Annotated in this window: 50 protein-coding genes and 1 pseudogene (1 of these 51 cut by a window edge); 27 read left to right on the top strand and 24 right to left on the bottom strand. The window is 71.3% G+C overall.

The features are described 5' to 3' along the window. Positions 1-124: 124 nt before the first annotated feature. Entirely contained in the window at positions 125-1,297 is a 1,173-nt protein-coding gene (locus OG700_RS36765; RefSeq protein WP_405621297.1) for an ROK family protein, read from the top strand. 145 nt (positions 1,298-1,442) lie between these two features. Further along, a complete protein-coding gene (locus OG700_RS36760) occupies positions 1,443-1,799 on the top strand; it encodes a PRC-barrel domain-containing protein (protein WP_405621295.1) in 357 nt (118 codons plus the stop codon). A gap of 39 nt (positions 1,800-1,838) precedes the next feature. On the opposite strand, the gene OG700_RS36755 is transcribed toward OG700_RS36760, so the two are convergent. The 4 genes from OG700_RS36755 to OG700_RS36740 all read right to left on the bottom strand — a co-directional run bounded on the left by OG700_RS36755 (position 1,839) and on the right by OG700_RS36740 (position 5,462). Beyond that, complete coding sequence (locus OG700_RS36755) at positions 1,839-2,270, bottom strand: nuclear transport factor 2 family protein (RefSeq protein ID WP_405621293.1); 432 nt, start codon at positions 2,268-2,270, stop codon at positions 1,839-1,841. A gap of 118 nt (positions 2,271-2,388) precedes the next feature. Further along, positions 2,389-3,246: a serine hydrolase gene (locus tag OG700_RS36750; protein ID WP_405622246.1), complete on the bottom strand. Its 858-nt coding sequence runs from the start codon at positions 3,244-3,246 to the stop codon at positions 2,389-2,391. 142 nt (positions 3,247-3,388) lie between these two features. Further along, on the bottom strand, positions 3,389-4,147 hold the full coding sequence (locus OG700_RS36745; protein WP_405622244.1) for a chitinase: 759 nt from the start codon (positions 4,145-4,147) through the stop codon (positions 3,389-3,391). Between the two features lie 169 nt (positions 4,148-4,316). Next, positions 4,317-5,462, bottom strand: a complete 1,146-nt coding sequence (locus OG700_RS36740) for a winged helix DNA-binding domain-containing protein (protein WP_405621291.1) — start codon at positions 5,460-5,462, stop codon at positions 4,317-4,319. Positions 5,463-5,668: 206 nt separating this feature from the next. Between OG700_RS36740 and OG700_RS36735 the strand changes: the two genes are divergently transcribed. Further along, positions 5,669-6,289 carry an L-threonylcarbamoyladenylate synthase gene (locus tag OG700_RS36735; protein WP_405621289.1) on the top strand — a complete coding sequence of 207 codons (621 nt, stop codon included), beginning with the start codon at positions 5,669-5,671 and terminating at the stop codon, positions 6,287-6,289. 54 nt (positions 6,290-6,343) lie between these two features. Here the strand turns inward: OG700_RS36735 and OG700_RS36730 are convergent, their stop codons facing one another. Beyond that, positions 6,344-6,508 carry a hypothetical protein gene (locus OG700_RS36730; RefSeq protein WP_405622288.1) on the bottom strand — a complete coding sequence of 55 codons (165 nt, stop codon included), beginning with the start codon at positions 6,506-6,508 and terminating at the stop codon, positions 6,344-6,346. 128 nt (positions 6,509-6,636) lie between these two features. Here OG700_RS36730 and OG700_RS36725 point away from each other — a divergent pair, with 128 nt between their 5' ends. The 3 genes from OG700_RS36725 to OG700_RS36715 all read left to right on the top strand — a co-directional run bounded on the left by OG700_RS36725 (position 6,637) and on the right by OG700_RS36715 (position 10,587). Continuing rightward, positions 6,637-6,795, top strand: a complete 159-nt coding sequence (locus tag OG700_RS36725) for a hypothetical protein (protein WP_405621287.1) — start codon at positions 6,637-6,639, stop codon at positions 6,793-6,795. Continuing rightward, the gene (locus tag OG700_RS36720) at positions 6,777-7,088 is read left to right on the top strand and encodes a hypothetical protein (protein ID WP_405621285.1); all 312 of its coding nucleotides are present in this window, start codon (positions 6,777-6,779) and stop codon (positions 7,086-7,088) included. The genes OG700_RS36725 and OG700_RS36720 overlap by 19 nt, the downstream gene beginning before the upstream one ends. Before the next feature lie 478 nt (positions 7,089-7,566). Continuing rightward, complete coding sequence (locus OG700_RS36715; RefSeq protein ID WP_405621283.1) at positions 7,567-10,587, top strand: family 16 glycoside hydrolase; 3,021 nt, start codon at positions 7,567-7,569, stop codon at positions 10,585-10,587. Between the two features lie 1,091 nt (positions 10,588-11,678). Here OG700_RS36715 and OG700_RS36710 read toward each other — a convergent pair. Beyond that, the gene (locus tag OG700_RS36710; protein ID WP_405621281.1) at positions 11,679-13,373 is read right to left on the bottom strand and encodes a discoidin domain-containing protein; all 1,695 of its coding nucleotides are present in this window, start codon (positions 13,371-13,373) and stop codon (positions 11,679-11,681) included. 327 nt (positions 13,374-13,700) lie between these two features. Between OG700_RS36710 and OG700_RS36705 the strand changes: the two genes are divergently transcribed. After that, the gene (locus OG700_RS36705) at positions 13,701-14,099 is read left to right on the top strand and encodes a hypothetical protein (RefSeq protein ID WP_405621279.1); all 399 of its coding nucleotides are present in this window, start codon (positions 13,701-13,703) and stop codon (positions 14,097-14,099) included. A gap of 4 nt (positions 14,100-14,103) precedes the next feature. Here OG700_RS36705 and OG700_RS36700 read toward each other — a convergent pair whose 3' ends face one another. Together OG700_RS36700 and OG700_RS36695 are read right to left on the bottom strand one after the other, a co-directional pair. Beyond that, positions 14,104-14,388: a hypothetical protein gene (locus OG700_RS36700; RefSeq protein ID WP_405621277.1), complete on the bottom strand. Its 285-nt coding sequence runs from the start codon at positions 14,386-14,388 to the stop codon at positions 14,104-14,106. A gap of 493 nt (positions 14,389-14,881) precedes the next feature. Then, on the bottom strand, positions 14,882-15,745 hold the full coding sequence (locus tag OG700_RS36695) for an SDR family oxidoreductase (RefSeq protein WP_405621275.1): 864 nt from the start codon (positions 15,743-15,745) through the stop codon (positions 14,882-14,884). Positions 15,746-15,859: 114 nt separating this feature from the next. On the opposite strand from OG700_RS36695, the gene OG700_RS36690 reads away from it, so the two are divergent. The 6 genes from OG700_RS36690 to OG700_RS36665 all read left to right on the top strand — a co-directional run bounded on the left by OG700_RS36690 (position 15,860) and on the right by OG700_RS36665 (position 22,519). After that, complete coding sequence (locus OG700_RS36690; protein WP_405621273.1) at positions 15,860-16,882, top strand: phosphotransferase; 1,023 nt, start codon at positions 15,860-15,862, stop codon at positions 16,880-16,882. Positions 16,883-17,402: 520 nt separating this feature from the next. Continuing rightward, on the top strand, positions 17,403-19,538 hold the full coding sequence (fusA, locus tag OG700_RS36685; RefSeq protein WP_405621271.1) for an elongation factor G: 2,136 nt from the start codon (positions 17,403-17,405) through the stop codon (positions 19,536-19,538). A 400-nt stretch (positions 19,539-19,938) separates the two neighbouring features. Continuing rightward, the gene (locus tag OG700_RS36680) at positions 19,939-20,406 is read left to right on the top strand and encodes a DUF5709 domain-containing protein (protein WP_405621269.1); all 468 of its coding nucleotides are present in this window, start codon (positions 19,939-19,941) and stop codon (positions 20,404-20,406) included. A gap of 33 nt (positions 20,407-20,439) precedes the next feature. Next, complete coding sequence (locus OG700_RS36675; RefSeq protein ID WP_405621267.1) at positions 20,440-21,144, top strand: DNA polymerase ligase N-terminal domain-containing protein; 705 nt, start codon at positions 20,440-20,442, stop codon at positions 21,142-21,144. After that, entirely contained in the window at positions 21,137-21,499 is a 363-nt protein-coding gene (locus OG700_RS36670; protein ID WP_405621265.1) for an MmcQ/YjbR family DNA-binding protein, read from the top strand. Before OG700_RS36675 ends, OG700_RS36670 begins: the two co-directional genes overlap by 8 nt. 96 nt (positions 21,500-21,595) lie before the next feature. Further along, entirely contained in the window at positions 21,596-22,519 is a 924-nt protein-coding gene (locus OG700_RS36665; protein ID WP_405621263.1) for an alpha/beta fold hydrolase, read from the top strand. Positions 22,520-22,572: 53 nt separating this feature from the next. Here the strand turns inward: OG700_RS36665 and OG700_RS36660 are convergent, their stop codons facing one another. Then, complete coding sequence (locus tag OG700_RS36660; RefSeq protein ID WP_405621261.1) at positions 22,573-23,061, bottom strand: beta-class carbonic anhydrase; 489 nt, start codon at positions 23,059-23,061, stop codon at positions 22,573-22,575. A gap of 283 nt (positions 23,062-23,344) precedes the next feature. Here OG700_RS36660 and OG700_RS36655 point away from each other — a divergent pair, with 283 nt between their 5' ends. Together OG700_RS36655 and OG700_RS36650 are read left to right on the top strand one after the other, a co-directional pair. After that, positions 23,345-24,706, top strand: coding sequence for a bifunctional o-acetylhomoserine/o-acetylserine sulfhydrylase (locus OG700_RS36655; RefSeq protein WP_405621259.1), 1,362 nt, complete (start codon positions 23,345-23,347; stop codon positions 24,704-24,706). Then, positions 24,703-25,887 carry a homoserine O-acetyltransferase gene (locus tag OG700_RS36650; RefSeq protein ID WP_405622242.1) on the top strand — a complete coding sequence of 395 codons (1,185 nt, stop codon included), beginning with the start codon at positions 24,703-24,705 and terminating at the stop codon, positions 25,885-25,887. Before OG700_RS36655 ends, OG700_RS36650 begins: the two co-directional genes overlap by 4 nt. Here the strand turns inward: OG700_RS36650 and OG700_RS36645 are convergent. Together OG700_RS36645 and OG700_RS36640 are read right to left on the bottom strand one after the other, a co-directional pair. After that, positions 25,857-26,462 (bottom strand): DJ-1/PfpI family protein, encoded by a 606-nt coding sequence (locus tag OG700_RS36645; RefSeq protein ID WP_405621257.1) that lies wholly within the window; start codon positions 26,460-26,462, stop codon positions 25,857-25,859. The genes OG700_RS36650 and OG700_RS36645 overlap by 31 nt on opposite strands. Beyond that, entirely contained in the window at positions 26,459-27,457 is a 999-nt protein-coding gene (locus OG700_RS36640) for a GlxA family transcriptional regulator (RefSeq protein ID WP_405621255.1), read from the bottom strand. Before OG700_RS36640 ends, OG700_RS36645 begins: the two co-directional genes overlap by 4 nt. Before the next feature lie 186 nt (positions 27,458-27,643). Here OG700_RS36640 and OG700_RS36635 point away from each other — a divergent pair, with 186 nt between their 5' ends. Together OG700_RS36635 and OG700_RS36630 are read left to right on the top strand one after the other, a co-directional pair. Beyond that, positions 27,644-28,834 carry a S8 family serine peptidase gene (locus OG700_RS36635; protein WP_405621253.1) on the top strand — a complete coding sequence of 397 codons (1,191 nt, stop codon included), beginning with the start codon at positions 27,644-27,646 and terminating at the stop codon, positions 28,832-28,834. 166 nt (positions 28,835-29,000) lie between these two features. After that, the gene (locus OG700_RS36630) at positions 29,001-29,345 is read left to right on the top strand and encodes a hypothetical protein (protein WP_405621251.1); all 345 of its coding nucleotides are present in this window, start codon (positions 29,001-29,003) and stop codon (positions 29,343-29,345) included. A gap of 141 nt (positions 29,346-29,486) precedes the next feature. Here the strand turns inward: OG700_RS36630 and OG700_RS36625 are convergent, their stop codons facing one another. Beyond that, positions 29,487-30,470, bottom strand: a complete 984-nt coding sequence (locus tag OG700_RS36625) for an FkbM family methyltransferase (RefSeq protein WP_405621249.1) — start codon at positions 30,468-30,470, stop codon at positions 29,487-29,489. Between the two features lie 208 nt (positions 30,471-30,678). Here OG700_RS36625 and OG700_RS36620 point away from each other — a divergent pair, with 208 nt between their 5' ends. Then, on the top strand, positions 30,679-31,566 hold the full coding sequence (locus OG700_RS36620) for an LLM class F420-dependent oxidoreductase (RefSeq protein ID WP_405621247.1): 888 nt from the start codon (positions 30,679-30,681) through the stop codon (positions 31,564-31,566). Positions 31,567-31,713: 147 nt separating this feature from the next. On the opposite strand, the gene OG700_RS36615 is transcribed toward OG700_RS36620, so the two are convergent. Together OG700_RS36615 and OG700_RS36610 are read right to left on the bottom strand one after the other, a co-directional pair. After that, positions 31,714-32,118 (bottom strand): nitroreductase family deazaflavin-dependent oxidoreductase, encoded by a 405-nt coding sequence (locus tag OG700_RS36615; RefSeq protein WP_405621245.1) that lies wholly within the window; start codon positions 32,116-32,118, stop codon positions 31,714-31,716. Between the two features lie 396 nt (positions 32,119-32,514). Further along, positions 32,515-32,910, bottom strand: a pseudogene (locus tag OG700_RS36610) (hypothetical protein); the annotation flags it as partial. A 349-nt stretch (positions 32,911-33,259) separates the two neighbouring features. On the opposite strand from OG700_RS36610, the gene OG700_RS36605 reads away from it, so the two are divergent. Continuing rightward, positions 33,260-35,023, top strand: coding sequence for a hypothetical protein (locus OG700_RS36605; RefSeq protein ID WP_405621243.1), 1,764 nt, complete (start codon positions 33,260-33,262; stop codon positions 35,021-35,023). Between the two features lie 210 nt (positions 35,024-35,233). Here OG700_RS36605 and OG700_RS36600 read toward each other — a convergent pair whose 3' ends face one another. The 5 genes from OG700_RS36600 to OG700_RS36580 form a co-directional block, all read right to left on the bottom strand. Next, entirely contained in the window at positions 35,234-36,799 is a 1,566-nt protein-coding gene (locus OG700_RS36600; RefSeq protein WP_405621241.1) for a PLP-dependent aminotransferase family protein, read from the bottom strand. Between the two features lie 85 nt (positions 36,800-36,884). Beyond that, complete coding sequence (locus OG700_RS36595; RefSeq protein WP_405621239.1) at positions 36,885-38,816, bottom strand: glycogen debranching N-terminal domain-containing protein; 1,932 nt, start codon at positions 38,814-38,816, stop codon at positions 36,885-36,887. Then, the gene (locus tag OG700_RS36590; RefSeq protein ID WP_405621237.1) at positions 38,813-40,249 is read right to left on the bottom strand and encodes an MGH1-like glycoside hydrolase domain-containing protein; all 1,437 of its coding nucleotides are present in this window, start codon (positions 40,247-40,249) and stop codon (positions 38,813-38,815) included. Before OG700_RS36590 ends, OG700_RS36595 begins: the two co-directional genes overlap by 4 nt. Next, on the bottom strand, positions 40,246-41,046 hold the full coding sequence (locus OG700_RS36585; RefSeq protein ID WP_405621235.1) for a sugar phosphate isomerase/epimerase family protein: 801 nt from the start codon (positions 41,044-41,046) through the stop codon (positions 40,246-40,248). The genes OG700_RS36590 and OG700_RS36585 overlap by 4 nt, the downstream gene beginning before the upstream one ends. Before the next feature lie 11 nt (positions 41,047-41,057). Next, positions 41,058-42,164: a zinc-binding alcohol dehydrogenase gene (locus OG700_RS36580; RefSeq protein WP_405621233.1), complete on the bottom strand. Its 1,107-nt coding sequence runs from the start codon at positions 42,162-42,164 to the stop codon at positions 41,058-41,060. A 236-nt stretch (positions 42,165-42,400) separates the two neighbouring features. Here OG700_RS36580 and OG700_RS36575 point away from each other — a divergent pair, with 236 nt between their 5' ends. The 7 genes from OG700_RS36575 to OG700_RS36545 all read left to right on the top strand — a co-directional run bounded on the left by OG700_RS36575 (position 42,401) and on the right by OG700_RS36545 (position 52,342). Then, the gene (locus OG700_RS36575; protein ID WP_405621231.1) at positions 42,401-43,801 is read left to right on the top strand and encodes an ABC transporter substrate-binding protein; all 1,401 of its coding nucleotides are present in this window, start codon (positions 42,401-42,403) and stop codon (positions 43,799-43,801) included. Positions 43,802-43,832: 31 nt separating this feature from the next. Further along, positions 43,833-44,846, top strand: a complete 1,014-nt coding sequence (locus OG700_RS36570; protein ID WP_405621229.1) for a carbohydrate ABC transporter permease — start codon at positions 43,833-43,835, stop codon at positions 44,844-44,846. Between the two features lie 83 nt (positions 44,847-44,929). Further along, the gene (locus OG700_RS36565) at positions 44,930-45,796 is read left to right on the top strand and encodes a carbohydrate ABC transporter permease (RefSeq protein WP_405622240.1); all 867 of its coding nucleotides are present in this window, start codon (positions 44,930-44,932) and stop codon (positions 45,794-45,796) included. A 270-nt stretch (positions 45,797-46,066) separates the two neighbouring features. Continuing rightward, complete coding sequence (locus OG700_RS36560; RefSeq protein ID WP_405621227.1) at positions 46,067-47,263, top strand: ROK family protein; 1,197 nt, start codon at positions 46,067-46,069, stop codon at positions 47,261-47,263. A gap of 121 nt (positions 47,264-47,384) precedes the next feature. Then, positions 47,385-48,284: a Gfo/Idh/MocA family protein gene (locus OG700_RS36555; protein ID WP_405621225.1), complete on the top strand. Its 900-nt coding sequence runs from the start codon at positions 47,385-47,387 to the stop codon at positions 48,282-48,284. A 182-nt stretch (positions 48,285-48,466) separates the two neighbouring features. Next, entirely contained in the window at positions 48,467-50,524 is a 2,058-nt protein-coding gene (locus OG700_RS36550; RefSeq protein ID WP_405621223.1) for a bifunctional aldolase/short-chain dehydrogenase, read from the top strand. Between the two features lie 405 nt (positions 50,525-50,929). After that, complete coding sequence (locus tag OG700_RS36545; RefSeq protein WP_405622238.1) at positions 50,930-52,342, top strand: rhamnulokinase family protein; 1,413 nt, start codon at positions 50,930-50,932, stop codon at positions 52,340-52,342. Between the two features lie 184 nt (positions 52,343-52,526). Here the strand turns inward: OG700_RS36545 and OG700_RS36540 are convergent, their stop codons facing one another. From OG700_RS36540 to OG700_RS36520, 5 genes are all read right to left on the bottom strand, one after another. After that, a complete protein-coding gene (locus OG700_RS36540; RefSeq protein ID WP_405621221.1) occupies positions 52,527-52,811 on the bottom strand; it encodes a hypothetical protein in 285 nt (94 codons plus the stop codon). A 142-nt stretch (positions 52,812-52,953) separates the two neighbouring features. Continuing rightward, positions 52,954-53,841 (bottom strand): PRC and DUF2382 domain-containing protein, encoded by an 888-nt coding sequence (locus tag OG700_RS36535; protein ID WP_405621219.1) that lies wholly within the window; start codon positions 53,839-53,841, stop codon positions 52,954-52,956. A gap of 295 nt (positions 53,842-54,136) precedes the next feature. Next, entirely contained in the window at positions 54,137-55,807 is a 1,671-nt protein-coding gene (locus OG700_RS36530) for a glycoside hydrolase family 13 protein (RefSeq protein ID WP_405621217.1), read from the bottom strand. A gap of 300 nt (positions 55,808-56,107) precedes the next feature. Beyond that, entirely contained in the window at positions 56,108-56,431 is a 324-nt protein-coding gene (locus tag OG700_RS36525) for an L-rhamnose mutarotase (RefSeq protein WP_405621215.1), read from the bottom strand. A 180-nt stretch (positions 56,432-56,611) separates the two neighbouring features. Further along, the gene (locus OG700_RS36520; RefSeq protein WP_405621213.1) at positions 56,612-57,259 is read right to left on the bottom strand and encodes a hypothetical protein; all 648 of its coding nucleotides are present in this window, start codon (positions 57,257-57,259) and stop codon (positions 56,612-56,614) included. A gap of 200 nt (positions 57,260-57,459) precedes the next feature. Between OG700_RS36520 and OG700_RS36515 the strand changes: the two genes are divergently transcribed. After that, positions 57,460-57,671, top strand: the 5' portion of a protein-coding gene (locus OG700_RS36515; protein ID WP_405621211.1) for a PRC-barrel domain containing protein. The gene runs 142 nt beyond the window's last position; 212 of the gene's 354 nt are visible here — the first part of the coding sequence; it begins with the start codon at positions 57,460-57,462; its stop codon lies beyond the right edge, outside the window.

The following is a 57,671-nucleotide window of genomic DNA, read 5'->3' as shown; positions in this document are numbered from 1 at the left end:
GTTGCCGGAAGCCGCCCGCGTACTGCGCCGTAACGCCCGCGCTCCGCACCAGCGAGACCGACACCGACACCACCCCCGACACCTCGCGAAAGCTGTCCCGAAGGCGCCCAGAGGAAGTGAGTCCGTGAACATCCAGTACCGCGTGTTGAGTCTGCTGCGTGACAACGGCCCGCTGTCCCGCGCCCAACTCGCGGACCGGCTGGAGGTGCCGCGCCCGCGGCTGCTCGGCGAACTCGACCGCATGGTCGCCGCCGGGCGGGTCAGCGAGGCGGGCCCCGCCGCGTCGCGCGGCGGGCGGCGCTCCACCCTCGTACAGCTCGACCCCGGTCTGCGGTTCGCGGCCGTCGACCTGGGCGCCAGCTCCGTCGACATCGAGATCACCGACGGCGCCCTCGCGCCCGTGGCGTCCTGCTCGGAGCCCGCCGACATCCGCTCCGGGCCGGTCGCCGTACTCGGCCGCGTCAGCGAACTCCTGCGCGCGATGGGCGACCAGGGGCACTACACACGGCTGGACGCCATCGGCATCGGCCTGCCGGGGCCGGTCAGCTTCCGGGAGGGCGTACCGGTCTCGCCGCCGATCATGGTGGGCTGGAACCGCTTCCCGGTACGCGACACCCTCGCCCGCGCGCACGGCTGCCCCGTCGTGGTCGACAACGACGTCAACGTGATGTCCCTCGGGGAGCAGCACAGCGGGGTCGCGCGGACCGTCGACCATCTGCTCTTCGTGAAGATCGGCAGCGGTATCGGCTCCGGTATGCAGCACCACGGCCGTATCTACCGGGGCGCGGAGGGGTGCGCCGGCGACATCGGCCACGTCCAGGTGGACGCGGAGGCGGCCGGTCCGGTCTGCTCCTGCGGGAACACGGGCTGCCTGGAGGCGTACTTCGGCGGGGTGGCGCTGGCCAGGGACGCCACAGCGGCCGCGCGGTCCGGCCAGTCGCCCGCCCTCGCCGAACGGCTCGCCGAGCGGGGTGTGCTGACCGCCGTGGATGTCGCGCAGTGCGCGGACGGCGGCGACAACACGAGCGTCAACCTGGTCCGCGCGGGCGGCCACCGGGTCGGGCAGGTTCTCGCCACGCTGGTCAGCTTCATGAACCCGTCGATGATCGTGATCGGCGGCGGTCTGACCGGGCTGGGCTTTCCGCTGCTCGCGGAGATCCGCAGCGTCGTGTATAAACGCTCCCTTCCGCTCGCCACCGGCAATCTGCCGATCGTCATGTCCGAACTGGGACCCCGTGCGGGGGTCGTCGGGGCGGCGCTCCTGGCGAGCGAGCTCGCGTACGGCGACGCGTCCTGACGGCCCGGCCCGCGCGGCCTGTGGGCCGCGCGGCGCTCCCGAGTGGCGCGTCGGCACGCCGTCGGTGACCATGACCGAGCCGGGCGGGGTACATACGCGCACGAGTGAGCCCGATCGCGAGGGCCACCGAAGGAGGAGAGCCGACATGATCGATTCCGCGGACATCCGTGAATGGCGGGCCCAGGACGTCGTCGACTCCGACGGGCGCAAGATCGGTTCCTTGGAGGCGGTCTACGTCGACACCCGTACCGACGAGCCGGCCGTGGCGACCGTGCTCGTCGGCATGCCGACCCGGCACCGGCTGGTCTTCGTCCCGCTCGCGGGAGCCGTCCTGGGGCCGGGATACGTCAAGGTCAACTACTCGAAGTCCGTCGTGAAGGAAGCACCGTCGATGGGCACGGACGACGTGCTGCCCGTCGAGGACGAGCAGGCGGTGTTCTCCCACTACGGCCTGCCCTACCAGCCGGGCCCCAGCGGCGAACGCCAGCTCGCCCGCCGCTGACCGACCGGCTCGGCGCCGCTCCGCCGCCCCTCGGTCCGCTCACGGCAGGCGCGCGGGCGCGCAGGCGGCGGCGACGGCCGCGGTGTCCCAGTAGAACGGGCGGACCTCGGCGATCCGGCCGTCGGTGACCGTGATCGTCTGAAGGATCGGGAAGCGCAGCTCACGGCCGGTGGCCCGGGCCCGCGCGTGGATATCGGTGTGGACCACCGAGGTCTCCCCGGTGGCGAGGAATCGCTGTTCCACCAGGTCGAAGGAGTCCCACACACCGGCCATCGCGAGGAAGAAGCGTTCCATGCCCGCGTGGCCGCGCCAGATTCCGCCGTAGGGCAGGGCGTCGGCCTGCCACAGTACGACGTCGGGCGCGAAGAAGGGTGCCAGTACGTCGAAGGTGGCCTCGCCCGGCCCACCGGCCGCCAGGTACTGTGCCTCGGCCGCGTACATGCCGGTCAGGACGGTCATCGGATTCGTCATGCTTCGAGCATGATCAGCGCGGCGGGGCGGCGCTGGCGGCAATCGGACATCGATGTGGCCGGTCGTTCCGGCCGGTGGCGGGGTCCGTGGCCGGTTCGTGGCCGGTTCGTCCGCGGCCTCAGCCCTTGGACGGCCCTGCGGCCTTCTCCGCCGTGACGAACGCCTTCACGGCCGTCGCCGCGGCCCGCTCCACGAGCGCCACGCCCTTGCGGTAGGACGGCTGCCCGTCGGACAGCACCGTGACGAGCAGCGTGTGGCCGCCGTACTCGACGCGCCCGATGCTGTTGACGTCCCACAGCCCCGTCGCGCTGCGCGGCAGCCAGCCGTTCTTCAGTGCCGGTCCGGCCCCGGCCCGCTTGCCTTCGGCGGCGGATATACCCCACCGCTGGTCCGGCACGACCGTGCTCATCAGGGACCGCAGGTAGGTGCGGGAGTCCGCGGTGAGCGGGGAGTGCGCGTCGCCGAGTACGGCCTCCAGGAGCACCATCTGGTCGGCCGCGGTGGTCCGGGTCAGGCCCCAGTGCCCGTCCTTGTCGGTGTGGGTGGCCTTGAGGCCGAGGCGCTTGTTGGCGGCGTCGAGGCCTTCGGTTCCGCCGATCGCCTTCCAGAGCGCGTCCGTCGCGTCGTTGTCGCTGCTGCGGATCATCGCGGCGGCCAGTTTCCTCTGCGGCGCGGTGAGGGACGTGCCACGGTCCTGGGCGTCGAGCAGGAGGGCCGTGAGGATGTCGACCTTGACGATGCTGGCCGTGTCGTAGGCGCCGCCCGTGCCGTACTGGGCCGCGTCGCGGCCGTTGAGGTCCTGGACGGCGACGGTGTAACGGCCGTCACTCGCGGGCAGCGCGTCCAGAGCCTCGCCCATCGCGCCGTCGACGCCGGCCGACGCGGCGACGGCGGGGGCCGGTCCGTCGGCCGTACGGGCGGCGGCGAACGCCGGGCCCGGCACCGTCACCGCGAGGGTGAGGGTGAGCGCGGCCACGGTCAATTGCGGCAGTCTGCGGAATCTAAACACAAAACGGACATTAGGCAACGTGGACCCCGTGGGGCAACGTGCGTATCGTCACAGCGACGCCCGCGCCCGGCCCGCCGCACGGCCGGGCCGGTCGCGGATCGACAGCCGCTCAGCAGGTCAGACGGCGGCCCGGAGCGGTGTGCAGCACCCGCGTGAACTGCTTGTACAGCTCGACCCGGTGTTCCATCTGGGCGGGGTTGCCGCCGTCGCACTCGGCGGATCCGTTCAGGCTCCAGATCGTCTGTCCGAAGCCCTTCTCGTTCACCATCGCGTCGTGCCCGGTCATCGTGCCCGGCCCGGACTGGGTGTTCCAGTACCACAGGGCCGTCATCCAGGCCACGGCCGGAACGGTCTCGACCAGCCACGGATTGTTGAGCAGATCGATGCCCAGCGCATCACCGGCGGCCTTGTAGTTGAAGTTCCAGCTCAGCATGATCGCGCCGCGCCCGTAGTACGCGTCCCGTCCGGCCGGGCATCCGTAGGGCTGGGTGTCGTCGCAGAAGATCGGGTACATGTCGGGGTTCTGCGACACCACGTAGTAGAGCCCGCCGGTCTCGTGGCTGACGTTGGCGAGGAAGGCCGCCGCCTCCTGCTTGCGGGTGGTCCGGCTGCCGGTGCGCGCGAAGGCGGGGTACGCCTCGGTGGCCTCGACGAGGCCGTCGTACGTGAAGAACGGATCCCGGTTGGGGAACATCCGCTCGAACTGGGACTCGCCGACCACGAAGCGGGGTGGGTGGTGCGCGCCGCGCGCCTCGTCCGCCGCCTCGTCCGCCGCCTCGTCCGCCGCCGCGGCGGCGGGCAGCGCGGCGACGAGCAGTCCGCAGACCAGCAGCAGGGCGGCCATGACGGCCGTGGTGCCTCTTCTCAGCACTGCTTCACTCCTGAACGGTGTGTGGGGACAGGCGTTCACGGGACAGCGCTCGTCCACAACCGCCTTCCAGGAGAGTGCAGTTACGTGGACACCGCCGCGCAGAGGCTACGGGCAGCGACCCCCCGAAAGAAAGGTCCATACCAATTCTTTGGACAACGGAGAGTCTTCACTTCCCCGGCAGCACCCGAACCTCCACACCGGGCGGCAGCTTGTCCCACCAGTGCCCGTAGCGGCCGTAGACCCCCGGCTCCCGGTCGGCGAGGAACGCCGTCAGCGACCGGGCCTCCTCCGCGAGTCCCGCCCAGGCCGCCGCGGGCAGCCGGTGGAAGGCCCGCGCCTCGATCCCCTCGGCCACCGGGCGCCACACCCCCGCGACGTACCCGTCGACCAGCAGGGTCGGCAGCACGTCGCCGTTGATCTGGATGACGAGCCTGCGGTACTGCGGCGGCACGATCCGGCTGCGGTCGGAGTAGGCGAGCAGCGTGCTGTCCCACATCGCCATCAGCCGGGGCGGCGCCGGCGTGTCCGCGGCCGGGCGCGGCGCGCCCGGCACGTCGTACAGCTCCACACCGTCCGGCCCGGTCAGCCGGTCGAGTGCGCCGGACAGCGCCTTCAGCGCCTCTCTGACGTGCCCGCGCCGGACCAGGGCGAACTGCGCCACGTCCGCCACCGACGCCGGGCCGAACCCCTCCAGATAGCGCGATATCAGCTGCGCCAGCGCGACCGCCGACGCCTCGGTGTCCCGGAGCCCGGTCCACGGACCGGCCGCGACGTACGACGGCCGGGAGCCGAACGACCACGGTGTCCCGGTGGGCGCGTGCAGCAGCGGCGCGTACCCCCGCAGTCCGCGCCACGCCCCGGGACCGGGCGGGGCGCCCAGCCGCTCCCCCAGCCACGCCTCCAGCTCGGCGGCGGTCCGCGGCCGGTCGGCGTGGGCCAGCAGAGCGGGTACGAGCACATCGGCGTCGGCGAGGGTGAGTCCCGACGCGGCGAAGCGGCTGTCGAGCCTGCCGCCCCGCAGCGTCGGCTCCACGGCCTCCCGGAACGTGCGGTGGTCGTCGGCGTGGACGGCGTGCAGCGTGATCCGCATCAGCGTCGCCTTCACCACCTCGTAGCCGCTGAAGGCGGCGTCGAGGGCGGCCGGATCGAAGTCGGCCGTCCGGTTCCACAGCGCGAGATACGGCGAGGCCGCCTGCTGGGCCTGAAGGGCGACGACACGGCGGACCGCGTCGGCGACGCCGAGCGGTTCCCGGCGCAGGAGCAGTTGGCGGGCGAGGGTGGAACGGTTCAGTTCCGGTGCGGTGATCTTCACGCCGGGGATTCTCCCGCCGACGGGCCCGCGAACGCCACTGCCGGGGGCGGGCGGTCGGGCGGTCGTCGGCGGCGACCGGCCGCAGCGGTGGCCCGCGCCCACTGCTCGCGGCTCGCGCCCGATCGGCGACCGCGCGGGGCCGCCGGGACACCGGGACACCGGGACACCGGGACACCGGGCCGCCGGACAGGCCCTAAGCTCGGCCAATGGCCAAGTATTTCGACGTACACCCCGAGAATCCCCAGCGGCGCACCATCACGAGTGTGGCCGAGAGCATCCGGTCCGGCGCGCTCATCGCGTACCCCACGGACTCCTGTTACGCGCTGGGCTGCCAGCTCGGCAGCCGGGACGGCATCAGCCGGATCCGGTCCATCCGGAATCTCGACGACCGGCACCACTTCACGCTGATGTGCCAGAACTTCGCGCAGCTCGGGCAGTTCGTGCAGATCGACAACGACGTGTTCCGCGCGATCAAGGCGGCGACGCCCGGCAGTTACACCTTCATCCTCCCGGCGACCAAGGAGGTGCCGCGTCAGCTGCTGCACCCGAAGAAGAAGACGGTCGGCGTCCGGATCCCCGACCATGTCGTCACCCAGGCGCTGCTCGCGGAACTCGGGGAGCCGCTGCTCTCCAGCACGCTGCTGCTGCCCGACGACGGCGAGCCGATGACGCAGGGCTGGGAGATCAAGGAACGGCTCGACCATGTGCTGGACGTCGTGGTCGACTCGGGCGACTGCGGCACCGAGCCGACCACCGTCATCGACTTCTCCGGCGGCGAGCCGGAGATCGTACGCCGGGGTGCGGGCGACCCCGCGCGGTTCGAGTAGGCGGCCCGGCCCGGACGTCCTCCGGTTCGGCCCCGGACCGGAGTCGACGTACCGTCAGGCGCCCACCCTGCGTTTGTTCCGGACGTCGAACCCGACGGCGGCCAGCAGCACCAGGCCCTTGATGACCTGCTGGTAGTCCGTGCCGATGCCGACCAGGGACATGCCGTTGATGATCCGCTGGACGGAGCCCCGCGAGGACGAACTGGCGCGTCTGGCCACGAGGGGCGCGGAAGCTCGGCCCGGCCGGCTCGCCCGGCTCCGGTGACGGCAGTGACACGACCGGGTACCGGATCGCCTGCCTCGCGGCGCTGCTCAGCCAATTCCTCCGGTACAACAACACCGACGAGGTGACCTTCGACGTGACCCTCGCCGCCCATGACGTCGACCTCGACGTCTCCGACCCCGATACCGCCTTCCGCTCCGGCTGGGCCGGTGATGAGGACTACCTCCTCGCGGAGGAGGGAGACGACGAGAACGACGACGTGCTGTGGACGCCGACGCCCTGAGGGCCGTGCTGGCCGAATCCGAGCTGAACCTGGTGGCGGCGGCCAGATCCCAGACCGTGATCTGGGAGTTCGACGACACGGCGCCAGAGATCCCCGGCGACGAACTCGTCTCCTGGCTCGCGCGAGACCTCCTCGACACAGTGGTCGCCGAGATCACCGGCGCGGCCAAAACCCCGCCCCGGCTCGCGTACGCCAAGAACCTCCCCCTCGATTCGGCGCTGTCCGGCGAGGAGGATTCCTGTCTCCTCCTGGTGGGCGCGGAACGCACCGCCCTCATCCGTGTCATCGGCTAGGGTCTTTCGTTTGGATCAGGCCGGATGAGGGAGCGGGGTCTGGTGCCGTGGATCGCGAGGCGGAGGAGGGAGGCATGGCGGGAGCCGTGCCTCCCCTTCCGCCATCAACGCGGCGAGGCGCGATGCCAGGGACCGCGAGCCCGGCAAGATCCAAACGAGAGGCCCTAAGCCCTGTCCGGCGGGGCGCTCAAGGCGTGGCCGTCCGCCTGGGCGGTGCATTCGGAACCGGACAACCAGGAGGACTTTTCACTTGTGCGTGACAAAGTTATGGACGCTCCCGACCGAAGTCTCTACTGTTTCGTTCGACACCGACTGATGACGTACATGACAGACCATCAGTCGCCCCCCGAACCGCCAGAGCGAAACACCCGCATCCGTCGCCAGACCTCCGTATCCGGATCGAAGGGCTCGCCCCGGCGGTGAACTCCGCCCCGGGGTAACGGTGTTCTTCCCGGTGCGCGAAGTGCCAGGAGGAAGAATGGATCCAAGACCGAGCCGCCCGCTGCGCAGATGCCTGCTCAGTCTGCTCGCCGTCTCGTTCCTCGCCACCGGTCTCATGTCGACCCAGGCCACCGCCGCCGACCCCGTCGCGGCCGATCCCGTCACCCGTGAACTGCCCCCGCAGGAGCCGGGCGTCACGCTGCGCGTGTTCGACGTGCAGGTGCCGCTGGACAAGATCTGCACCCTGAAGCCCGGTCAGACCCCGAACGTGGATAAGTTGATGCCCACCGTCGACTGGTCGTCCACCGACGACTTCGGCGGGATCGGGGACAACTTCGTCTCCCAGGTCATCGGCAACATCGATGTCCCGCAGGACGGTTCGTACACCTTCCGGCTGACCAGCGACGACGGTTCGCGTCTGCTGATAGACGACCAGGTCGTCATCGACCACGACGGTCTGCACGGCGCCAACCCCAAGGACGGCACGGTCACCCTGACGGCCGGTCACCACTCTCTGGGTATCGACCACTTCGACCGCACCGGCGGGCAGAACATCACGCTCGCCTGGCAGCCTCCGGGCGCCTCGGGCTTCTCCGTCGTACCCAACTCCGTACTCAGCACGGACGCCGATGTCGTACGGGTGACGGCGCCGGGCCGCAAGGAGTGCGAGGGCGTCCGGGACTCCCCCGGCGACGGTCTGCCCCTGACCGGTGTGCACCCCGGCTACACGCTCACCGATCTGCGGCCGAGCGGGTTCGAGCCGCAGGTCACGGCGATGGACTGGCTGCCCGACGGCCGGCTGGCCGTCACCACGTGGGGCGGCACGGACAACGAGACGGGCGAGGTCTACCTCCTCAGCGATGTCACGGGCAGCACGGGACCGGAGAAGGTCAAGGCCAAGAAGGTGGCCGAGGGCCTGAAGGAGCCGCAGGGCGTCAAGTACGTCGACGGCTCGCTGTACGTGTCGCAGAAGGACGAGTTGACGGAGCTCCAGGACACCGACGGGGACGATGTCACCGACACCTACCGGAAGGTCGCGACCTGGCCGTTCGGCGGGAACTTCCACGAGTTCGCGTTCGGGCTGCTCTATAAGGACGGCTTCTTCTATCTGAACCTGTCGGTCGCCATCAACTACGGCGGTGCGACCACGGATCCGCAGCCCGCGAAGAACCGCGGCTCCACGATCAGGGTGAACAAGGAGACCGGCGAGGTCAGTTATGTGGCCGGTGGCCTGCGTACCCCGAACGGCATCGGGTGGGGTCCCGAGGGCGACATCTTCGTGACCGACAACCAGGGTGGCTGGCTGCCCTCGTCGAAGCTGCTCCACATCAAGCAGGACCGCTTCTTCAACCACTACACCAACCCGGCAGGACCGTTCGACGCCAAGCCGGTCACCAAGCCCGTGCTGTGGCTGCCGCAGAACGAGATCGCCAACTCCCCCAGCACACCAATGCTGTTGAAGGAGGGACCGTTCGCCGGGCAGATGGTCTTCGGTGACGTGACGTACGGCGGTCTTCAGCGCGGGTATCTGGAGAAGGTCAAGGGCGAGTACCAGGGCGCGGTCTTCCGTATGACCCAGGGACTCGAAGCGGGCGTCAACCGCATCAGCATGGGCCCGGACGGCGCGATCTACGCCGGCGGCCTGGGCGCCGGCGGCAACTGGGGCCAGGAGGGCAAACTCGGCTACGGCCTCCAGAAGTTGACGCCGAACGGCGACGAGGCGTTCGACATCCTGGCGATGCGCGCCAAGCCGGGCGGCTTCGAGCTCGAATACACCAAGCCGCTCTCGGCCGGGACCGTCGCCGAACTGGCCGACCGCTACGAGGTCGAGCAGTGGTACTACGCGTCGACGCCCGACTACGGCGGCCCCAAGCTCGGTGAGGAGACGCTGAAGGTGTCGTCGGCCACCGTGTCCGCCGACGGCAAGAAGGTCACCCTCGCGATCGACGGCCTCAAGTCCAACCGTGTCGTGCATGTGCGTTCGCCCCGCCCGTTCAGCGCCGAGGGCGGCGAGACGCTGTGGAGCACGGAGGCCTGGTACACCCTCAACTCCCTTGTCGGTACCCAGGAGCCGGCGAAGACGCTGTACGAGGCGGAGGAGGCCGCGCTGACCGGCGGCGCGCGGGTCGACACCGAGCACGCGGGCCACTCGGGCGGCGGCTTCGTCGACAGTTACGGGACGCAGGGCGCCACCACCACGTTCGACGTGCGGACGACGCGGGCGGGCAAGTACGACGTCGCGCTGCGCTACGCCAACGGCCCGAATCCCTTCGTCGGCGACAAGACGGTGAGCCTCTACGTCAACGGCCGCAAGATGAAACAGACGACCCTGCCCAGCACCGGCAAGTGGGACGGCTGGGCGACGGTGACCGAGTCGCTGCCGCTGAGCCGCGGGGCGAACACCATCGCGTACCGGTACGACAGCGGCGACACCGGCCATGTCAACCTCGACCTGATCACCGTCCATCCCAAGGACAGCCGCATCACCCTGTTCGACGGGAAGGACCGCTCGCAGTGGCAGCACGCGGACGGCGGCAACGTCCGCTGGCCGTTGGCCGACGACGGGGCGATGGAGGTCTGCTGCGGTGACATCCGCACCAAACAGGCTTTCAAGGACTTCAAGCTGCACGTCGAGTTCCGGGTGCCGAAGCTGCCACCGGACGTGACGGGCCAGGACCGCGGGAACAGCGGCGTGTATCTCCAGGAGCGCTACGAGGTCCAGATCCTGGACTCGTTCGGCAAGGCGAACCTGGCCAACAACGACGCGGCGGCGATCTATCTGAAGAAGGCGGCGGATCTCAACGCGTCGACCGCGCCGGAGACATGGCAGACGTACGAGATCACGTTCCGTGCCGCCCGCTTCGGAGCCGACGGGAAGAAGACCGAGGACGCCCGCGTCTCCGTGGTGTGGAACGGCAAGACCGTCCATGCCGACGTGGCCGTCGACGGTCCGACCGGATCCGGCGCGCCGGAGACCACCGCGACGGGCGCCATCCGGCTCCAGGACCACGGCAACAAGGTGCGTTACCGCAACATCTGGATCGAGCCCAAGGCGTAACCGGGCGATCGTCCGCCTTCTCCCCGGACCGGTCACGGCCCGGGGGGAGGGCGGACTGTTTTCGTCATGCTGACAAGAAAGGGCGGAGGTGGCGTCGCACCGGTAGGGCGTCCACAGCCTGGCGGGGAGTTCATGGCCGTTCACCGTGATCTCGGCGACGTCGCACACCTCTCCGAGTTCGAGGCTCCACCGGCGTCCGGACAGGGTCCGCGTGTCGAGGGTGAACTCGCCCTCGTAGACGGCGGATCCGGAGTGCGCGGGATCCAGGTCCGTCCAACTGCCGAGTGGGCGGCGGGTGTTCGGAGCACCGTCGGGGTCGAAACGGAAGCTCCGGTCGCTGTCGAGCGGTACGGGTGTCAGCCGATCGTCTGCCGTGAGGGTGCCCTCGTACCGGCGCTCACCGTGCCGTGCGACGACATGGACGGTCATCGCGGACGCCACCCGGACGGTGGCGGTCCCGGTGTGTCCTTCGACCGTCAGGCGCTCCACCGGCGCGTTCGACTCGACGACGTGCGGGGGCGCGCCGTGGGACGGGGTGCGGAAGACGACGGCGATCGCCGCCTTCGCCTCCAGGCGCAGGGGTACGGCCGTGCCCTTCCCGCCGGCCGGCCCGCCGGGGAAGGGTGCCGGGCGCGCCAGACGTCGGCCGGGGCCGTGCTGCCGGTGTCCGGGTCCCAGACCTCCGGGACGCCGGGACGCCGGGCGCGGGGAACGTCGCGGTGAACTCCCCCGCCTCCGCACGCTCGTTGTGCACGAGGAACGCCTGCTGTCCGGCACGTTCCAGGCGCAGTCCACGGATCCGGGCCGAGGGGGGCGAGAGGGTCGCGGCGGCTCCGCCGGCCGACGCGACCCGCGAGGCGGCCTGCGCCGGATCCTTCGCCCGGTGCGCGCGGGGCGCGCGCCCACCGGAGAAGAGCCTGTACAGTGCCCGCGCCAACTCGTCGTTAAGACCCGCCGGTTCGCGCGTCGGGAGGTCGCCGACGGCGACGAGGACACCGCCGCCGTCCACGAAGCGGATGAGCGCGTCCACGCTTCCATCCTGGCCCGTACGGCGATCGAGGACGAACCGGCGGCCACCGGCCGGGGGCGCCTCAGTCCGCGTAGACGCTCAGTGCGGACAGCTGGCCCGCCGGCCAGCCGGTGTTGCCGGTGATCTGCACCCGTACGTACCGGGCGGACGCCGCCGAGGCGAGGGTGACCGTCACCGTGTTCCCGCTCGCCGGGTCGAAGACGCGGGCGGCCGGGGCGCTCAGCGTCGCGAAGCTCGTCCCGTTCGTCGAGCCGAGGACGGACAGCGTCTGGGTGCGGGTGGCCCAGGCGGGGTTCGGCGGCAGCGACAGGAGGAGCCGGCGTACCGGCAGGGCGGAGCCGAGGTCGATCTGGATCCACTGCGGGAACGCGTTGTTGGCGCTCTCCCAGTAGCTGCTCGCGTTGCCGTCGACGGCGTTGCCGGGGCCGTAGTTCTGCGTCTGACCGCTCGCGCTCGCCGCCCTGCTCAGCGCGAGGTCGCCGGTCGGCGGGTTGGGTCCGCCGCCGCCCGTGACCGGCGGGGTGGGGCGGGTCGCGGTCAGGGCCAGCTCGCCCTTCAGCATCCGCCCGCCGTCGCCCGTGAGCCGCAGGTAGTAGTCCGCCGAGCAGACCGTGCCGTCCTCGTCCAGCGCCCGGATGCCGGAGCCCACCGGGACCTGCGCGGCGGTCTCGGCGGTCTTGGCGATCTGATTGCCCTCGTTGTACTCGTCGAACATCGAGATGTAGATGCCCTGCACGCCGATCCGGCACATGTTGTAGAACTGCCGCCACATGAAGTCGCCGTGCGCGCGGTGGCCCGACTGAAGGTCGCCGGGCAGGACACAGGGCTGGTAGTCGATGCCGTTGGCGTCGCAGTGCGCCTGGTCGGGTGTGTTGACGTTGGCGTAGAAGTTGTCGGCGCCCGCGATGTCCCCGATCCGGCCGACCATCCACGGCGAGAGCATGTCGAACGCCAGGTACACGTCCATGTAGCCGGGCCGTGAGTCCTCGATGCCCCGGCGCCAGTGCGTGGGCACGCCGCCCATCACGTAACAGCCCTGCGCCTTGAACCAGTTGACGACGTCCAGACAGACGGCGGCCGACCAGGTCTTGTTGGGCTCGTTGAAGCCGAAGCCCCAGATGCCGACGACCGGTTTGCCGTTCTGCCTGGCGTAGGCCGGGGACGCGGTGAGCGCCCGCATCTTGGCGAGCCAGTCCGCCTTCATCTCCGGCTGCATGTTCGTCCAGGCGGTGGCGTCGTACATGACGTAGAACTTGCGCCCGTACCGCTCGGCGGCGCTACGCACCTTCACCGCCATGTCGTCGCGGGTCGCGCCCTCGCCGCCGTTGGGGTTGAAGCGCTGGAGGGCGGCGGTGTCGATGTTGGACTGCCGCATCCAGGAGAAGTGCGTGTCGACGGTCTGCTGGTCGTACGAGGAGAACAGCGCGGCCGGCTGCCCGTTGCCGAGCGCGGGGTAGGCCGTGCGGTAGGTGTGGGTGTAGTCGCTCACGTCGGGCCAGCTCACGATCGCGGTGTTGCCGGGGGACGGCGACTGGCCCCAGTTCCGCGACCAGTGCCACCAGCCGTTGATCGGCGCGCCGTCGCCGGAGCAGGCGAACCAGCCCTGGTAGCCGACGGTGATCTTGCCGACGACGTCTCCGGGTGGGGAGGCGGCCTTGGCGGCTGCCTGTGCGGTCCCGGTCTGGGCGGCCAGGCCGGCCGCCGCTCCGGCACCGGCTATCGCGGACGCGATGACGGTCCGTCTGGAAAGGGCCACGGGATTCCTCGCAATCGGCTCTGCGTGTGGAGGTGCGGGGAAGTGCGGCATGCGGCGGCATGCGGGGTGCGGTGCGCGCGTACGTGCGGGGTGCGGAACTGCGGCGTACGGACGTACGTGGCGCGGTGTGCGCGTCCCGGCGCACACCGCGGCCCCCCACAACGTAGGGACAGGGCAGGCCACCGGCAAGACAGAGGACTGGAAATTATTGACTGATCCGCGTCACGATCCCAAGTATCAAGCGAAATTGCCACTCAGAATCACCGGGGTTCGCGCCGCCGACCCGAAGGCCGAACCGCCGGGCCGCCGGTTGCGTCTTCCACGTACGTGACAGCCACACGCTTCCTCCCGACACCGGCATCCGTGCTCGGCGCGGCCCGAAAGACCGCGGTCGTCGCGCCGGCGGCGGTGCTCGTGTCGTACGGCGACGCGTATCTCGTGCGCGCGAGCACCGGAGAGATGGGGTGGCTGTTCGGCACCGAGTTCTGGTTGCTCGCGCTGGTGCTCGCCGCGATGCGCGTCCGGGGCTGGACCGACGAGGACGACGGCTGGGTGCGCGTATGCGTGCTGGGTGCCCTCGTCGCGGGCTCCGTCGCCGGCCCGCTGCTGCTCTTCCACGGCGCGCTCGCCGCGCTGGCGGCCGTGCCCGCCGTCGCCGTACTCGGCGCACTGGTGCTCGCGCTGGCCGGTACGTACGGTTACCAGGTCAACGACCGCGACGGCTGAGGAATCAGACCCGCTGTCGCGGACCCAGCGGATGCGACCACCCGTGCCGACGCCGCACTTCTTTCAACGCGGCCTGGTGGCAGTGCAGTTGACGGAACGACAGCAACGTGAGTACGGGGAACGCGAGCACCCCGGTCGTGCTGGTCAACAGCGTCTGCTCGCCGGGGTGCCCCGCCAGCAAGGCGGACGCGAGGCACGCGGCGGCCAGGACCGACATGCCCGCGTACGCCCAACGCACCCAGGTGAGCATTCCTGCTTGCTCCTCGGTCAACGGATAGATGATCGCCATACGCTGCGCCTACCCCGCGACGGCGTCGCTACCCCATTCGGTCGCCATCACACCTGTCACGTCAGGTCACCGGCCGGGCGCGCGCTCGACGACGTGTCCTGTCCGTACGGCCCGGCGCCGCCGGCGACGGCACAATGCCGGTATGCCTCTCGACACCCCCGCCACCCCCGCCACCCCCGCCACCGCCGCCGCCTTCCGGCTGGGCCGGCCGCTCGGCGGCCTCCGGCCTCCGGCCGCTGGCCAACGGTGAACACCCGTCCCAGACAAGGGTGTTCACCACCGACTGCGGCCATTGGGCGGCCAAGACCGGCCGGCTGATCGGCGCTGACCGGCCGCGGCGACCCCGACTCAGCCCGGGGCGTCCGGTGCGGTGCGTCGCAAGGCGGAGGATCGTGCTCGTACTGGACGTACTCGGATGCCTTCGAAAACGCCGACAACGAAGCGAGGCGCCGTGCCAGGCGTCCCGGACCCCCGAAGACCCGCCGCACAGGGCCTAATCGTCGGCACCCCCTCGGACGACCTCGCCGAGCGGCGTCGCGGGCCGGCCCGTCAGCCGGGTGACGCAGTCGGTCACTTCGGCCAGTTCGCCCGCGGCGACGGCGGTGTACGTGGAGACCCAGGCGTCGAGCTGCCACTCGGGGGCGCCGTACGGGGCGCGGGTGCGGTACGCCTCCTCGACGGTCTCCGGCCGGTAGGTGATCTCACGGCCGGTCGCCGCGCTCAGGACAGCGGCGATCTCATCGAGCGTCAGAGCCTGCGGACCGGTCAAGTCGTAGGTGGCGCCCCCGTGTTCGGGAGCGTGGCGCAGGACGGTGGTGGCGGCGTCGGCGATGTCGTCCTGGGCGACGACGGCGGCGCGCCCCTGGCCCGCCGGGCCTCGGATGACACCGTCGGCACCGACGAGACCCGGCATGAAATCGGCGTACAGGTTGTCGCGCAGGAAGGTGAACGGGAGCCCGCTGGCGCGGATGTGCCGCTCGGTGTGCCAGTGGTCGCGGGCGAGCGTGAACGTGGCGGCGGGCGCGGCGCCGCAGAAGGAGACGTACACCAGGTGGCCGGCGCCGGCTTCGACGGCGGCGTCCACGAAGGCACGGTGCTGATCCACCCGGTCGGCCGTCTCGGAGGCGGACACCATCAGGACGCGGTCGACGCCGGTCAGGGCGCGGACGATGTCGTCGTGGTCCCCGTACGCGCCGGGGACGGCGGTGGCGCCGGGCAGTCGCGGGGCGCGGGCCGGGTCGCGGGCGACCAGTGTCTGCGCGATGCCTTCGGCCGCCAGTCGGCGGGCGACACGTCCGCCGAGACGGCCGGTGGATCCGGTGACGGCGAAGGTGGTGTCCGGCGGGAGGGACGACATGGTGCTCCTGTCGCGGGGGCGGGCGGCTGATCACTACCCCGCAGGCATACCAGCCCGAGCCGGTCCGCGCGGAAAGCATTGGAGGCGCGCCCGCCGCGGTGATGGGATGAGGACATGGAAGACCAGGAGCCGGACCTCGTTGACCGGGGGCGATTCGACGCGGCGGTGACGCCGTGGGAGCGCGCGCAGTGGCGGGACGCCGCGCTCGGGTGGGCGGAACGGGAACTGTCCGCGCGTGGGCTGCGGGTGACGGGTGCCCGGCAGGTACGGCTTCGGCCGTGGTCCGTGCTGGTGCGCATGACCGTCGAGGGCCACGCCGACGTCTGGTTCAAGGCCAACCCGCCCGCCGGTGCCTTCGAGGCGGGGCTGGGTGAGGCGTTGGCCCGCTGGGTGCCCGCGCGTGTGCTGGAGCCGCTGGCGGTCGACAGCGGGCGTGGCTGGTCGCTGCTGCCCTCCGGGGGCGCGCTCTACCGGGACGTACTCGACCGTGGTCCGGCCGACCCGCGCGCCTGGGAGGAGCCGTTGCGTCAGTACGCCGACATGCAGCGGGTCCTCGTGCCGTACGCCGAGCGGATCAAGGCACTTGGCGTCCCGGACGGGCGGCCGGACGCGCTGCCGGAGATCTTCGACCGGCTCGTCACGGAGAACGCGGCGCTCGACGCCGCCGACAGGGGGCGGCTGCGCGCCGCGCGCCCCCGGCTCGTGGACTGGTGCGCCGAGCTGGCGGCGACCGGTGTCGCGGACTCGCTCGACCATGCGGACCTGCACGACGGCCAGCTCTTCGCTCCCGGGCCGGGCCGTTTCACCTTCTTCGACTGGGGCGACGCGCTCGTCGGCCACCCGTTCTGCAGCCTGCTGGTCCCCGCCCGCGCGGCCCGTAAGCGGTACGGCTCCGACGTACTGCCCCGGCTGCGCGACGCCTATCTGGAACCGTGGACCGACGCGGGCCGCCGCACTCCGGCGGACTTGCGACGCGCGGCGAGCCTGGCGTGCCGCCTCGGGGCGATCGGTCGTGCCTGCTCGTGGACGCGGCTCTTCCCGGGGACGTCCGGCACGGTGGGTGCGGTGGGCGCGACCGAGAACGCGTACTGGCTCCGCCAACTCTTCGCCGAGCCACCGCTCTTGCCGGCGGGGTGACGCGTGGACGGTGTGCCGCGTCCCGTCCGGCGGCCGGTTCGTCCTCAAGCGCCGGACGGGCTGAGACGGGTCCGGCCGGTGGATGGTGTCCATACTCGCGTAGGGGCTTGAGATGCCCGCCGGCGGTTGAGGACGGGCGCGGTCCGCGAGCCGCGCGGCCCGAGAGAAAACCCCGTGCCCCCGGCCGCGTCGCTCTCGTACACTCGCCACGAACTCGCGCGCCGCGAACACCACCGCGGTGCGCGCTCCGTGACCAGTGAGGGGAGACCTGCCGTGCGCTACCGCACCGCTGTTGTCGTTCCCCCGGCACGGTACGAGGTGATCCTGGTGTCTCCCGGCGCCCGGCGCCGGCAACGCGGCCGGTACCGGATGTCCGCGACGAACGTCTGATTTTCCGTCAACCCGTCGCGCGGGCAACCTCGTTGGGCTCCGCCCACGAGGAATGCCACGCGGCGTCGGAGTGCTTCGTCCGGCAATCGCGTCGACCTCTTCCACGGATCATCCCGAAAGGCCATCGGCCGTGCGTACCGACCTGCACACCACCGACCGACTCACCACCGACCCACTCACCGCCGTCCGCAACCTGGGCATCCTCGCCCACGTCGACGCCGGCAAGACCACCGTCACCGAGCGGATCCTCTACCTCACCGGCACCACCCACAAGCGTGGCGAGGTCCACGACGGTACGACCGTCACAGACTTCGACTCGCAGGAGCGCGATCGCGGGATCACCATCTTCGCCGCGGCCGTGAGCTGCGCCTGGGACGGTCACCGGATCAACCTCATCGACACGCCGGGCCATGTCGACTTCGCCGACGAGGTGGAGCGCTCGCTGCGCGTCCTCGACGGCGCGATCGCCGTGTTCGACGCGGTCGCCGGGGTCGAGCCGCAGAGCGAGTCGGTGTGGCGGCAGGCGGACCGGCACGGGGTGCCCCGCATCGCGTTCGTCAACAAGCTGGACCGCGCCGGGGCCGATCTCGACGCGGCCGTCGATTCGATCCGCCGGCGGCTGCATCCGGCGCCGCTGGTGGTGCAGTTGCCGATCGGTACGGAGGACGGGTTCACCGGAGTGGTGGATCTGCTCCGGATGCGGGCGCTCGTCTGGTCCGGCGGCGGTACGGACTCCTACGAGGAGGGCCCCGTGCCCGACTCCCTGGTGGCGGAGGCGCTGCGGCGCCGCAGGCTGCTGGAGGAGGCGGTCGCGGAGCTGCACCCGCTCGCGCTGGAGGAGTACTGCGCCGAATCGACGCTCTGTGCACGGACGTTGGTCCGCGCGCTGCGTGACCTGACCCGTACCGGCGAGGGTGTCGTGGTGCTGTGCGGTTCGGCGTACCGCAACCGGGGGATCGAGCCGCTGCTGGAGGCGGCCGTCGCGTACCTGCCGTCGCCGCTGGACGTACCGGCGGTGCGCGGTACGCGGGGCGGCACGGTCCAGGAGCGGACCGCGGACCCCGCGGGGCCGTTCGCGGCGCTGGTGTTCAAGGTCAACTCGACCGCCACGGGTCGGCTGACGTTTCTGCGGGTGTATTCGGGAACGGTCGGAAAGGGAGAGGCGGTGCTGGACGTGGGTACGCGCCGTACGGAGCGGATCAGCCGGATCCTGCGGGTCCAGGCCGACCGCCACGCGGAGGTGGACCGGGCGGTGGCCGGGGACATCGTCGCGGTGGTCGGGGTGAAGGCCGCCCGCGCGGGCGCCACCTTGTGCGTACCGTCGGATCCGCTGGTCCTCGAACCGCCGACCGTCGCCGATCCGGTGGTCTCCGTGGCGGTCGAGGCGCGCGGCCGCAACGACGTCGACCGGCTGGTGTCGGCGCTGGCACGGCTGGTCGAGGAGGATCCGTCGCTGGTGGTCCGTACCGATTCCGAGACCGGTCAGACGGTGCTGTCGGGGATGGGTGAGCTGCATCTGGAGGTCGCGGTGGAGAAGATCCGCCGCGCCCACGGGCTGGACATCGGCGTCGGCAGGCCGCGGGTGGCCTACCGGGAGACGGTCGGGCGCGGGGTGTCGGGGCTGGTGTACCGGCACGTCAAGCAGGACGGCGGCGCGGGGCAGTTCGCCCATGTCGTCATCGACACCGAGCCGTTGGAGTCGGCGCCGGACGCCGGGCCGGACGCCGGTGCCGATGCCGATGCAGCCACGGACGGCGCCGCGAAGGCCGACTTCGTGTTCCGGTCGACCGTCGTCGGCGGACGCGTACCGCAGGAGTACGTCCGGGCGGTCGAGGCCGGCTGCCGGGACGCGCTCGCCGAGGGGCCGCTCGGCGGTCACCCGGTGACCGGCGTACGGGTCACCCTGACCGACGGGGCCGTCCACGCGAAGGACTCGTCGGAGATGGCGTTCCGAACGGCCGGGCGGCTCGCGCTCCGCGAGGCGCTGCGGAGCGGCACGATGGTGCTGCTGGAACCGGTGGTCGAGGTCACCGTGACCGTCCCCGACGAAGCCGTCGGCGGGGTGCTCGGCGATCTGGCGGCCCGGCGCGGCCGGGTCTCAGGCTCGACGGCGCGTGCCGGTACGACGGTGGTCACCGCGACCGTGCCGCTGGCCGAGCTGTTCGGCTACGCGACCCGGTTGCGCAGCCGCACGCAGGGCCGGGGCACCTTCACGGCCCGGCCGACCGGCTACGCGCCGGCGCCGAGCCCGGTGGCGGGGACGTAGCCGTCCGACGCCGACCCGGTAGCCCCCCGGGGGGCCTCGCCCGCGTACGCGCGTACGCGGGCGAGGCCCCCGCCATCCCCGGCGCGCGTCGTCCTCGACGCCGCGCCGCCCTCCGGCCGCGCTCACTCTCCGCTCACGCTCCCTGCTGCCGGGCCGCTCGGAGCGGACGGACCGGCCACCGGGCGGTCCCGGGCAGACCTGCCCCCGCCCACCCGAACCGCTACATGGACATTTGGGGCGTATTCTGAACATCGCTCGCAATGTTCCTGGCGGGTCCCCGATTCCCGCCCCCCCAGGTCCACGAGAGCCGGGCCGGGCACCCGCAGGGGCGGCCCCGGACGTCGTCGTACGACGATCCGGACACGCGCACGCTGGAGCCCCTTCTGGAAAGGATCGAGTCATGGCCGACGAGTCACGAGGCGACGATGTCTACCAGCCCGAGTACTCGGACGTGCGGAACGCCCCCTCCGACGATCTCGACCTGGAGAACGTGCTGGACGAGCCCGGGCTGGACGACATGATGGCGGAGGGCTACTCCCCGCCCGAGCATCCCCTTGGCGTCAACAAGTACGGGGTCACCAACGAGGAGCAGCGCGAGGGCGAGTCCCTGGACCGGCGGCTCGTCCAGGAAACCCCGGAGGTGCGTCCGGAGCGGGGCGACGACGTCGGTGACGTGCCCGACGGTGAGGGCGAGCCCATCGACCCGGAAGTGGGCGACGCGCGGGCGGGACGGCTGGAGCCGGTGGACGACATCGCGCCTCGCCGGCACTCGGACGTGTCGGCCCGCGACGTCGGGATCGACGGGGGCGCCGCGTCGGCCGAGGAGGCCGCCGTGCACGTCGCGTCGGACGAGGACATCGAAGGCTAGGCCCTGTCCGGCTCGGCTGCCCAGGGAGCCGCCGTGGACGATCGAAGCGCGGACGGGGACCGCTTGGCGCGGTATCACGACAGGCGCCGGTTCGACGCCACCGACGAACCGTGCGGCGAGAACGCCTCCCCCACCGGTGAACCGTCGTTCGTGATCCAGATCCATGACGCGCGCCGTCTGCACTTCGACTTCCGGCTGGAGGTGGACGGCGTGCTCAAGTCCTGGGCGGTGCCGAGGGGTCCGTCCACCGATCCGGGCGACAAGCGTCTGGCGGTGCCCACCGAGGACCATCCGCTGGAGTACCGGGAGTACGAGGGCGTCATCGCCTCCGGTCAGTACGGGGCCGGCCCGGTCATCGTCTGGGACCGGGGGACCTACCGCCCGCTCCGGGCCGCGGGTCCCGGCGCGTTCGCCGCGGCCCTGGACAGGGGGCATGCCTCATTCTGGCTCAACGGGCAGAAACTGCGCGGCGCCTTCGCGCTCACCCGTTTCCGCGACGGCCGGGACGGCTCGGCCGAGGCGTGGCTGCTGGTGAAGAAGACCGGTCCCGGCAGTACGCACGCCCGGCGCGGCACACCCGACCCACGGCGTGCCCGCTCCGCGCGCACCGGCCGGACGCTGAGCCAGGTGGACGGGGCTGACCGGGCGGACCAGGTGGACCAGGGTGTGCGGGAGCGGCGAATGCCGGATCATGGGAGCAGCCGCGTCCATCGATCCGAAGGCAACAACCATGCGTGACCCAGAACTTGGCGCAGCACTTGACGCCGACGACGTCCGCCGTATCGCGCTGTCCCTGCCGCGCACCGTGGAGAGGGAACTCTGGAACATCCCCACCTTCCACGTCGCGGGGCGGATGTACGTCACAGTGCCCGACGACGGCACATCGTTCGCCGTCCGCTGCCCCAAGTTCGAGCGTACGGAGCTGATCGCGGCGGAGCCCGACAAGTTCTGGGTCCCGCCGCACGAGGCCAACTCCTCATGGGTACGGGCCCGGTTGAGCGCGCTGGAGGACGAGAGCGAGCTGTACGACATCCTGGTCGACTCCTGGAAGCAGGCCGCCCCGGCGGACCTCGCGGAGTCCTTCGAGCACTGATCGACCGCGCGGTCGTCAACGGCCGACGACCACAACCAACGACGACCGACGAGCACGACCGATGGCGAACAACGCCGCAGAGCACAGGAGCCCCGCATGCCCCCGAACGACGCCGCCCCCGACTACCACCCGTCCGGCGACGACGTACCCCGGAGCCCCGCGCGGCTCGTCGAGGCCAACGGCGTACGCCTGTGCGTCCAGACCTTCGGCAGCCCCACCGATCCGACCGTCCTGCTGATCAGTGGCGCGGGGAGTTCGATGGACGGCTGGGACGAAGCGTTCTGCGCGCGGCTCGCGGCCGGCCGGCGCCATGTCGTCCGCTACGACCAGCGGGACACCGGCCGGTCCGTCACCTCCCCGGCCGGCGCCCCCGACTACACCTTCTCCGCGCTGATCGCGGACGCCGTCGGCCTGCTCGACACGCTCGGCGTGGACCGGGCCCATCTGGTGGGCATCTCCATGGGCGGTGGCCTCGCCCAGTGCCTGGCCGTCGCACACCCCGACCGGGTCGCGACGCTCACGCTCGTCTCCACGAGCCCGGCCGGTCCCACCGGATCCGAACTGCCGCCCCCGTCGGACGAGCTGCGAGCGCAGTTCGCCGATCCGGCCCCCGAGCCCGACTGGTCGGACCGCGCGGCGGTGATCGCGTACATGGTGGAGGCCGACCGGCTCTTCGCCGGTTCGGCGCCGTTCGGGGAGGAAGAGGAGGCAGCGGCAAGGGAGTCGGCGAGCCGGACCGTCGACCGCACCTCGAACATCGAGGCGGCTCTGAAGAATCACTGGGCGCTCGCGGACGACGACGAGCCGGTCACGGTCCGGCCGGCGGACGTGGCCGCGCCCACGCTCGTCCTGCACGGCACCGAGGATCCGCTCTTCCCCTTCGGCCACGCGCGGGCGCTGGCCGAAGGGATTCCCGATGCCCGACTGATCGCCCTAGAGGGGGTCGGTCACCAGGCACCGCCGGCCCGGGTGTGGGACACGGCGATTCCCGCCGTCCTGCGCCACACGGACCGGGAGTGAGAACGAGTCACTTCACCCCGGTTCGCAGCACCTCGGTTTCACGTCAATTCGGTTCACGTCACCTCGTTGAGATGTCCCGTCGCCACGTCGAAGACAAATCCGCGGATCGCGTCCTTGTGCACGATGAACGGGCTGGCGGTGATCCGCCGAATCGACTGACGTACGTCGTCCACCACGTCGGTGAACGCCTCCGCGGCCCACTCCGGCCGGATCCCCGTCTCGTTCTCGATGTCCCGCTTGAAATTGTCGTCGGTGAAGGTGAGCATCCCGCACTGGGTGTGGTGGATGAGGATGATCTCCCTTGTTTCGAGTAGCCGCTGACTGATCGTCAGAGAACGGATCACGTCGTCGGTGACCGCTCCCCCGGCATTCCGGATGACATGCGCCTCGCCGTCCTGGAGACCGAGAATGCGGTAGATGTCCAGCCGGGCGTCCATGCAGGCCACGACGGCGAGGCCGCGGGACGGGGGCAGCCGCAGCGGTCCCGTGAATGTCTCCGCGTAGACCGTGTTGTTGGCGAGGAATTCTTCGGTGACGGACACGACAGACCCACTTTCCGCAGTTGGCGACGGAGCCACGGTAGAGGGCCGAGATTCGAACACAGAAGACGACTGACCGCCGCGCCACAACTTCGCAATGATCCGTCAACAAACACGGTGTGTTGCCGCCTCGTTTCAGCTTCGTGGCCATTCCCGCGCCGCGCTTCCCGCCTTGTCGGAACGGCCTTACGGTCCAGAGGCACGCGCCGGTGTCTGTCCGCCGTAGTGCCGTGGCGATCCGCCACACCCCTCTTCTCTCCGTCTCAACCGTGCGAGGCCGCCAGCCATGAGCCAGCCCGTCGACTCCGTCACCGCGGGGCACACTCCCGACGACACCTCCCGGCCGGACCCCAGTGCCGCCTGGTCCTTCGAGACCAAGCAGATCCACTCGGGTGCCGTGCCCGATCCGACGACCGGCGCGCGTGCCGTTCCGATCTACCAGACGACGTCGTTCGTCTTCCGGGACACCCAGCACGCGGCCGACCTCTTCTCGCTCGCCGAGCCCGGCAACATCTACACCCGCATCCACAACCCCACGCAGGACGTCTTCGAGCAGCGGATCGCCGCGCTGGAGGGTGGTGTCGCCGCCGTGGCGCTCGCCTCCGGACAGGCCGCCGAGACGCTCGCGATCCTCACGCTGGCCCGCGCCGGCGACCACATCGTCTCCAGCACCTCGCTCTACGGCGGCACTTACAATCTCTTCCGCCACACGCTCCCGCGCTTCGGTATCGAGGTGTCCTTCGTCGACGACCCGGACGACATCGACGCCTGGCGGGCCGCCGTCCGCCCGAACACCAAGGCCCTGTTCGCCGAGACGCTCGGCAATCCGCGCGGCAACGTCCTCGACGTACGGGCGGTCGCCGACGCGGCCCATGCCGCGGGTGTCCCGCTGATCGTGGACAACACGGTGCCGACTCCCTATCTGCTGCGCCCGATCGAGCACGGCGCGGACATCGTCGTCCACTCGGCGACCAAGTTCCTGGGCGGGCACGGCACGACCCTCGGAGGCGTGGTGGTCGACGCCGGCACCTTCGACTTCGGCGCGCACGCCGAGCGCTTCGAGGACTTCCACACCCCGGACCCGAGCTACCACGGGCTGCGCTACTGGCCGGACCTGGGACCGAGCGCGTTCGCCGTGAAGCTGCGTGTCCAACTGCTGCGCGACATCGGCCCGGCGCTCTCGCCGCACTCCGCGTTCCTGCTGCTCCAGGGCGTCGAGACGCTCAGTCTGCGCGTCGAGCGCCATACGTCCAACGCCCTGGAGTTGGCACGCTGGCTGGAGCGGCGCGACGAGGTCGCCGTCGTGCACCATCCGGGCCTGGAGTCCAGCCGCTGGTACGAGGCGGGCCGCCGCTACCTGCCGCGCGGCGCCGGCGCGGTGCTCTCCTTCGAACTGCGCGACGGTGTCGACGCGGGCAAGCGGTTCGTGGACGCGGTGGAGCTGTTCAGCCATCTGGCCAACATCGGAGACGTACGGAGCCTGATCATCCATCCGGCGTCGACCACCCACAGCCAGCTCGACGAGGAGCAGTTGACCGCCACGGGTACGGCTCCGGGGCTGGTGCGGCTGTCGGTGGGGCTGGAGAACATCGACGATCTGAAGGCCGATCTCGAAGCGGGGTTCCGCGCCGCCAAGGCGGCGTCCTGAGTACGGCGCGGTCGACCGCGCTCCCTCTCCCGCCGGCCACCGGGGCCTGGCAGGAGGGGGATCCGCCGGGGCGCCGCGCCTGGGTGGCCCTGGCGGAACCGCTGCCGCTGGAGGGCGGCGGGTCGCTGCCCGGGGTGCGAATCGCGTACGAGACGTGGGGGCGGCTCGCCGCCGACGGGGCGAACGCGGTGCTGGTGCTGCACGCGCTGACCGGTGACAGCCATGCCGCCGGTCCCGCCGGTCCCGGTCATCCGTCGGCGGGCTGGTGGGACGCGCTGATCGGTCCTGGCAGAGCGTTCGACACCCGGCGGTGGTTCGTGGTCGCGCCCAATGTCCTGGGCGGCTGCCAGGGCACGACGGGCCCCGCGTCGGCCGGACCGGGCGGGGCGCCGTGGGGGCCGTCGTTCCCGTATCTGACGCAGCGTGACCAGGTCGCGGCCGAGGCCCGGTTGGCGGACGCGCTGGGCATCGGGCGCTGGGCGGCGGTCGTCGGCGGTTCCATGGGCGGGATGCGGGCTCTCGAATGGGCCGTGAGCAGGCCGGAGCGTACGGGGTCCCTGCTGGTGCTCGCGTGTCCGGCGGCGGCGTCGGCGGAGCAGATCGCCTGGGGCGCCGTGCAGATCGGGGCGATCCGCTCCGATCCCGGCTGGCGGGGCGGGAGTTACCACCGGGCCGGGCCGGGCGGCGGTCCGCACCGCGGGCTGGGTGTCGCGCGCCGGATCGCCCATGTGACCTACCGGAGCGAGCCGGAACTGGCCGCCCGGTTCGGCGGCGGGCCCCAGCCGGGCGAACACCCCTGGCGGGGCGGGCGTTACCAGGTGGAGTCGTATCTGGACCACCACGCCGAGAAGTTGGTGCGCCGGTTCGACGCGGGCAGCTACATCGCACTCACCGAGGCGATGAACGGCCACGACGTCGGGCGGGACCGTGGCGGCGTGCGCGCCGCGCTGAGCCGGGTACGGATGCCGACGCTCGTCGCCGGGGTCGGCTCGGACCGGCTCTATCCCCCCGCGCAGCAGGCGGAGTTGGCCGCCGCGATACCCGGCGCCGACCGGCCCCGGACCGTGGAATCGCCGTACGGGCACGACGGCTTCCTGATCGAGACGGGGCAGGTCGGCGCCCTGGTGCGGGAGTTGCTGGCCGAAGCGGGTCAGTACGGCAGCGGCTCGTCGGCCAGGTAGGGCGGCGCGGGCTCGTACTGGATGTACCGGCGGACCGCGCGGGCGTGGTCACGTCCGTGGAGCCGGCCGACCAGCCACAGGGCCATGTCGATCCCGGCGGAGACACCCTGACTGGTGATCAGATTCCCGTCCACGACGTAGCGGGCGTCACGGACGACGGTGACGTCGCCACGGGCCTGGAGCGCGTCCTCGAATCCGTGATGAGTGGCCACGCGCCGGCCACGGGCGGGACCGGCCTCGTGCAGCAGGAGCGAGCCGGTGCACACGCTGGTGACCCAGTCTGCGTCGGCGGCCGTCCCGCCGATCCACTCGATCAGCGCGGGGTTGTCCACCTCGTGCCGGGTTCCCCGGCCACCGGGGACGAGCAGCACGTCCAGCGGCGGGCAGTCGCCGAGCGTGTGGTCGGGCAGCACCCGCATACCCTTGCCGCACCGGACCGGGCCGGCGCGCTCGGCCACCAGGACGGCGGTGTCGGCCTGGTCGCGCAGCATGGAGGAGGCGGTGAACACCTCCCAGGGGCCGACGAAGTCCAGTTCCTCCGCGCCGTCGAAGATCAGCAGTCCGTACGTGGTCATGGGTGGTCCTCCTGTGTCATGGGTCCCTCGTGGTAGTCGGCCGACCGGAACCGGTTGCGGTAGTCGGTCGGCGTCACGCCGCAGTGGCGGTGGAACGCGCGCCGCAGTGATTCGGAGCTGCCGAGCCCGCAGCGGCGCGCGACGGCGGTGACGGGGTCGTCGCCGCCGGTCAGTGCCCGCTGGGCGGCCTCCACCCGTACGCGCTCCACGTACTCGGCGGGCCCCACCCCCAGCTCCGCGGCGAACCGCCGCTGGAAGTGACGCAGGCTCAGCCCGGCCCGTGCGGCCAGGTCCGCCGGGGTGTGCGGCGCGCCGGGATCGGCGTGGACCGCCGAGACGGCGGTGCGGATCGGGTCCGTGGCCGGCTGCGCGGACCAGAGCGGGACGCTGAACTGCGCCTGGCTGCCCGGCCTGCGCAGGAACAGCACGAGATGCTGGGCGACGGTGTGGGCGACGTCGCGGCCCAGGTCGTCCTCGACCAGCGCCAGAGCCAGGTCCATCCCTGCGGTCACTCCGGCCGACGTCCAGACCCGTCCGTCGCGGACGAAGATCGGCCGGGTGTCCACCGTCAGCTCGGGATGCTCCCGGCGCAGCTGGGCGTCGCGGCTCCAGTGGCTGGTGACACGGCGGCCGGCGAGCAGCCCGGTGGCGGCGAGCAGGAACACACCGCTGCACACCGACGCGATCCGGCGGGCCGTGGTCGCCGCCTCGGCGATCCACTCGACGAGCGCGGGGTCCCGCGCGGCGGCGTGGACCCCGCCGCCGCCGACCACCACCAGGGTGTCGATCCCGGCGGGGTCCAGCTCACCGATCCCATGGTCGGCGTGCACGCGCAGCCCGCTGGTCGAGCGCACCGGGCCCGCGACGGGGGCCAGGATCCGGCAGTCGTAGCCGGGATCGGCCCGGCCGGCCTGCTGGAACACCTCGAAGGGGCCCGAGAGGTCGAGTGACTGGAATCCCTCGAAGATCACGAAGACGACGCGTCGCTGCTGCACGTCCGCCAGCCTGGGCCTTCGGCAATCGCGTCGTCAACGACGTACGGCCCACACATCGCGCCATGCGCCAAGCGATCCGGCGGCCGGCGATCCGGCGGCCGGCGATCCGGCGGCGAGCGATCTGGTCGGGTGAACCACCGCCCCGCCTGCCCATCAAGATAATTCGATCATGTTTGAGTACCTTTCATGAAAAATCGCCTGAAACTCAGCATGTTCCTGGTCGCCACGAGCGCGGTCGTGGTGGCGGCCGGCCCGCTGCCCACCACCGCCCAGGAAGCCGCCGCCCAGCCGCACACCGCGCCGCTGCACCGTTCGGCGACGCCGCTGGTCGACCGCTACATCGTGTCCATCGACGCCGCCTTCGACGCCAACAAGCTGCTCAACCGGGCCGGGGTGAAGCCCCTGTTCACGTACACGAGCGTGCTGCGCGGGTTCGCGGCCGAGCTCAGCACCGCCCAGCTCAGGACCGTCCGGACGACGCCCGGCGTGACGGCCGTCGAGCAGGACTCCGTGGTCGAGGCGCTGCAGACCACTCCCGCGAACAGCCGGGTCCCCGCCTCGTCCTGGGGCCTGGACCGGATCGACCAGCAGGCGCTGCCGCTGGACGGCGAGTACACCGCGCGGGGCACCGGCAAGGGTGTCACCGCGTACATCATCGACACGGGCATCGAGTTCGGTCACGACGAGTTCGGCGGGCGCGCCAAGCCGGGCTACGACGCCGTCGGGGACGGGCAGCAGGGCAAGGACTGTCAGGGGCACGGCACGCATGTGGCGGGCACGGTCGCGGGCCGTACGTACGGTGTCGCTCCCGAGGCCGACCTGGTGAGCGTCCGCGTCCTGGACTGCAAGGGCAAGGGCACCTGGTCGGGGATTCTCGCCGGCTTCGACTGGGTGGCGGGCAACGCCAAGCAGCCGGCCGTGCTCAACGGCTCCCTGGGCGGCCCGAAGTCCGTCGCCGTGAACAGCGCGACGACCGCCCTGTCGAAGAAGGGTGTCCTGCCGGTCATCGCCGCCGGCAACGACGCGGTGGACGCCTGCACCGTCTCGCCGGCCTCGGCCGAGGGCGTCGTGACGGTCGGCGCGACCGACAAGGACGACAAGCAGACCGGCTTCTCCAACCACGGGAAGTGCCTGTCGCTGTACGCGCCGGGCGCCGCCATCGTGTCGGCCAAGCTCGGCGGCGGGAGCACCGCCCTCAACGGCACCTCGATGGCCTCTCCCCATGTCGCCGGTGTGGCCGCGCTCTACAAGTCAGCGCACCCGGAGGCCACGGTGGACGAGGTCGCCGCCCGGCTCAACGGCTCGGCCACGGAGAACCGGCTGTCCGCCGTCAGCGACGGCTCGCCGAACCGGCTGCTGTTCACCGACGGGCTCTGACCGTACGGCGCCGACAGCCGGGCGGGGACCCACATGGCGCACGAAGAAGCGATTCAGCAGGCCGCTGTTCGAGGGATGAACCGGGTCGTTCGGAGAACATCCGCACGAGCCGGGACAGGCTTTCGGCGACCTGTTCCACCCCCACCCGCACCACAAGGAGTTTGCTGTGCGACTTCGTACCAGTGTGGCCGCCACCGTCGGCGCCCTCGCCCTCGTCATCACCCTGCCGGCCTCGGCCGGCGCGGCCCAGGGCGACTTCACCTACCAGCACTACAACCGGGCCGGCATCGCGCAGACATCGGGTCTGATGAACCCGCAGAGCCGCGAGTGCATCACGCTGCCCGAGGTCGAGAACGCGCGTACGGCGCCGGCGCACTCCCCCCGCAACAACACCGACGCCACGGCGACGGTCTTCGCGGGTGTCGACTGTGAAGGCCCGCACTTCACCCTCCGGCCCAACGGGGGCCACGCCTCCGAGCGCCTGAAGGTCCGTTCGGTCGTCTTCAGCTGACTGGCTGACCGACCGAACCACTGACCGGCGGACCCGGCCGGCCGACTGAGCCCGGCCGGGTCCGCCGACCAGCCGCCCCGCCACGAGCGACACCGCTCGTGCCGGGGCGGCGCCATGTGCGGACCCGTACGGCGTGGCCCGTCAGGCGTACTCCCGCTCCCTCGGCGTGAAGATCAGATTGCGGCTCTTCTCGGGACGGTCGCCGGTGACGGGGACGAGGCGGCCGTCGGACTCCGAGATCCAGCGGAAGGTGTAGTCGAGTCCCGCGAAGGGCTCGGTGAGCCTGCCGAGCAGCGTCTTGTGCAGGGCTTCGAGGATGATGACGGGACGGTCGCGCCCGATGAGGCGCCGCGCTCCCGCCAGGACACCCGGCTCATGGCCCTCGACGTCGATCTTGATCAGGTCCACCGGGGTCTCCCCCAGCGTCTCGTCCAGGGTGCGCAGCCGGACGCGGGTCGTGAACGAACTGGCCACCGGCTTGCTGAAGTCCTCCAGCGAAGAGCCGGTGGAGAGCAGATTCGCCAGCGGGAAGCGGATGTTGATGTCGGCGGTCCCGGCGCGGTCCGAGACCCCGTTCTGGTGGAGCACGAGATTCCGCAGACCGTTCGCCCGGTGGTTGACCGCCAGCCTGGCGTGGATCGGCGGCACCGGTTCGAAGGCGTGCACCGTGGCCTCGGGGGCGGCGAGAGACGCGATCATCGCGTAGTAGCCGACATGCGCGCCGACGTCGAGGATCGTACGGCTGGTGGCGGCGAGCCGGCTCCAGTGGTGCAGGCTCGCCGGCTCGTAGCCGAAGCGGCCGTTCCACACGGTGTCGAGGGCGACGGCCTCGTCGTTCGCGCAGAACATGACGAACGGCGGACAGTGGTCGCAGTCGATCTCGACCCAGCCGTGGTGCGGGAAGCCCTTGCGGTGCGTGGTGATGATGTCGGAGGTCGTGACCGGCCTGACGCGTGCCGCCTCCCGTGCCGTCCGGCGGTTCGCCTCGTCGAGATCGCGGATCCGGGTCCCGGTGGGAGTCCCGGTCCCGGTGCCAGTCCCAGTCCCGGTCGGCGCACCGGCCGGCCGGCCCGGCCGCCGCTTCCCGTTGCTCGCGCTCGATGCGATCTTGCGGAGGATCTTCACGGGGCTCCTTGATGTCGTCCAGGCGGCCGGGCGGGTAGGCCGATGGTGTCGACACCGGGTGAGCGGCTGATGTTGACGTGGTGAACGCGGGGGAACCATCCCGTCCGCACCGCGAGCCCGCGAGACCACGAGGCAGAGGCGGGCCGCGGCCGCCGGCGGGCGGGCGCGGTGCCGGGGCGGCAGCCCCGCGCACGGGTTAGCTTGCGGTATGCCCTCTGACAACGACGCACGTTTCGGCAGGATCGGTATCTGGAGTTCGGCCCTGCACCCTTCGGACCCCCGCGGCCTCTCGGCGGTCTCGGCGGCGGTCGCCGAGCTGGACGCGCTGGGATACGGGACGATCTGGATGGGCGGCAGCCCCTCGCTCGACCAGGTGGCTCCCGTCGTCCGGGCGACCCGGCACATCACCGTCGCGACCGGCATCCTCAGCATCTGGGAGCACACGGCACAGGCCGTCGCCGAGCGGACGGCGCGGATCCAGAAGGACGCGGGAGGGCGCTTCGTCCTCGGACTGGGCGTCAGCCACGGCGGATTCAACCCGAACTACGCACGGCCCTACTCGGCCATGGTCGAGTACCTCGACGCCCTGGACGCCGCGGCCGATCCGGTGCCCGCTTCGGGGCGCGTCCTCGCCGCGCTCGGCCCGAAGATGCTGAAGCTGTCCGCCGGCCGGGCGGCCGGCGCCCACCCCTATCTCGTCACGGCGGAGCACACGGCACAGGCACGCGCGACGCTCGGTCCGCACGCGCTCCTCGCGCCGGAGCTGACCGTCGTACTCGACACGGACATCGACCGGGCCAGGACCGTGGCGCGCGGGATGCTGTCGATGTATCTCCAACTGCCCAACTACACCGACAACCTGCTCCGACTCGGCTTCGCCGAGGGCGACTTCGCGGACGGCGGCAGCGACCGACTGCTGGCCGCGCTCTTCGCGCTGGGCGACCCCGGGACGGTGCGTGCCCGTGTCGACGAGTACCTGGCCGCCGGCGCCGACCACGTGGCCATCCAGGTGCTGTCGGGCGACCGGGGCGAGGATCTGCCGCTCGCCCAGTGGCGCACGCTGGCCGAGGCGCTGGAATTGCCGCCGCGCGTCTGACGTACCGTCACCAACCAACCGGTGCCGACGTGTTGACGTCGGCACCGGACGTACATGGATGACTCCGGCAACGCGGCGAGGTGCGGTACCACGCTCGCGGGGCGAGCGGCTTCACGGAAGCGAAGACCACGCCGGCGGCCGGAGCGGTCAGACGCGTTCCAGGACGATCACCGGGATCTCCCGGTCCGTCTTGGTCTGGTACTCGTCGTACGCCGGCCAGACCTCGGCCATCCGCCGCCACATCTCCGGCTTCTCCTGCGGGCTCGCGGTGCGCGCCCGGGCGGTGAAGCGGTCGCCCTTCACCTGCACATGGACCTCGGGGTTCGCCTGGATGTTGAGGTACCAGAGGGGAGGCGAGTCGTCGCCGCCCTTCGAGGCGACCACCAGCAGATCGTCGCCGTGGGTGCGGTAGATGAGGGGGGTGCTGCGCTGCTCGCCGCTCTTGCGGCCGGTGGTGGTGAGGATCAGCGTGGTCGTGCCGTTCTCCCACTCGTGTCCCACCTCGCCGTCGGTCTCCTGGTAGCGCTTGACGTGCTCTTTGCCGAACAGCATCTGCCGTCTCTCCTTACTGGGTCTCGCTCGGCCCGTGGCGCCCGCCTGGGAACGCCTGGAGCCCGTGCGAAGCCGACCGTAGCAACGTCCGGGCGACGGCGGCCGTTGTGCGGCGCGCACCGCGCGCCGCGTGTGTGACACGGTGAACGGCGGTGCGAAGGCGGTTATTCCGATGCGGCTGTCCCGCGATTACCGGGGCGGTCGGCCCAGTTGCAACGTGTCGGCGAAGGAGTCTTCCCACGTACGCCATTTCCCGGGGACTTCCGAGGGCTTTACGTATGCGTACGCGTAACCGTACTCACCCTCGCGCTCGTGCGCCGGCGTGACGGGAGTGCGTCCGCGCGTGCGGGCGTCGGCGTAAGCGTCCTCGTAACTGTCCCGGATTTCCGTTTCGTCGATCAGCGAAGGGCTGGCGCGGTCCATCCGCAGCGCGTCGACGGATTCCGCGAGGAGTTCGTATTCCGTGGTTTCGTCGCGCGTGGCGACGCGAATGAGGTGACCCGCCGCCAGATGTTCCGCGACGCGGTCCTGATGGGCCTGATTGTCGCGCCAGGCCCGCAGCATCTGGGGTACGTCGGGGACGGTGTCCGCCAGAGGGGCGAGCGCCCGCGCGGGAAATTTCTCATTGTCGGGGCTCGGATCGAGGCGTTCGGCAATCCAGGTCGCGCGGTCCCGTAACCACCACAGTGCAAGTGACAGAGTGGGTGCGCGATACGTTCCCAGGGGTACGCCTATCCGCTCGCCGCCACTGACACCGTAGGCGGTGACATGGCACAGGAATTCATCATGCACGGCCGCTCTCCTCGCGCCGTTCATTGGTGGCCCGATGGCCTGGGACGTAATGCTGAGTGGTGAAGGTGCGCGGTGACGGGGCGATTCCCGGAGAGCAGAATGAATGATCTTCTGGGGCGCCCCGACTTGTTATTATGTAGTTCGCCGACTCACTGTCACGGCATCATTCTGGCCAGAGTTCGAGGGTGTTAATCCCTCTCCTGGCCGAAATTCCGCGCGGAGCGCGGAACCCCGCCCGGCCCCGGCGGACGCGGTGGTCGTCCCCCAACCGCCTTGCACCGCACCGACCTTGACGTTCACTGTATGGAGTAGCAGCGGAACGCTGCGGCACAGGACACCAGGGGGGCACATGGCGACGGGGAGAGACAGTGACGAGAAGAGAACGGGTCCGGACGGGAGTGAAGGGCCGGGCGCGAGCGCGGGCAGGGGCGCGGACGAACCCACCGACGCCGTACCGCCTTCGGTCCCGGCGCGACCGCTGACACCGCCCCCGACGCCGCCCGCGGCACCGCCGGCCCAGCCTCCGGCCTTCGGTCCACCTATCCCGCCGACGCCGCCGCCTCCCCCGCCCGCCGGCCCTCCGGCTCCCTCCGGGCATGTCGCCGCCGTCGCGCTCCTCAACCTCACGGGACTCGGGCTCGGTTACGTCCTGATCCGCGACTGGGTTCGGCTCGCCCTCAACCTGGTGGCGACCGGACTGCTCCTGTTCCTCGTGCTGCCGGCCGACACAGACGGCGCACCGGGCCTTGTTGTCGCCCTGTACGCCCTGGTGCTGATCGGCGCGGCCCTCGACGGTGCGCGGCGCGTGCGGCATCCGGCCCCGCGAGCGCCGCTGATGCTCCCCGCCCTGCGGCCCGCCGTGGCCGTCGCCGTGGCTCTGGTACTGCTCGCGATTCCGGTGGGGGGCGCGGTCGCCTACGACTCGGAGCGGAAGGAGGCCGTGCAGCGGATGCTGCTCGGCAGGCTCGCCGAGGCCGACAAGCAGGTCGAGGCGCTGCGCGACAGCGACAGGAAGGACAAGACCGCCGGATACGCCTCCGCCCTCGGTGTCTACCGTGAACTCGGCGAGAACGAGGGGGGTTCGAGGGCGGGCAAGCTCGTGCCCGAGCGACTGGCCACGTTCTACGACGCCGTCTCGCGCCCGTACGCCGACAAGGAGTACTGCGAGGCCGTCGCCCCTCTCAAGTACCTGCGTGACGTGCCCGATTCCGTCGACGGCAAGCTACTCGGCAAGCTGGCCACGTGGCCCGACGAGCCGTTGGCCACCTCGCTCCTGGAGTGCGGGAAGGCGGGTCTTGCGCCGGACCGGTCGGGCACGGACCGGGGTGAACTGGCCGAACTCATCTCCACGTTCCCGAAGTCGGCTCAGGCGGCTGCGGTGAAGCCGGCCGTCGACACCGCGATAGAGCAGCGCGCCGGAGAGCTGGACGGCGCCGATCCGTGCACGACCACCACGGAGTTGGAGAACATCTCCGAGATGGTGAAGTCCTTCGAGACGGACACCGCCGCCCTGAAGAAGGCCGCCGCGTCGGCCGTGGAGAGCGGGACGTACTCCTGCGGCGTGGACCAGTTCAAGGACAAGGACTTCGATCTGGCCCTGGAGACGCTGACGTCGTTCAGGTCCACGTACAAGGCCAGCGACCGCGGGGATCGGGCGAGGGAGATCGCGATCGCCGCCGAGATCGCCGCCGAGCGCGGGGCGGCCGGCAAGCGTCTGCCGCCGGAGAAGGCTCCCGGCGGTGCCCGGCTGGAGGTGGTGATCAGCAACGACGCCTCGGACGCGGTGGAGATCCTCTACACGGGACCCGTGACGGGGACGATCAAGATCAAGGCGTGCGACGGCTGCGAGAACTACTCCAGCTCCGTCGCGGCCGACAAGGCGTGCAAGGGCTCCGGCAAGGGCTACCCGAAGAAGACACTGCGGCTGCCCGTGGGTGACTACCACTTCCTGCTGAAGCACTCGGGGGACTCGGCCGACGACGTGACCAGCACGACGGACGGGATGTCGATCGATTCCGGCTACTCGTACACGTACTGCTCCTACGTGGTCGAGACGGGCCCGTTCGACGACATCCGGCCGGCGGACCCGCTGGAGCCGCTGCTGTCCCGGTAGTGCGGTGGCCGGGGAGCGCCGGCCGGGATTCGCGGCTAGGGTCTGTCCGGTGGATCTTCGGGGGCCCGGGACGCCTGGCACGGCACCTCGCTTCGTTGACAGCGTTTTCGAAGGCATCCGAGTACCTCCAGTGCGAGCACGATCCCTCCGCCTTGCGACGCACCGCACCAGACGCCGTCGGCCCCGCCCTCCGGGCGGACGGCGCTACTGTCACAACACGCCCCAGACCGACCGCAGCGCCCGGCCGATGCCCGCGATGCCGTCGGCGATGGCGGTGGGGGTACTCGCCGCGTAGCCGAGGACAAGGCCGGGCGGTTGGGGTGTCTGGCTGTGCCAGGACAGGGGTTGGACCTTGACGCCGTGGGCGAGGGCGGCGGTGGCGAGGGCGGTGTCGGTGATGCCGGGGTCCGTCACGCCGCCGCCCGTCGTTGGCGCGTCGAAGGTGACCGTCAGATGCAGGCCCGCCGCCGCTCCCCGTACGACAGCGCCGGGCAGGTGCTCGGCGACGGCGGCGATCATCGCGTCGCGGCGGGCACGGTGGCGGCGGCGCAGCGTGCGCAGCAGGCGTTCCAGCTCGCCGGACTCCATCAGGTGGGCGAGGGCCAGTTGGGGCAGTGCGGCGTTGCCGAGGTCGGTGAAGCGCTTGGCGTCCACGAGGGCGTCGTGGTACTCGGCGGGCACGACGACCCAGCCGACGCGCAGCGCGGGGGCGAGCAGCTTGGAGACGCTTCCGGCGTAGCAGACGTGCTCGGCGAGCATCGATCGCAGTGCGGCGACCGGCGGCCGGTCGTAGCGGTGTTCGGCGTCGTAGTCGTCCTCGATGATCAGTCCGCCGTCCTGCGCCCATGCCATGAGTTCGCGGCGCCGTTCGCCGCCGAGGACGACTCCGGTGGGGAACTGGTGGGCCGGGGTGACCAGTACGGCGGGGGCGCCGTCGGCGCGCAGCGCGTCGACACGGATTCCGTCGGCGTCGACGGGGACCGGTGGGGTGCGCATGCCCCAGTGGCGGAGGTGCTGCCGGGCGCCGAGCGATCCGGGGTCCTCCACGGCCACGTCGGAGATCCCGTGGCGGGTGAGTACCTGGGCGAGCAGGCCCAGGGTCTGCGCGGTGCCCGCGACGACGACGATCCGTCCGGGGTCCACGGTGATGCCCCGGTTGCGGGCGAGCCAGTTCGCGACGGCCTGCCGCAGCGCGGGGGTGCCGCGGGGGTCGCCGTAGCCGAAGTCCGACGCGGCGAGGGTGCCCAGTACGGCGCGTTCGGCGCGCAGCCAGGCGGCGCGCGGGAAGGACGCCAGATCGGGGACGCCGGGGCTCAGGTCGACGCGCGCCGGGGTGGCGCGTACGACGTCGAAGACGTCCGGGCCGGGCTGGTCGGTGAAGGGTGTCCGGGCCGCCGTGCCCGTGGTCGTGGTGGGCGGCGCGCCGAACTGCCGTACGGGAGCGCGTCGTTCGGGCACGGACACGGGTGCGGCGACGACGGTCGTACCCGCTCGGCCGTGGCCGGCGACATGGCCGTCCTCGGTCAGCCGCTGGTACGCCTCGGTGACGACGCCGCGCGAGACGTGCAGCTCCGCCGCGAGGGTGCGGGTGGCGGGCAGTCGGCTCCCGACCGGCAGCCGCCCGTCCGAGATCGCGCGCCGTAGCTGTCCGGCGAGCCAGCCGGAGAGTTCGCCCTTCGGCGCGTCGTCGACCGTGAGCTGAAGGAAGTCCGCGCCGTACACCTCGGTTCGCGGTGTTACGGACCTGCTTGGTGGCTGGCTGTGGGGCCTGTGCATGAAGCCATTATGGGTGGGGGGTTACCGCGTACCGTGTCGGTCCTCGATCGTCGGACGGGCCACGCGGCGATCGGCTCAGGGCGTCCTATCCCGCCCGGTGGGCCGTGAGCAGGGCCAGCGGGGTAGTCGCCGCCCATGCCTGCGGCGAGCAGGAGTGCGGGTACGGGATAAGTCCGTGGCCGTCCTGCCTCGCGTGGCCCGCGATGACTTCGGGCAGCCGGTGGCCGTGTGCCGCCGCCGCGTCGAGGAGCCCGCCGCTCACCCGCGCGGCTTGCTCGTGCAGTCCGTGGCGGGCGAGTCCGAGCGCGATGACGGCGTTGTCGTGCGGCCAGATGGAGCCGCGGTGGTAGGAGAGCGGGTGGTACGGGGCCTGGCCCGCCGCGAGGGTGCGGATGCCCCAGCCCGAGAAGAAGTCGGGCTCCAGCAGCCGGCGGCCGACGATCCGGCCGCGCTCGTCGTCGAGGATGCCCGACCACAGCAGGTGTCCGGCGTCCGAGGCCAGCGCGTCGACCTGGCGCCCGGCTCCGTCGAGGGCGAGGGCGGGGAAGCCGCTGCGGGGCATCCAGAAGTCGTCGTGGAAGCGGGCCCGCAAATCGTCCGCCGCCGCGTCCAGTTGGTCCGCCTCGACGGGGTCGTCCCATGCCGTACGGGCGAGGGTCGCCGCGCCGCGCAGGGCGTCGTACGCGTAGCCCTGGGCCTCGGCGACGGCGATGGCGCCCGTGGCCTGGGTGCCGTCGGCGAAGCAGACCGCGCCGGCGGAGTCCTTCCAGTTCTGGTTGAGCAGGCCGCCGGGGTCGCCGGCGTAGACGAGGTAGCCGTGCCGGGCGAGGCCGCCGTGTCCGAACATCCAGCGGACGGCGGCGCGGGCGTGGGGCTTCAGGCGGCGCGCGAGGGTGGGGTCGCCGGTCTGCCGGGCGTGGGCGGCGAGGAGCGCGACGAAGAGCGGGGTGCTGTCGACGGAGCCGTAGTAACGCCCGTACGGGACCTGCCGGAAGTGGGACAGCTCGCCGTGGCGGATCTCGTGCACGATCTTGCCGGGCTGGGCGACGGCCGCCGGGTCGTGGGTGGTGGCCTGGGTGGCGGCGAGCGCCAGGAGGGTCGACTCGGCGATGTGCGGCAGGTGGGGCAGCGCGAAGAACGAGGTGAGCAGTGAGTCGCGGCCGAACAGGGTGAGGAACCAGGGGACTCCGGCGCCGGGGACACGCAACTCCTCGCCGTCCGGACCGGTGGCCGGGATGTGCAGCAGCGCGAGGTCGGCGAGTCCTTGGGCGCACGCCCGGCCGAGCGGGGTGTCGTCGGCCGGGAGCGCGGGAACGGGCCGCAGCCGCGCGGCGTCGCGCCGTATGTGCTCCTCGGCCTCTTCGGGACTGCTCGGAGCGGGCGGCGGTTCGGCGGCGCCGTGGGCACGCGCCGTGACGGTCAGGGTGAGTTCGGCGCTGCCGTGGGCGGGCAGCGGCAGATGCCAGGTGAGGTCGCGGCCGGTGTCGCGGCCGGTGACGGCGGTGGGCGCGGGGGTGGCGGTGACCGTGGTGGACGACCGCCAGCCGACGCGCCGGTAGGTGAACTCGATGCCGCCGGGGACGGTGTGGATGTCCCGGCCGGCGTCGGGCTTGTCGTACGTACGGCGGTCGCCGCGCAGCTCGAACTGGTCGGCGAAGTCCGCGTCGGCCTCGACGGTGACGGCGAGCGTGGTGTCCTGGGCGATGTTGCTGATGATCCGTACGCGGTCCACCAACCGGCCCTGTACGAGGGCCTGTCGTCGCAGCAGCGTCCAGCCGGAGGGTTCGTCGCGGGTGCTGCTCGCGGTGAGCACCGCCGTCGTGCCCCCGGCGGAGTCGCCGGGCACGAGGGCGGTGGGTACGGCGCCGTCGACGGTCAGCCGCCACCGGCTGAGGTGGCGCGCGTCGCGGACGAACAGGCCGTCGGGCGAGCCGCCGCGGGTGCCTGTGATGTCGCCGCTGCCGTCGAGTGCCGCGAACGTACCCGCGTGGACGAGGAGTTGGGGTGCGGTGCTCATCGGTCCCCGCCCTCCCCCGGCTCCTCGGTGCGGGCCAGCAGGTCCAGGACGACGGCCGCGGTCCAGCTGAAGTCGGTCGTGCCGCGGGCCCGGCCGGTGCGCGGGTCGACGTATTCGGCGAAGCCGGAGGCACCGGCCGAGGAGAGGATCGCGTGCCGCAGGTCGTCGGCGCGTGCGAGCGCCCCGTGCTGCCGAAGTCCGCGTTCGACAGCCCAGTTGATGTTGAACCAGGCGGGTCCGCGCCAGTACCGGGAGGAGTCGAAGGAGCGGCCGCGCAGGTCGTAGCTGGGGGCGAGTGCCGTGGTGGAGCCGAGCCCGAAGTGTTCGCCGGACGCGGTGCGAAGCAGCGCCTCCACGACGTCGTCGGGCAGGTCCGGTACCAGCAGTGGGAGCAGGCCGGCGACGCTCTTCTCCTCGATGGGTGTGCCGGTGCGCAGGTCGCGGCAGAGGAACAGGCCGGCTTCGGGGTGCCAGAGGCGCTCCACCAGGGCGGTGGTCAGGGCGCGGGCGCGTTCCCGGTGCGGCCGCGGTTCCTGACCGAGTGTCACGGCGATGGCGGCCAGGGCGTGTTCGGAGACGATGAGGAAGGCGTTGAAGCCGGGGTCCTCGACGACGAAGCCGTGCGGCGCGCGGGTGCCGACGTCGGTGCCGGTGTCGACATCGGCGTTGCTGTCGGTGTCGGCGTAGCCGCGCTCGCGGTAGTCGGTGGCCAGCCGTACGTAGCGGCCGTAGTCGAGATCGGTGGGCCGGTCGGCCGCGTCGCCGTGGGTGAGGTCGGCGCGGCGGAACGAGGCGGCGGGCGCCGGGTCGACCCGCTCCAACGGCCGGTCCCAGCAAGGGCTGTTGTCCATGCCCGGTTCCCACGGGTGCAGTACGGACGCGAGGCCGGCGCCGCCGAGGTCGCGGTTCGTGTGCAGATACCTGTGCCAGGCGGTCAGGCGCGGGTAGACCCGCTCAAGGAAGCCGCGCCGCCCGGACGTCTCGGGGTCGCTCTCGTGAACGAGCCATGCGGCGAGGGCGTGCACGGGCGGCTGGACGATCCCGGAGGTCTCGATGTCCGGGGGCGCGCCGGCCGTGGCTCCGGCGGTGCTGGAGCGCCAGAAGTCGGGGCTCGGGAAGTAGGCGTCGAGCGGCACGGCCGGGTTGAACACGATGTGCGGGATACGGCCGTCGTCCCACTGGGCGCCGAGGAGCGTTTCGAGTTCGCGCTGGGCCCGGCGGGGCGAGAGGCGGGACAGCCCGACGGCGATGAAGGCCGAGTCCCAGCTCCACTGGTGCGGATAGAGGGTGTGGGAGGGCACCGTGGAGGTGCCGGTCCAGTTGGCGAGCAGCACGCGCGACGCCGCGGCGCGCAGGGCCGCCCGGCGGCCGGTCCGGGTCCCGGACGCACCCGTGCCGGGGGGTGCGGGCGGGCCGGCGGTGGTGGCCGTCATGCCCCCGACCTTCGCAGCAGGGTGGGGATGGAGCGTACGGCTTCGACGGGGTCACCGGTCAGCCGGCACTCGACGGCGAGGTAGCCCTCGTAGCCGATGGAGTGCAGCGCGGCGAGCCAGGCGGGCCAGTCGAGGTGGCCGGCGCCGGGCTGGAACCGGTTGGAGTCGCTGACCTGCGCGTGACCGATGTAGGGCGCGGCGGCGAGGATGGCACCCGCCGGGTCGGCCTCCTCGATGTTCATGTGGTAGCTGTCGATGCCGATCCGGACCGAGTCGAGGCCGACGGCGCGGATCAACTCTGCTGCCTGGTCGAGGCGGTTGACCATGTGGTCCTCGTACCGGTTGAGCGGCTCCAGGAAGAGGGACACCCCTTCCCTGCGCGCGTGTTCGCCGAGTTCGGTGAGCCCGTCGAGCAGTACGGCGCGCTCCTCTTCGGCGCCGCGCGGCGGCTCGAAGGGGGGGAGGCGGCGGGAGAACATGCCGTACGACGCCGGGGTCTGGGCGCCGAGTCCGCCGAGTTCGGCGATCACGGAGAGCTGGGACTTGAGCTGGGCGATCGCGTCGCGGCGCAGGTCTGCGTCGAAGGCCGCGAAGAAGTGGAGCATGTCGACGCAGACGGTCGGCATGACGACGCCGTCGCGGCGGGCGGCGCGGAGTTCGGGGAGGCGTTCCTGGAAGTGGAGGTCGCCCCTGGCGCGCAGTTCGATCCCGTCGAATCCGGCGTCACGCGCGAAGTCCCACTTCTGCTGAAGGGTCTCCCCCGGCAGCAGCTGCTCTTGGCAGGCGGTCTTGAGCATCGGGGAACCTTTCAGAATTCCAGGACGATCTGGAGGGCGTCGGCGGGGCGTTCGTCGAGAAGCGCGTAGGCGTCGGCGGCCTCGGCCGCGGGGACGACATGGCTGACGAGTGACGCCACGTCGACCCGCCCTTCGGCGACGAGTGCGAGGAAGGTCCGCTGGAGGCGCTCCACCGTCCAGCGGCCGGCCAACTGCGGTGGCACACCGCCGATCTGAGAGCTGATCAGCTGGACGCGGTTGTGGTGGAACTCGTCACCGAGCCGCAGTCCCGCGCCGTCCCCCTGGTAGAAGCCGGAGGCGACGACGCGGCCCCCGACGGTGACGGAGCGCAGGGCCTCGTGGAGGGCGGGGTAGGCGCCGCTGATCTCGATGGCGACGTCGGCGCCCCGGCCGTCGGTGGCTTCGCGTACGGACTCGGCGACCGCGTCGGTCAAGGCGTTGAGGGTGCGGCTCGCCCCGTAGGCGCGCGCCGTGGCGAGCCGGCCGTCGAGTGCGTCGACGGCGGTCACGCGGGCGCCGTTGAGCTGGGCGAGCCGGGTGGTGAGGAGGCCGATGACGCCCTGGCCGAAGACGGTGATGTCCTCGCCGACGTGGATGTCGGCGGCCAGGACGGCGTTGTAGGCGATGGCGCCGACCCGGGCGAAGGCTCCGGCGAGCGGTTCGAGTCCTTCGGGCAGGGTGTGGCCGATCATCCGCTCGACGGGGACGATGCCTTCGCTGCGATGGCCCCAGATGCCCCAGACGAGGTCGCCGACGCGGGGCAGCCCAACTGCCGGGCCGGTTCCACGATCGCCTTCGAGTTCGAGTCCGAGTCCGAGTTGGCGATCACGTTCGCGTTCGAGTTCGGGTGAGACCTCGGTGACCTCGCCGACCTCGGAGTACCCCCAGCCCGCGACGGGGTACTCAATGCCGGCGGCGCCGTCGCGGAAGATCCGCGCGTCGGGGTCCCAAGTGCGGGTCAGATACGGGTTGGTGCCCCGGTAGGCGGTGAGTTCGGTACCGGCCGAGATGCCCGAGTAGCGGGTGCGGACCCGTAGATGGCCGGGCGGCAGCGGGGCACTGGCGTGCGCGGCCACTTCGACGTGCCGTGGGGCGGTGAACTGGACGACGCGTTCCACGTGAGGACTCCGAGATGTCGTTCGGTGCTGAGGTTCCGGCGGGTGCGAGGGGGTTCCGGCGAGGCCGGGGTGGGGTTCCGGCGAGGTGCGGCGTGGGATGACCTCTCGGACTTAGGTCGAACCTATCTCAGACTTATGTCTTGTCAATACGCAAAAGTAGTGCTGAGATGCCGCTATCCAAAACATAAGACGCAACGATCCGAACAGTTCGGGAACCGAGTAGGTGAGGGCGAGCCATGCGCAAGAGGATCCGGCGGTCGAGGACGACCGCGGCGGGCCTGGCGGCGGTACTGGGTGTCGGCGTGCTGGCGGGCTGTTCCGCCGACACCGGCCCGTCCCGTCCGGACAACAGGATCACGGTGTGGACGCAGGAGAACCTGCCGCCCCGCATGGAGGCCACCAACAAGATCATCGACCGGTTCGAGAAGGAGTCGGGCGTCAAGGTCGACCTCGTCGGCGTCTCCGAGGGCCAACTGCCGCAGCTGATCATGTCGGCGGCGGCAGCGGGCACACTGCCCGACGTCATCGGAGCCGTACCGATGGGCCAGGTCTGGCAGATGTACAGCAACGGCCTGCTCAACACCGAGGTCAGCGGCGAGATCGTGAACAGCCTCGGCAAGGACACCTTCGCCGACAACGCCCTGAGCCTGACCGCCGACGGGGGCAAGCAGCTCGCCGTCCCCTCCGACGCCTGGCTCCAGTTGCTCGTCTACCGCCAGGACCAGCTCAAGGAGGCGGGACTGGCGGTGCCCGACACGTACGACAAGCTGCTCAAGGCCGCCGACACGCTCGACCGCGAGGGCCACGACGGCATCTCCGTGGCCACCGACCCCGGCGACGTCTTCACCCAGCAGAGCTTCGAGAACATCGCGCTCGCCAACAACTGCCGCCTCGTCGACGACGCCGGCGACGTGGCGCTCGACTCCCCCGCCTGCGAGACGGCCTTCGACACCTACGACAAGCTCGGCCGCCAGTACGGTCCGGCCGGCAGCCAGTCCGTCGACTCGACGCGGGCCACCTACTTCTCCGGCGGCTCGTCCATGATCGTCTGGTCGTCGTTCATCCTGGACGAGCTGGCGGGGCTGCGCAAGGACGCGCTGCCGAGCTGCGCCGAGTGCAAGAAGGACGCCGCGTTCCTCTCCGGCAACAGCGGGATCGTCACCGCGCTCGCGGGGCCCGACGGATCGCCCGCGCAGTTCGGCGAGGTGACGTCGTGGGCCGTGACGAGGACGGCGGAGACCGCCGCGTCGACCGAGTTCATCGAGTACATGATGGACAACGGGTACGAGGACTGGTTCGGCATGGCCCCCGAGGGCAAGATCCCTGTCCGCCGGGGGACGGTCGAGCAGCCGACGAAGTACCAGGAGGCCTGGCGTGCCAGCACCGCCGGCGTCGACACCCGAAAGCCCATGAACGAGGTCTACTCCGACGACCTGCTCGACCAACTGGCCGACGGCGTCGACAACATGAAGCGCTGGGGCATCACCGAGGGCCAGGGCGCCCTCGTCGGCGCCACCAACGGAGAACTCCCGGTCCCCAAGGCGATCGGCGCGATGACCAGCGGCCAGATCTCCTCCGGCCAGGCCGCCCGCGAGGCGAACGACGAAGTCTCCGCCCTCCAGAAGTCACTCCAGTAGCCGCCGCCCGGCGCCCCGTCGAGGAATACATATGAGCACTGCACCGAGCGGCGCGAAGACGCGCCGCGTTCCCACCGAGAGCCGCCCACCCACGAGAGACAAGCGCCGTCCGGCCACCGCCGGGCAGCGCGAGAACCGCGCGGGACTCGCCTTCGTCACGCCCACCTTCCTGGTGGTGCTGGTCGTGGTGATCATCCCGATCCTGTGGACCGTACTGCTGGCGTTCCAGCACGCCAGGCTGGTCGACATCCAGGGCATGGGCCTGTTCGGCAACTGGTCCCTGGACAACTTCACCGCCGTCTTCGGCTCGGCCGGATTCTGGTCCAGCCTCTCCACCACCCTGATCTACACCGTCGGTTCCACCGCGGGCTCCATCGTGCTCGGCCTGATCGCCGCGCTCGCCCTGCGCAGGCCGTTCCGCGGCCGGGGACTGCTGCGCGGCTCGATGCTGCTGCCGTACGTCGCGCCCGTCGTCGCGGTGGCCTTCGTCTGGCAGGTCGCGCTCAGCCCCCAGTACGGCATCGTCAACGAGTGGGGCGGCAAGCTGCTGGGCTGGGACGATCCCATCGCGTTCCTCTCCACCCGCTCGTACGAAGTGAGCCTGCTCGGGCTGAACTTCGACGTACCGCTCGCCCTGCTCACCGTCATCGCCTTCGAGGCATGGCGCTACTTCCCCTTCGCCTTCCTCTTCCTGCTGGCCAGGCTCCAGGCCGTACCGGACGGTCTGGAGGAGGCGGCGCGGGTCGACGGCGCGACGCCGTCACAGAACTTCCGCCACATCCTGCTGCCCCAACTGATGCCCGTCATCGCGCTGTTGAGCGTCCTGCGCTTCATCATGACCTTCAACAAGTTCGACGACGTCTACCTGCTGACCGGCGGCGGGGCGGGCACGGACGTCGTCGCCGTACGCGTCTACGACTTCCTCACCGCGCGCTTCGACGTGGGCGCGGCGGCGGCCCAGGCCCTTGTCCTGGCCGTCGTGCTGATGGTGCTGCTCGGCATCTACTTCACGTTCTTCGCCAAGAAGGTCCAGGAGGAGTCGTGATGAGCCGCACCGAGACAACGACACAGCGCCCGGCGGCCCGGGACACGGCGGGGGACGGCCGGACGACGGCCGAGCGCCACCGGATGACGCGCACGCAGTTCGAGGAACGCTTCTTCGGCGTCGCCCGCTGGGTGACCATCGCCTTCCTGGCCGCGATCACGATCGTGCCCTTCTACTACATGCTCCTGCTGTCGGTGAAGCCGATCGACGCCCTTCTGATGGACCCGGGTTCGCTCTGGGTGGCCGCCAAGGACTTCACGTTCGACACCTACCGCAGCGTGCTCAAGCCGACCTCCGAGGGCGGCCAGGGCTTCCTGGGGATGCTGCTCAACTCGGCGGCGGTCGCGCTGGGTACGGTGCTGCTCACCCTCGCGGCGGCCGTCCCCGGCGCGTACGCCATCAGCAGGCTCAGGTTCTTCGGCAGCCGGCACGTCAGCGCGATGTTCCTCGCCGTCTACCTGTTCCCCGCCACGCTGCTGGCCGTGCCGCTGTTCGTCATGTTCGCCAAACTCGGGCTGTCCGGGAACCTGTTGGGCCTGGCGATCGTGTACATCGCACAGACCGTGCCGGTGTCGATCTACATGATGAAGAACTACTTCCTGACCATCCCGCGCAGCATCGAGGAGGCGGCGGCCCTGGACGGCTGCTCGCGGCTCCAGACCGTACGGAAGGTGATCCTGCCGCTCGCCCTGCCGTCCCTGATGGCCACCGGGCTGTACGTGTTCATGATCGCGTGGAACGAATTCCTCTTCGCGCTCCTGTTCCTGGCCGCGTCGCCCGACGAGTGGACGGTCTCCCTCGGACTCCAGCAGCTCGCGGGCGGCATCGAGGTCTCCAAGACGGTTCTGATGGCCGGTTCCGTGGTCCTCACCATCCCCGTGGTACTGCTGTTCTTCTCCGCCGAACGTCTGCTGACCGAGGGTCTGACCAGCGGCGCCGACAAGGGCTAGGGTCTTTCGTTTGGATCAGGCCGGATGAGGGAGCGGGGTCTGGTGCCGTGGATCGCAGGGCGGAGGATCGGCCTCGTACTGGACGTACTCGGATGCCTTCGAAAACGCTGACAACGAAGCGAGGTGCCGTGCCAGGCGTCCCGGACCCCCGAAGATCCGCCGGACAGGGCCTAGCGGAGCAGAAGGGGCGGAGTCGGGGCCGACGAACCACCCGGCCGGACAGCCGACGAGCCAGAGCGCAAGAGAGCCAAGCGAGGAGCATTCACGAACATGCCGGCCAACCAGGCGAGCCCCGGGCATCTGCTGCGGCTGATCCGTGGCGGACAGGCCACCACCCGCGGCGAGCTGCAGCACGCGACCGGACTCTCCCGGTCCACCGTCGGCAACCGCCTCGACCAGCTCTTCGCGGCGGGCTGGCTGCGCGACGCGACGGGCACGTCCACCGGCGGACGGCCCTCCGCACGCCTGGAGTTCGACTCCGGACACGCCGTCGTCATCGCCGTCGACCTGGAGACCCGGCACAGCCGCGCCGCCGTCGTCGACCTCGAAGGACGGATCCTCGCCGAGCGCTCGGAGCCGCTGCTCATCGCCGACGGGCCCGACAAGGTCCTCGACACGCTGGCCGGCTGGTTCCCCGGTCTCCTGCGGGCGGCCGGTGCCGAGCCCGCGCGGCTGTGCGGCATCGGGCTGTCGGTGCCGGGGCCGGTCGACTGGGCCACCGGCCAGGTCATCCAGCCGCCGATCATGCCCGGTTGGGACCAGTACCCGATCCCGGAGCGTATGCAGCAGGCGTACGCGCGCCATGTGCCGGCCGCCGGACCGGCCCCCGTACCGGTGCTCGTCGACAACGACGCCAATCTGATGGCGTACGCGGAACAGCGCGCCCACTACCCCGACTGCTCGGCGTTCGTGCTGGTCAAGGTGTCCACGGGAATCGGCGCCGGAGTCGTCGTGGACGGTGAGCCGTACCGGGGCATCGACGGCGGCGCCGGCGACATCGGCCATATCCGGCTGCACGACCGGGCCGACGCCCTGTGCATGTGCGGCGCGTACGGCTGTCTGGCCGCCGTCGCCAGTGGGCGCGCCATCGCCGGGCAGCTCACGTCGGCCGGCATCCCGACCACCTCGGGGTCCGACGTACGCGAGCGGCTGGCGGACGGTCAGCCCGACGCGGTCCGGCTGGCGCGGGAGGCCGGGCGGCGGGTGGGGGAAGTCCTCGTGACAGTCGTGACGCTCCTCAATCCGGGGGTACTCGTCCTCGCGGGAGACCTCGCGGGCACGCCGTTCCTCACGGGCGTACGGGAGTTGCTGTACCAGCGCGCCATGCCGCGCACGACCGCGCATCTGAACGTCGTGACATCCGGACTCGGCGACCAGGCCGCGCTGACCGGGGCCGCGACGATGGTGGTCGAGCAGCTGTACGCGCCGGAGCGGGCCAACGCCCGGCTGGCCGCCATGAGCAGGTAGGGAGTCGTGGCCCTCCCGCACGGGGGTGGGGAGAGCCACGACCCCTACCCCCCTGTGCGCGGATCACCCAGCCCTGGCCTGTGCGCGGACCACCCAGCCCTCGACCACTGTGGAGCACACCGTGCCGTACGACCCACACTCCGCGTCCGCCCCCGCCCCGGTCCGGGTCGGGCTGGTGGGGGCCGGCCCCTGGGCCCGCACGATGCACGCCCGCATGCTCGCGGCCGGACCCGAGACGGCACTCGCCGCCGTATGGGCGCGCCGCCCCGAGGCCGCGCGGGAGACCGCCGAGCCGTACGGGGCCGCTGTCGCCGGGTCGTTCGAGGAACTGCTCGACCGCTGCGAGGCCGTGGCCTTCGCCGTACCTCCGTCCGTGCAGGCCGAGTTGGCAGTACGCGCGGCGCGGGCGGGCCGCCCGATGCTGCTGGAGAAGCCGCTCGGGCCCGATCTCGACGCGGCGCGACGGGTGGCCGACGCGGTGGCCGAGCACGGGGTCGTCACCCAACTCGTGCTCACCAAGCGGTACCACCCGGCCACCAGGCAATTCCTGCGGCGGGCGGCGGAGTTCGAGGTCACCGGCGCGCGGTCGTGCTATCTGCACGGCGCGTTCCGCGCGGGCGAACTGGCCACGCCCTGGCGCCTGGAGCAGGGCGCGCTGCTCGATCTCGGACCGCATCTGCTCGATCTGCTGGACACGGCGGTGGGCCCGATCGCCTCGGTGCGCGGCTCGGGCGATCCGCGCCGCTGGTCGGAGCTGACCTGCGAACACACCAACGGCGCGGTCAGCCAGGCGTCGCTGTCCGGCTCGGTCGGCCTCGACCGGGCCCGAACGCGCGTCGAGCTGTACGGACCGACCGGTGAACTGACTTACGACACGGCGGAGTTGGACCACGACGAGTGCTGGCCCGTGCTGCGCCGCGAGTTCGCCGCCGCGGTCCGCTCGGGCACCTCGGGTCCGCTCGACGCGGCCCGTGGTCTGCGCCTCCAGGAACTGATGGCGATGGCGGCCAACGGCGGCTGAGCGGGGACGGCGCGGGGCCGTGGCGGGAGACCGTGCCGGGAGACCGTGCCGGGAGACGGAAACGGGGACGGAAACGACCTCGTACGCGAGGGCGCGATCCATCTTGACACGCGTCCGCGGCGCCGCCTACCTTCTCAATGAATCGATTCATTCATCGATCAGGGATCGAAGGAAGCCTCTTGATGACGCCCTCCCCCGAAGCCGCCCAGCACTCACAGGCCGCCGAACTCCTCGCGCGTTCCCACCGTCTGGGCGCCGACCCGCGCAACACCAACTACGCGGGCGGCAACACCTCCGCCAAGGGGTCGGCCCCCGATCCGGTGAGCGGCGCCGACACCGGGCTGATGTGGGTGAAGGGCTCCGGCGGAGATCTCGGCACGCTCACCGCGCCGGGTCTCGCCGTGCTCCGGCTCGACCGGCTGCGCGCACTCGCCGAGGTGTATCCGGGGGTCGGGCGCGAGGACGAGATGGTCGCCGCCTTCGACTACTGCCTGCACGGCAAGGGCGGCGCCGCCCCCTCCATCGACACCGCCATGCACGCTCTGGTGGACGCCGCGCACGTCGATCATCTGCACCCCGACTCCGGCATCGCGCTCGCCTGCGCCGCCGACGGCGAGGCACTGACGGCACAGTGCTTCGGCGACCGTGTGGTGTGGGTGCCCTGGCGCCGTCCCGGCTTCCAACTCGGCCTGGACATCGCCGCGGTGAAGGAGACGAACCCGTCGGCGATCGGCTGTGTGCTGGGCGGTCACGGCATCACCGCGTGGGGCGACACGTCGCGCGAGTGCGAGGAGAACTCGCTGACGATCATCCGCGAGGCGGAGCGGTTCCTCGCGAAGCACGGCAGGCCGGAGCCGTTCGGTCCGGCGCTGGACGGGTACGGCCCGCTGCCCGACGACGAGCGCCGGACGCGCGCCGCCGCGCTGGCCCCGCTGTTGCGCGGGCTGGCCTCGACGGACCGGCCGCAGGTGGGTCACTTCACCGACAGCGAGCCCGTGCTGGACTTCCTGGCCCGCGCCGAGCACCCCCGGCTGGCGGCCCTCGGCACCTCGTGCCCGGACCACTTCCTGCGTACGAAGGTCCGGCCGCTGGTCCTCGATCTGCCCGCCTCCGCGCCGCTGGACGAGGTGAAGGACCGATTCGCGCGGCTCCACGAGGAGTACCGCGCCGAGTACGCCGCCTACTACGACCGGCACGCCGACGCCGACTCGCCGGCGATGCGCGGCGCCGACCCGGCGATCGTGCTGGTGCCGGGTGTGGGCATGTTCTCGTACGGCAAGGACAAGCAGACGGCGCGGGTGGCCGGCGAGTTCTATCTCAACGCGATCAATGTGATGCGGGGCGCGGAGGCGGTCTCGTCGTACGCGCCGATCGACGAGTCGGAGAAGTTCCGTATCGAGTACTGGGCGCTGGAGGAGGCAAAGCTCCGGCGGATGCCCGCGCCGAAGCCGCTGGCCACCCGGGTCGCGCTGGTGACGGGCGCGGGTTCGGGCATCGGAAGGGCGATCGCGCACCGGCTGGCGGCCGAGGGCGCGTGCGTGGTCGTCGCCGATGTGAACGCGGGGAGCGCGGCCGAGGTCGCGGGTGAACTGGGCGGCTCCGAGCGGGCGTTGGCGGTCACCGTTGATGTGACGGACGAGGACGCGATCGCCGCCGCCTTCCGCGAGGCGGTGCTGGCCTTCGGCGGGGTGGACCTGGTCGTCAACAACGCCGGCATCTCCATCTCGAAGCCGCTGCTGGAGACGACCGTGCGGGACTGGGACCTCCAGCACGACATCATGGCGCGCGGCTCGTTCCTGGTCTCACGGGAGGCGGCGCGGGTGATGACCGGGCAGGGAATGGGCGGCGACATCGTCTACATCACGTCGAAGAACGCGGTGTTCGCGGGTCCCAACAACATCGCCTACTCGGCGACGAAGGCGGACCAGGCTCATCAAGTGCGTTTGCTGGCAGCGGAGTTGGGCGAGCATGGGATCCGGGTCAACGGCGTCAACCCGGACGGGGTGGTGCGTGGGTCGGGGATCTTCGCGGGCGGCTGGGGGGCACGGCGGGCGGCGGTGTACGGGGTGGCGGAGGAGAAGCTGGGCGAGTTCTACGCCCAGCGGACGCTGCTCAAGCGCGAGGTGCTGCCGGAGCATGTGGCGAACGCGGTGTTCGCCCTGACCGGCGGCGATCTCACGCACACCACGGGGCTGCACATTCCGGTCGACGCGGGTGTCGCCGCGGCGTTCCTGCGCTAGGGCATGTTTCGAAAGTCCCGCCTGGCCGACGACGCCTGGCACGCGCACTCGCCGCGTTGTCGGAATCATCCAAGTACGTCCAGTACGAGAACGATCCTCCGCCTTGCGATCGCACGCACCAGACGCCGTCGGCCCCGCCCTTCGGGCGGACGGCGCTACTTTCGCAACACGCCCCAGGCCCTGTCCGGCGATTGAGGACAACCCGACCACCGGACGGAACCAATCCAGCCCGTCCGGCGCTTGAGGACGAACCGGCCACCGGACGGACCCCGGTGAGCCTTCCGCACCTTTCGGTCACAGCACTAGAGATCAGAGGTCACCACCGTGCCGCACACCGGATCCTCGGCTTCGACGTCGGCTTCGACTTTCGTCGCCGTCGACCTGGGCGCGACCAGCGGCCGGGTGATGGCGGGGCGGGTCGGCCGGGGGACGCTCGACCTCACCGAGGTCCACCGCTTCCCGAACAGGCCGGTGCGGCTGCCGGGCAGCCTGCGCTGGGACGTGCTCGCCCTCTACCAGGGGGTGCTGGACGGGCTCGGCCGCGCGGCGCGTACGTACGATGTCGCGTCGGTCGGCATCGACAGCTGGGCGGTGGACTACGGGCTGCTCGACGCGGACGGGCAGTTGCTCGGCAATCCGTACCACTACCGGGACACTCGCACCGAGGGTGCGGACCAGCGGGTGTGGGAGACGGTGCCGGCGGCGGAGCTGTACCGGATCACCGGGTTGCAGCATCTGCCGTTCAACACGGTCCTTCAGCTCTCGGCGGCCTCCGGGAGCGCCCAACTGGCGGCGGCCAGGACGCTGTTGATGATTCCCGATCTGCTGACGCACTGGCTCACCGGCAGTGTCGGCGCCGAGGCGACCAACGCGTCCACCACGGGCCTGTTCGACGCGCGTACGGACGACTGGTCGCACGGGCTGATGGACCGTCTGGGCATCGAGCGGAGCCTGTTCCCGCCGATCCGGCGGCCGGGTGACGCGGCGGGGACCCTGCTGCCGTACGTGGCGGCCGAGACCGGGCTGCCGGAGTCCACCCCCGTCACGGCCGTGGCGTCCCACGACACGGCGTCGGCGGTGGCCGCCGTCCCCGCGACCGGTCCCGGCTTCGCGTACCTGTCCTGCGGTACGTGGTCGCTGGCCGGACTGGAACTGGCCGGCCCGGTGATCACGGAGGCGTCCAGGGCGGCCAACTTCACCAACGAGCTTGGTTTGGACGGCAGTTACCGTTTCCTGCGCAACGTCATGGGGCTGTGGCTGCTGTCGGAGAGCCTGCGCACCTGGGCGGACCGCGGGCTGCCCGCCGAGCTGGGGCCGCTGATGGAACGGGCGGCGCGGTCGCGGCCGTTCGCCGCGCTGGTCGACCCGGACGACCCGGCGTTCCTCGCCCCGGGCGACATGCCGGGCCGGATCGCCGCGTACTGCGAACGCACCGGCCAGCGACCACCCAACGACCGGGCGGCGACGGTCCGTTGCATCCTGGAGAGCCTGGCCCTGGCGCACCGCGCCACGCTGCGTACGGCGGCCGAGCTGTCCGGCACCGACATCCGCGTGGCGCACCTGGTGGGTGGCGGCAGCCGTAACGAGCTGCTGTGCCAACTGACGGCGGACGCCACGGGGTTGACGGTGGTGGCGGGTCCGGCGGAGGCCACCGCACTCGGCAACATCCTCGTCCAGGCCCGGACCCGGGGCCTCGTCGGTGACCGCTCCGACATGCGCCAACTGGTGGCGCGTACGCAGCGGTTGCGCAGATACGAACCTGGGGGCGACGACGCGGCATGGTCGGCGGCGGCGGCGCGCGTCGGACTCGACGGGTAGCCCGCCGTCCGGCGATCGCGGACAGCCTCGGCCGAGCGACACCGGCCGGGGACGGGTCCGGGGCACGCGGACCAGGACCCGGCGCCTACTCGCCGGAAGGCTCTGGTGTCGCGATCGCGGGCGACCGTCCGTACTGATCCGGCGTCCGGCCCCCTGACGCCTCGGACCCGTCGGACCCTGTCCGTTACCGCTCCTCGGTGAGGCCCGCGATGCGCTCGCGGTAGGCGGCGATCTCGCGTTCGGTGAGGGCGAGGCGCCCGGGGCCGGCCTGGTGGGCGGCCAGGGAGGTCGCCTGCTCCATCGCGCGGTACAGCGGCCCCGGCAGATTCAGCAGGAGCTGGCCGTGCTCGGCGGTCTCGATGACCATCCACGAGTTGCGGTCGGCGACGCCTTCCCCGACGACGTTCGGCTCGATGGTGCTGGCGGCGATGACGGTCAGAACAGGGGGGATCGGGGTCTCTTCACTCATGCTCCCTCCCTATCAGGGGGACCCCGGCGGTGCCCAGCGATCACGGCGAGTTCCCCCTCACACGCGGCACGGCGTGGGTCCACCGGAGACCGGTGGACCCACGCCGACGTGCGGTACTGGGAGTGCCGGGCGAGGCCGGGGCTCAGTGACTGGGGCCGCGCCCGCCGCCACGTCCCTTGTCGTCCTTTCCGGGTGCGTCGAACTCGACCTGCTCCTTGCGGACGTCGGCCGACACTTCCTTCTGCTCGGTGACCTTCTCGGTCTCCAGGCGCACACGCTCCACCGGCACGGCCTCCTTACGGACGACCGCCTCCTCGGCGTGCAGGATCACCTCGGTCTCGGAGTTGCCCATGGGGGCGCGGCCGATGGTGCGGTCGCCCGGCTTGATGGGCTCACGCACGACACGGACCTCTTCGTGGGTGATGGGCACGGTGGTCGTGACGTGCTCGGTCACCACGACCTTCCGGAGCCGTGCCCGGCCGGACTCGTGCTCCTCGGTGCCCACCCGGAGCCGTTCCTCCGAGCGCACCATCTCCTCCTCACCGCGGCCGGTGGCGCCGCCGGTGGCGATCTTGGAGGTGTCGGCCGGGCCGGTGGTACCCGCCTGGCCCCGGGCGCCGTTGCTCATGCTGTCCCGGCCGCCCGTGGTCCCCTTGGCCGCCGTACCGGGCGCCGGGCTCATGCCGGGTGCGCCGCTGCGCCCGCTGGGGCGGGTGAGGCCGTAGTGGTCGTACAGCTCCTGTTCCTGGGCGACGTCGAGGTGCTCGTCGGCATCCATGCGGGGAGCGTCCTTGACCAGTTCCTTGGCGTGCGGGACATGGAGACCGTTCGCGTCGCGGGTGGCGCCGGCCAGCGGCACGAAGGACTCCTTCATGCCGAACATTCCGGTCTTGACCGTCACCCATTCGGCGCGGCCCGTCTCGTTGTCGAGGTACGCCTGCTCGACGCTGCCGATCTTCTCCCCGGCGGCGTCATAGGCGGTCAGCCCCGTGAGTTCACCCACGTGGTGGAAGACATCGTCGGCTGCCATCAGTGATCACTCCTTGGCGGCGAGCCTGCGGGGTCCGGTCTCCCCGCGCGTCGGCTGACTCGCGTATCTCCATGCGGCACCTGCTGACGGCGGGCGGCAACCAGGGAAAGAGCCCCTTTGACCCGTACGGGGGACAAAGGGGCACTGCACACGCCCCGCTGGGCTCCGAGCACATCCGAGGCGATTCGGCCATTCGGGTGACCTCTGTGACCCCTCGTACGGAGCGCTGGCCTGTGCTCACGCGTGGTACGGGTACGGCGACGGAGAGGAGCCCCCGACGGAGTCGACGCGCCGGTCAGCCGCCGGTCACAGCCGTCCATACGGCGGTGTCGGGGCCGATCATGTCCCCGTCGAGGCTGTCGCTGGCGAGCAGCACCGGGCCGGCGGGCAGCGGCAGGGAGTGTTCGGAGAGGTTGATCCGGCATTCGAACCGCCCCTTACGGAAGGCGAGTTCGCCCTCACGGGCGGGCAGCCAGTCGAACGACTCGTCGCCCCGGAAGCCGGTGCGTACGGACAGGGCTGTGCGGTACAGCTCCAGGAAGGAGTCCGGCCGCCCGGCCTGGGCCTCCACCGCGTGTTCGCCCCAGCCGTCCGGCTGCGGGAGCCAGCTGCCGCCGGGCCCGAATCCGTGGCTGCTGCCGGAGCGGGTCCACGGGAGCGGGACGCGGCAGCCGTCGCGGCCCTTGGTGGTGTGTCCGGTCCGCTCCCACATGGGGTCGCGCAGCGCCTCGGCGGGCAGGTCGGTGACTTCGGGAAGGCCGAGTTCCTCGCCCTGGTAGAGGTAGGCGCTGCCGGGCAGCGCGAGCGTCAGGAGCGCCGCGGCCCTGGCCCGCCGGTGCCCGAGGGCGTCGTCCGGCGCGGGGTCGGCGCCGCCGCCGGACAGCCAGGCGCGGTAGTCGATGCCCTGCGGAAGGGCGTAGCGGGTGCGGTGGCGTACGACATCGTGGTTGGACAGCACCCAGGTCGGCAGGGTGCCGACGGCGCGGGCGCCGGTGAGGGAGCTGTCGATGACCTTCCGGAACTCCTCGGCGTCCCAGGGACAGCGCAGATGGAAGAAGTTGAAGGCCTGGTGCAGTTCGTCGGGCCGGGTGTAGAGGGGCAGCCGGGCCGCGCTGACCCCCGCCTCGGCGACCGTGATCCGGGGCGGCGCGTAGGAGTCGATGATCTTGCGCCAGGTCCGGTATATGTCGTGGACCTCGTCGCGGTCCCAGAAGGGGTGGTCTTCGCCTTCGGGCGGGGAGTTGAGGGAGGCGGAGTCGCGCCCGCCGGTGTCCCGCAGGGGCTCCACAAGATCCTTGCGCAGTCCGTGGGCCACGTCGACGCGGAAGCCGTCGGCCCCGAGGTCGAGCCAGAAGCGGAGGATCCCCTCGAAGTCGGCGAGGACGTCCGGATTCTCCCAGTTCAGATCAGGCTGCTCGGCGGAGAAGATGTGCATGTACCACTGGCCGTCCGGCACCCGCGTCCAGGCGCCGCCGCCGAATTTCGACTTCCAGTCGGCGGGCGGGAGGCTCCCGTCCGGTCCCCGCCCCTCGCGGAAGATGAAACGGTCGCGCGCCGGTGAGCCGGGCGGTGCCGCGAGCGCTTCCACGAACCAGGGGTGCTGGTCGGAGCAGTGGTTGGGCACGACGTCGACGATGAGTTTGAGGCCCAGTGCGTGAGCGCGCCGTACGAGGCCGCGGAAGTCGTCGAGGGTGCCGTGGCGCGGGTCGACGCCCCGGTAGTCGGAGACGTCGTAGCCGGCGTCGGTCCACGGCGAAGGGTAGAAGGGGGTGAGCCACAGGGCGTCGACGCCGAGGCCGGCGAGGTGGTCGAGCCGGTCCGTGATCCCGCGGAGATCGCCGATCCCGTCGCCGTCCGCGTCGGCGAAGCTCGGGACGTACACCTGGTACACGACGGCTTCGCGCCACCAGTCCGGGGCAGGCCGGGACAGATGGTCACGGGGGTTGTCGGGGGTGTTCGGGATCACGGGTGCCTCTCGTGCTGATCTTCGGTCCGGTGGTGCGGGTGGTACCGGGTGCGCGGGTGCTTCCCGCGACGGAAGGTGCGTCGCACGAGCGACACCCTTTCACCGCAGGGCGGCAGGCTGACGGTCACCCGTTCGATGGTTATGGAAGGGATGTCCGAAGGACACCCGAGAATGATCACCGGCCGGTGCGGGTGCGAAGGGTTCGTGGCGCGCCCGTCGAACGCAGGCCGCGTCGGCGCCTCGCGTACGGGCGTCCGGGACAGGTATTGGATGCCGACGCGGGCGCCGGGCCCGATCCGGCTACTCCATGAGGAAGACCCGCTCCATGGGGGTCCACCAGTCGCCGGGACCCGCCTCGGGGACCGGCTCCTGACAGGGGTCGGTCGTCTTCCACCACTCCCGCGTCGCCTCGTCGTCGGCCATCGCCGCGAGATCGGCGGCCAGATCGTCGCCGTGGTACTCGAAGTAGCTGAAGAGCCGGTCGCCCAGCAGATGGATCGAGTAGTTGGCGATATGACTGGCGCGCAGCCTGGCCAGTACGGGCTCCGGGACCGCCCGGTGCAGTTCCCGGTACTCCGCCAGCTTCTCCGGCCGCACCTTGATCACCTGTGCGATGCGCTGCATCGGCCCTCCCTCACCGTCCGCGGGGGAATCCCCCACCAGAAAAGACCTATTGCACCACTGACTGTGGATGCGTCATAGCTCTCCCCGGCCGAACAGGGCTTGGTGACCAGCCCCTGCTCGGCCGGCACGACGAGGCACCCACCCTGCTGGACCGCCGTCGCGGATCTGCGCGCCGGCTGATCAGCCGGCCGCCGGGGCGGCATCGGCGCGCGGCGCGGGCGCGACGGACTCGTCCCGGCCGGCGTTCGTGTAGAAGACCGACTTGTTCTGCTTGGTGCGGTGGGCCTCGGACTTGGCGACGAGCAGTTCCAGCGCGTTGCGTACGACATTGATGTTGGAGTTGCGCAGCGGATGGTCCGCGGCCAGTTCGGCGGAGACTTCCGCGGCCGAGCGGGGCTCGCCGTGCGCGGCCAGCAGGGTGCCCACCAACTGGGCGAGGCTGGGCTGCTTCCCGTCGGTACCGGTGGCCGTCGCGGCTGCCTTGGCGGGGGACTTGGCCCGCGTCCCCGCCCTACCCGAAGAGCCCTTACCCGAAGAACCCTTGGCGGAGGGGGACTTGGCGGAGCCCTTCGCGGGGCGCTTCGCCGTCCGTGCCCCGGGCACCTTCGCGCTGCGCGCGGCGTCGGGCGCGGCGCCGTTGGCGAACACCCGCTGCATGCCGAGGAGCAGCGTGTGGTCGTGGTCCAGGGTCTCCAACTGACCCTGGAGCGAGTCGATCTCGGCGCGGAGACGTTTCTGCTCCGCCGCGTTGCGCTCCAGGTCTGCGGCGACCTGGGTCTCGTACAGCGACTGGACGCTCGTGAACTCGGTGACGGCGCTGTCGGACATGAATGGCTCGCTTCCTCTGTATGGCGTCGGCATGGCGTCCCCCGGTTGTCGCGATGGTACTTGCGCCGGCGTGTCCACCCCGAAACCGGCCATCAGGTAACACCTTGCTGAACCACGCGTGGTTGCTGGGCCGACCTGGGGGGCAAGTGCACCTTGAACGGCGATCTCGCCGCGAATGTCAAACAAGAGTGAGGGCCGGGATGGGTGACATGTGGGTATTCGCGGTCGAGTCGGGCCATGTGCCGGGTATGGACCTCACCGGTTACAGCGTCCATGCGACCGACGGAACGGTGGGCAGCGTGGACAGACAGTCCGAGGGCTCACCGTTCGCACACCTGGTGGTGGACACCGGGATGTGGGTCTTCGGAAAGAGTCTCGTCATTCCCGCCGGGCTGGTGACGTCGATCGATCC

Origin of the sequence: Streptomyces sp. NBC_01508, assembly GCF_045040315.1 — a bacterium.
GTDB lineage: Bacteria > Actinomycetota > Actinomycetes > Streptomycetales > Streptomycetaceae > Streptomyces.
The sequence above is the reverse complement of the archived record's forward strand: the minus strand, read 5'-3'. Positions and strand labels throughout refer to the sequence as shown.

Excerpts from the sequence above, each read along its gene's own strand:
- OG700_RS36540 (WP_405621221.1), bottom strand. The coding sequence starts at position 52,811 with ATGAGTGAAGAGACCCCGATCCCCCCTGTTCTGACCGTCATCGCCGCC.
- OG700_RS36635 (WP_405621253.1), top strand. The coding sequence starts at position 27,644 with ATGAAAAATCGCCTGAAACTCAGCATGTTCCTGGTCGCCACGAGCGCG.
- OG700_RS36700 (WP_405621277.1), bottom strand. The coding sequence starts at position 14,388 with ATGGCGATCATCTATCCGTTGACCGAGGAGCAAGCAGGAATGCTCACC.
- OG700_RS36590 (WP_405621237.1), bottom strand. The coding sequence starts at position 40,249 with ATGACGGCCACCACCGCCGGCCCGCCCGCACCCCCCGGCACGGGTGCG.
- OG700_RS36605 (WP_405621243.1), top strand. The coding sequence starts at position 33,260 with ATGGCGACGGGGAGAGACAGTGACGAGAAGAGAACGGGTCCGGACGGG.
- OG700_RS36535 (WP_405621219.1), bottom strand. The coding sequence starts at position 53,841 with ATGGCAGCCGACGATGTCTTCCACCACGTGGGTGAACTCACGGGGCTG.
- OG700_RS36670 (WP_405621265.1), top strand. The coding sequence starts at position 21,137 with ATGCGTGACCCAGAACTTGGCGCAGCACTTGACGCCGACGACGTCCGC.
- OG700_RS36695 (WP_405621275.1), bottom strand. The coding sequence starts at position 15,745 with ATGTCGTCCCTCCCGCCGGACACCACCTTCGCCGTCACCGGATCCACC.
- OG700_RS36520 (WP_405621213.1), bottom strand. The coding sequence starts at position 57,259 with ATGTCCGACAGCGCCGTCACCGAGTTCACGAGCGTCCAGTCGCTGTAC.
- OG700_RS36680 (WP_405621269.1), top strand. The coding sequence starts at position 19,939 with ATGGCCGACGAGTCACGAGGCGACGATGTCTACCAGCCCGAGTACTCG.
- OG700_RS36655 (WP_405621259.1), top strand. The coding sequence starts at position 23,345 with ATGAGCCAGCCCGTCGACTCCGTCACCGCGGGGCACACTCCCGACGAC.
- OG700_RS36735 (WP_405621289.1), top strand. The coding sequence starts at position 5,669 with ATGGCCAAGTATTTCGACGTACACCCCGAGAATCCCCAGCGGCGCACC.
- OG700_RS36760 (WP_405621295.1), top strand. The coding sequence starts at position 1,443 with ATGATCGATTCCGCGGACATCCGTGAATGGCGGGCCCAGGACGTCGTC.
- OG700_RS36755 (WP_405621293.1), bottom strand. The coding sequence starts at position 2,270 with ATGACGAATCCGATGACCGTCCTGACCGGCATGTACGCGGCCGAGGCA.
- OG700_RS36690 (WP_405621273.1), top strand. The coding sequence starts at position 15,860 with ATGGAAGACCAGGAGCCGGACCTCGTTGACCGGGGGCGATTCGACGCG.
- OG700_RS36715 (WP_405621283.1), top strand. The coding sequence starts at position 7,567 with ATGGATCCAAGACCGAGCCGCCCGCTGCGCAGATGCCTGCTCAGTCTG.
- OG700_RS36595 (WP_405621239.1), bottom strand. The coding sequence starts at position 38,816 with ATGAGCACCGCACCCCAACTCCTCGTCCACGCGGGTACGTTCGCGGCA.
- OG700_RS36645 (WP_405621257.1), bottom strand. The coding sequence starts at position 26,462 with ATGACCACGTACGGACTGCTGATCTTCGACGGCGCGGAGGAACTGGAC.
- OG700_RS36550 (WP_405621223.1), top strand. The coding sequence starts at position 48,467 with ATGACGCCCTCCCCCGAAGCCGCCCAGCACTCACAGGCCGCCGAACTC.
- OG700_RS36615 (WP_405621245.1), bottom strand. The coding sequence starts at position 32,118 with ATGCTGTTCGGCAAAGAGCACGTCAAGCGCTACCAGGAGACCGACGGC.
- OG700_RS36560 (WP_405621227.1), top strand. The coding sequence starts at position 46,067 with ATGCCGGCCAACCAGGCGAGCCCCGGGCATCTGCTGCGGCTGATCCGT.
- OG700_RS36600 (WP_405621241.1), bottom strand. The coding sequence starts at position 36,799 with ATGCACAGGCCCCACAGCCAGCCACCAAGCAGGTCCGTAACACCGCGA.
- OG700_RS36525 (WP_405621215.1), bottom strand. The coding sequence starts at position 56,431 with ATGCAGCGCATCGCACAGGTGATCAAGGTGCGGCCGGAGAAGCTGGCG.
- OG700_RS36575 (WP_405621231.1), top strand. The coding sequence starts at position 42,401 with ATGCGCAAGAGGATCCGGCGGTCGAGGACGACCGCGGCGGGCCTGGCG.
- OG700_RS36620 (WP_405621247.1), top strand. The coding sequence starts at position 30,679 with ATGCCCTCTGACAACGACGCACGTTTCGGCAGGATCGGTATCTGGAGT.
- OG700_RS36570 (WP_405621229.1), top strand. The coding sequence starts at position 43,833 with ATGAGCACTGCACCGAGCGGCGCGAAGACGCGCCGCGTTCCCACCGAG.
- OG700_RS36545 (WP_405622238.1), top strand. The coding sequence starts at position 50,930 with ATGGCGGGGCGGGTCGGCCGGGGGACGCTCGACCTCACCGAGGTCCAC.
- OG700_RS36665 (WP_405621263.1), top strand. The coding sequence starts at position 21,596 with ATGCCCCCGAACGACGCCGCCCCCGACTACCACCCGTCCGGCGACGAC.
- OG700_RS36565 (WP_405622240.1), top strand. The coding sequence starts at position 44,930 with ATGACGCGCACGCAGTTCGAGGAACGCTTCTTCGGCGTCGCCCGCTGG.
- OG700_RS36585 (WP_405621235.1), bottom strand. The coding sequence starts at position 41,046 with ATGCTCAAGACCGCCTGCCAAGAGCAGCTGCTGCCGGGGGAGACCCTT.